At 72.5% G+C, this 56,482-nt stretch carries 50 protein-coding genes (2 of these 50 running past the window's edge); 14 read left to right on the top strand and 36 right to left on the bottom strand.

Translation table 11 applies throughout. The features are described 5' to 3' along the window. Positions 1-1,512: the 3' portion of an RNA polymerase sigma factor gene (locus ABT345_RS14480; protein WP_345077340.1), read on the top strand. It extends 324 nt beyond the left edge of the window; only the last 1,512 of its 1,836 coding nucleotides appear in the window; the start codon falls outside the window, past its left edge; it ends in the stop codon at positions 1,510-1,512. A gap of 291 nt (positions 1,513-1,803) precedes the next feature. On the opposite strand, the gene ABT345_RS14475 is transcribed toward ABT345_RS14480, so the two are convergent. After that, complete coding sequence (locus tag ABT345_RS14475; protein ID WP_345077343.1) at positions 1,804-2,685, bottom strand: DUF3109 family protein; 882 nt, start codon at positions 2,683-2,685, stop codon at positions 1,804-1,806. Positions 2,686-2,809: 124 nt separating this feature from the next. On the opposite strand from ABT345_RS14475, the gene ABT345_RS14470 reads away from it, so the two are divergent. The 3 genes from ABT345_RS14470 to ilvD all read left to right on the top strand — a co-directional run bounded on the left by ABT345_RS14470 (position 2,810) and on the right by ilvD (position 6,682). Beyond that, positions 2,810-3,742, top strand: coding sequence for a Ppx/GppA family phosphatase (locus ABT345_RS14470; protein WP_345077346.1), 933 nt, complete (start codon positions 2,810-2,812; stop codon positions 3,740-3,742). A gap of 38 nt (positions 3,743-3,780) precedes the next feature. After that, positions 3,781-4,581 (top strand): sugar phosphate isomerase/epimerase family protein, encoded by an 801-nt coding sequence (locus ABT345_RS14465; protein ID WP_345078527.1) that lies wholly within the window; start codon positions 3,781-3,783, stop codon positions 4,579-4,581. A 262-nt stretch (positions 4,582-4,843) separates the two neighbouring features. Continuing rightward, positions 4,844-6,682, top strand: coding sequence for a dihydroxy-acid dehydratase (gene ilvD / locus ABT345_RS14460; RefSeq protein ID WP_345077349.1), 1,839 nt, complete (start codon positions 4,844-4,846; stop codon positions 6,680-6,682). Positions 6,683-6,786: 104 nt separating this feature from the next. On the opposite strand, the gene ABT345_RS14455 is transcribed toward ilvD, so the two are convergent. From ABT345_RS14455 to ABT345_RS14430, 6 genes are all read right to left on the bottom strand, one after another. Further along, a complete protein-coding gene (locus ABT345_RS14455; protein WP_345077353.1) occupies positions 6,787-7,782 on the bottom strand; it encodes a GNAT family N-acetyltransferase in 996 nt (331 codons plus the stop codon). 104 nt (positions 7,783-7,886) lie between these two features. Beyond that, a complete protein-coding gene (locus tag ABT345_RS14450; protein WP_345077356.1) occupies positions 7,887-8,354 on the bottom strand; it encodes a hypothetical protein in 468 nt (155 codons plus the stop codon). Positions 8,355-8,463: 109 nt separating this feature from the next. Further along, positions 8,464-10,059, bottom strand: a complete 1,596-nt coding sequence (locus ABT345_RS14445) for an alpha/beta hydrolase (RefSeq protein WP_345077359.1) — start codon at positions 10,057-10,059, stop codon at positions 8,464-8,466. A gap of 13 nt (positions 10,060-10,072) precedes the next feature. Next, on the bottom strand, positions 10,073-10,702 hold the full coding sequence (locus tag ABT345_RS14440; RefSeq protein WP_345077362.1) for a type VII secretion target: 630 nt from the start codon (positions 10,700-10,702) through the stop codon (positions 10,073-10,075). Between the two features lie 342 nt (positions 10,703-11,044). Further along, entirely contained in the window at positions 11,045-11,575 is a 531-nt protein-coding gene (locus tag ABT345_RS14435; RefSeq protein ID WP_345077365.1) for a hypothetical protein, read from the bottom strand. A gap of 477 nt (positions 11,576-12,052) precedes the next feature. Beyond that, positions 12,053-12,751 (bottom strand): DUF4232 domain-containing protein, encoded by a 699-nt coding sequence (locus ABT345_RS14430; RefSeq protein ID WP_345077368.1) that lies wholly within the window; start codon positions 12,749-12,751, stop codon positions 12,053-12,055. A 205-nt stretch (positions 12,752-12,956) separates the two neighbouring features. On the opposite strand from ABT345_RS14430, the gene ABT345_RS14425 reads away from it, so the two are divergent. Then, positions 12,957-14,615, top strand: coding sequence for a helix-turn-helix domain-containing protein (locus ABT345_RS14425; RefSeq protein WP_345077371.1), 1,659 nt, complete (start codon positions 12,957-12,959; stop codon positions 14,613-14,615). A gap of 275 nt (positions 14,616-14,890) precedes the next feature. Here the strand turns inward: ABT345_RS14425 and ABT345_RS14420 are convergent, their stop codons facing one another. Beyond that, positions 14,891-16,486: an MDR family MFS transporter gene (locus tag ABT345_RS14420; protein WP_345077374.1), complete on the bottom strand. Its 1,596-nt coding sequence runs from the start codon at positions 16,484-16,486 to the stop codon at positions 14,891-14,893. 176 nt (positions 16,487-16,662) lie between these two features. Here ABT345_RS14420 and ABT345_RS14415 point away from each other — a divergent pair, with 176 nt between their 5' ends. Beyond that, positions 16,663-17,277: a TetR/AcrR family transcriptional regulator gene (locus tag ABT345_RS14415; protein ID WP_345077377.1), complete on the top strand. Its 615-nt coding sequence runs from the start codon at positions 16,663-16,665 to the stop codon at positions 17,275-17,277. On the opposite strand, the gene ABT345_RS14410 is transcribed toward ABT345_RS14415, so the two are convergent. Beyond that, complete coding sequence (locus tag ABT345_RS14410) at positions 17,259-17,897, bottom strand: M23 family metallopeptidase (protein ID WP_345077380.1); 639 nt, start codon at positions 17,895-17,897, stop codon at positions 17,259-17,261. The genes ABT345_RS14415 and ABT345_RS14410 overlap by 19 nt on opposite strands. Before the next feature lie 891 nt (positions 17,898-18,788). Here ABT345_RS14410 and ABT345_RS14405 point away from each other — a divergent pair. Continuing rightward, positions 18,789-22,031 (top strand): NACHT domain-containing protein, encoded by a 3,243-nt coding sequence (locus ABT345_RS14405; RefSeq protein ID WP_345077383.1) that lies wholly within the window; start codon positions 18,789-18,791, stop codon positions 22,029-22,031. 94 nt (positions 22,032-22,125) lie between these two features. Here ABT345_RS14405 and ABT345_RS14400 read toward each other — a convergent pair whose 3' ends face one another. After that, entirely contained in the window at positions 22,126-24,654 is a 2,529-nt protein-coding gene (locus ABT345_RS14400; protein ID WP_345077386.1) for an ATP-dependent Clp protease ATP-binding subunit, read from the bottom strand. Positions 24,655-25,157: 503 nt separating this feature from the next. Between ABT345_RS14400 and ABT345_RS14395 the strand changes: the two genes are divergently transcribed. Further along, positions 25,158-25,898: an SCO3374 family protein gene (locus ABT345_RS14395; RefSeq protein WP_345077389.1), complete on the top strand. Its 741-nt coding sequence runs from the start codon at positions 25,158-25,160 to the stop codon at positions 25,896-25,898. Here the strand turns inward: ABT345_RS14395 and ABT345_RS14390 are convergent. The 10 genes from ABT345_RS14390 to ABT345_RS14345 form a co-directional block, all read right to left on the bottom strand. Continuing rightward, the gene (locus tag ABT345_RS14390; RefSeq protein WP_030289381.1) at positions 25,829-26,164 is read right to left on the bottom strand and encodes a histone-like nucleoid-structuring protein Lsr2; all 336 of its coding nucleotides are present in this window, start codon (positions 26,162-26,164) and stop codon (positions 25,829-25,831) included. The genes ABT345_RS14395 and ABT345_RS14390 overlap by 70 nt on opposite strands. Before the next feature lie 157 nt (positions 26,165-26,321). Then, complete coding sequence (locus ABT345_RS14385; RefSeq protein ID WP_345077393.1) at positions 26,322-26,840, bottom strand: amino-acid N-acetyltransferase; 519 nt, start codon at positions 26,838-26,840, stop codon at positions 26,322-26,324. Positions 26,841-26,849: 9 nt separating this feature from the next. Next, positions 26,850-27,407: a BlaI/MecI/CopY family transcriptional regulator gene (locus ABT345_RS14380; RefSeq protein ID WP_345078530.1), complete on the bottom strand. Its 558-nt coding sequence runs from the start codon at positions 27,405-27,407 to the stop codon at positions 26,850-26,852. Positions 27,408-27,579: 172 nt separating this feature from the next. Further along, positions 27,580-27,759 (bottom strand): hypothetical protein, encoded by a 180-nt coding sequence (locus ABT345_RS14375; RefSeq protein WP_345077397.1) that lies wholly within the window; start codon positions 27,757-27,759, stop codon positions 27,580-27,582. Positions 27,760-27,804: 45 nt separating this feature from the next. Next, positions 27,805-28,446: a hypothetical protein gene (locus ABT345_RS14370; protein WP_345077400.1), complete on the bottom strand. Its 642-nt coding sequence runs from the start codon at positions 28,444-28,446 to the stop codon at positions 27,805-27,807. A gap of 187 nt (positions 28,447-28,633) precedes the next feature. Next, on the bottom strand, positions 28,634-29,431 hold the full coding sequence (locus tag ABT345_RS14365; RefSeq protein WP_030289391.1) for a type III pantothenate kinase: 798 nt from the start codon (positions 29,429-29,431) through the stop codon (positions 28,634-28,636). A gap of 5 nt (positions 29,432-29,436) precedes the next feature. Continuing rightward, positions 29,437-30,501 (bottom strand): carboxylating nicotinate-nucleotide diphosphorylase, encoded by a 1,065-nt coding sequence (gene nadC, locus ABT345_RS14360; RefSeq protein ID WP_345077405.1) that lies wholly within the window; start codon positions 30,499-30,501, stop codon positions 29,437-29,439. Positions 30,502-30,566: 65 nt separating this feature from the next. After that, positions 30,567-32,399, bottom strand: coding sequence for an L-aspartate oxidase (locus tag ABT345_RS14355; protein ID WP_345077407.1), 1,833 nt, complete (start codon positions 32,397-32,399; stop codon positions 30,567-30,569). Continuing rightward, positions 32,399-33,586 carry a pantoate--beta-alanine ligase gene (panC, locus tag ABT345_RS14350; protein ID WP_345077410.1) on the bottom strand — a complete coding sequence of 396 codons (1,188 nt, stop codon included), beginning with the start codon at positions 33,584-33,586 and terminating at the stop codon, positions 32,399-32,401. Before panC ends, ABT345_RS14355 begins: the two co-directional genes overlap by 1 nt. After that, entirely contained in the window at positions 33,583-34,611 is a 1,029-nt protein-coding gene (locus ABT345_RS14345) for a Rossmann-like and DUF2520 domain-containing protein (protein ID WP_345077413.1), read from the bottom strand. Before ABT345_RS14345 ends, panC begins: the two co-directional genes overlap by 4 nt. A 345-nt stretch (positions 34,612-34,956) precedes the next feature. On the opposite strand from ABT345_RS14345, the gene ABT345_RS14340 reads away from it, so the two are divergent. Next, complete coding sequence (locus ABT345_RS14340; RefSeq protein WP_345077416.1) at positions 34,957-36,183, top strand: threonine aldolase family protein; 1,227 nt, start codon at positions 34,957-34,959, stop codon at positions 36,181-36,183. 87 nt (positions 36,184-36,270) lie between these two features. Here ABT345_RS14340 and ABT345_RS14335 read toward each other — a convergent pair whose 3' ends face one another. After that, positions 36,271-36,606 (bottom strand): hypothetical protein, encoded by a 336-nt coding sequence (locus ABT345_RS14335; RefSeq protein WP_345077419.1) that lies wholly within the window; start codon positions 36,604-36,606, stop codon positions 36,271-36,273. Positions 36,607-36,705: 99 nt separating this feature from the next. Between ABT345_RS14335 and ABT345_RS14330 the strand changes: the two genes are divergently transcribed. After that, positions 36,706-37,806 (top strand): DUF5937 family protein, encoded by a 1,101-nt coding sequence (locus ABT345_RS14330; protein ID WP_345077422.1) that lies wholly within the window; start codon positions 36,706-36,708, stop codon positions 37,804-37,806. 74 nt (positions 37,807-37,880) lie between these two features. Here ABT345_RS14330 and ABT345_RS14325 read toward each other — a convergent pair whose 3' ends face one another. From ABT345_RS14325 to ABT345_RS14315, 3 genes are all read right to left on the bottom strand, one after another. Then, a complete protein-coding gene (locus tag ABT345_RS14325) occupies positions 37,881-38,585 on the bottom strand; it encodes a glycoside hydrolase family 75 protein (protein WP_345077425.1) in 705 nt (234 codons plus the stop codon). 232 nt (positions 38,586-38,817) lie between these two features. After that, a complete protein-coding gene (locus ABT345_RS14320; RefSeq protein ID WP_345077428.1) occupies positions 38,818-39,507 on the bottom strand; it encodes a response regulator in 690 nt (229 codons plus the stop codon). A 153-nt stretch (positions 39,508-39,660) separates the two neighbouring features. Further along, positions 39,661-40,860, bottom strand: a complete 1,200-nt coding sequence (locus tag ABT345_RS14315; RefSeq protein ID WP_345077430.1) for a sensor histidine kinase — start codon at positions 40,858-40,860, stop codon at positions 39,661-39,663. A gap of 206 nt (positions 40,861-41,066) precedes the next feature. Between ABT345_RS14315 and ABT345_RS14310 the strand changes: the two genes are divergently transcribed. Then, on the top strand, positions 41,067-42,113 hold the full coding sequence (locus ABT345_RS14310) for an SAM-dependent methyltransferase (protein WP_345077433.1): 1,047 nt from the start codon (positions 41,067-41,069) through the stop codon (positions 42,111-42,113). A gap of 64 nt (positions 42,114-42,177) precedes the next feature. Next, positions 42,178-43,320 (top strand): NADH-quinone oxidoreductase subunit D, encoded by a 1,143-nt coding sequence (locus ABT345_RS14305; RefSeq protein WP_345077436.1) that lies wholly within the window; start codon positions 42,178-42,180, stop codon positions 43,318-43,320. 90 nt (positions 43,321-43,410) lie between these two features. Here the strand turns inward: ABT345_RS14305 and ABT345_RS14300 are convergent, their stop codons facing one another. From ABT345_RS14300 to ABT345_RS14285, 4 genes are all read right to left on the bottom strand, one after another. Continuing rightward, on the bottom strand, positions 43,411-44,814 hold the full coding sequence (locus ABT345_RS14300) for a hypothetical protein (RefSeq protein ID WP_345077439.1): 1,404 nt from the start codon (positions 44,812-44,814) through the stop codon (positions 43,411-43,413). 64 nt (positions 44,815-44,878) lie between these two features. After that, entirely contained in the window at positions 44,879-45,847 is a 969-nt protein-coding gene (locus ABT345_RS14295; RefSeq protein ID WP_345077442.1) for an ABC transporter substrate-binding protein, read from the bottom strand. 142 nt (positions 45,848-45,989) lie between these two features. Further along, positions 45,990-46,739 carry an ABC transporter permease gene (locus ABT345_RS14290; protein ID WP_345077445.1) on the bottom strand — a complete coding sequence of 250 codons (750 nt, stop codon included), beginning with the start codon at positions 46,737-46,739 and terminating at the stop codon, positions 45,990-45,992. Positions 46,740-46,741: 2 nt separating this feature from the next. Beyond that, on the bottom strand, positions 46,742-47,554 hold the full coding sequence (locus ABT345_RS14285; protein WP_386460500.1) for an ABC transporter permease: 813 nt from the start codon (positions 47,552-47,554) through the stop codon (positions 46,742-46,744). 156 nt (positions 47,555-47,710) lie between these two features. Here ABT345_RS14285 and ABT345_RS14280 point away from each other — a divergent pair, with 156 nt between their 5' ends. Then, complete coding sequence (locus ABT345_RS14280; protein ID WP_345077448.1) at positions 47,711-48,877, top strand: ABC transporter ATP-binding protein; 1,167 nt, start codon at positions 47,711-47,713, stop codon at positions 48,875-48,877. Positions 48,878-49,001: 124 nt separating this feature from the next. On the opposite strand, the gene ABT345_RS14275 is transcribed toward ABT345_RS14280, so the two are convergent. The 6 genes from ABT345_RS14275 to ABT345_RS14250 form a co-directional block, all read right to left on the bottom strand. Then, positions 49,002-49,496: a DUF3180 domain-containing protein gene (locus ABT345_RS14275; RefSeq protein ID WP_345077451.1), complete on the bottom strand. Its 495-nt coding sequence runs from the start codon at positions 49,494-49,496 to the stop codon at positions 49,002-49,004. A 171-nt stretch (positions 49,497-49,667) separates the two neighbouring features. Continuing rightward, positions 49,668-50,264: a 2-amino-4-hydroxy-6-hydroxymethyldihydropteridine diphosphokinase gene (folK, locus tag ABT345_RS14270; RefSeq protein ID WP_345077454.1), complete on the bottom strand. Its 597-nt coding sequence runs from the start codon at positions 50,262-50,264 to the stop codon at positions 49,668-49,670. Then, on the bottom strand, positions 50,261-50,620 hold the full coding sequence (gene folB, locus ABT345_RS14265) for a dihydroneopterin aldolase (protein ID WP_030288515.1): 360 nt from the start codon (positions 50,618-50,620) through the stop codon (positions 50,261-50,263). Before folB ends, folK begins: the two co-directional genes overlap by 4 nt. Positions 50,621-50,996: 376 nt before the next feature. Continuing rightward, positions 50,997-51,473, bottom strand: coding sequence for a nuclear transport factor 2 family protein (locus tag ABT345_RS14260; protein WP_345078536.1), 477 nt, complete (start codon positions 51,471-51,473; stop codon positions 50,997-50,999). Between the two features lie 5 nt (positions 51,474-51,478). Continuing rightward, positions 51,479-52,369 carry a dihydropteroate synthase gene (folP, locus tag ABT345_RS14255; RefSeq protein ID WP_345077461.1) on the bottom strand — a complete coding sequence of 297 codons (891 nt, stop codon included), beginning with the start codon at positions 52,367-52,369 and terminating at the stop codon, positions 51,479-51,481. A 98-nt stretch (positions 52,370-52,467) separates the two neighbouring features. Then, on the bottom strand, positions 52,468-54,315 hold the full coding sequence (locus tag ABT345_RS14250; RefSeq protein ID WP_345077464.1) for a phosphatidylglycerol lysyltransferase domain-containing protein: 1,848 nt from the start codon (positions 54,313-54,315) through the stop codon (positions 52,468-52,470). A 139-nt stretch (positions 54,316-54,454) separates the two neighbouring features. Between ABT345_RS14250 and ABT345_RS14245 the strand changes: the two genes are divergently transcribed. Then, on the top strand, positions 54,455-55,570 hold the full coding sequence (locus ABT345_RS14245; RefSeq protein WP_345077467.1) for an alpha/beta hydrolase: 1,116 nt from the start codon (positions 54,455-54,457) through the stop codon (positions 55,568-55,570). Between the two features lie 97 nt (positions 55,571-55,667). On the opposite strand, the gene folE is transcribed toward ABT345_RS14245, so the two are convergent. Continuing rightward, positions 55,668-56,273 (bottom strand): GTP cyclohydrolase I FolE, encoded by a 606-nt coding sequence (gene folE, locus ABT345_RS14240; RefSeq protein WP_345077470.1) that lies wholly within the window; start codon positions 56,271-56,273, stop codon positions 55,668-55,670. A gap of 108 nt (positions 56,274-56,381) precedes the next feature. Further along, positions 56,382-56,482, bottom strand: the end of a protein-coding gene (ftsH, locus tag ABT345_RS14235) for an ATP-dependent zinc metalloprotease FtsH (protein WP_345077473.1). It continues 1,921 nt past the right edge of the window; only the last 101 of its 2,022 coding nucleotides appear in the window; its start codon lies off the right edge, out of view; the stop codon is at positions 56,382-56,384.

Raw genomic sequence — 56,482 nt, 5'->3', positions numbered from 1 at the left:
GTGCTGTGCGCGCACGACGCGGCGGCCGCGGTGCTCGGGGAAACGCTGGCGCTCGCCGAGCGGCAGCACGGCAGGCGCCCCGACGATCCGGGTCTGTACCGCCCCTGGCTCTACGCCCTCGCCCGCTGGGCGTGCCTGCGGCGGCTGGCCGATCCCGGCGCGCCGGACCCGGCGGCGGACCCGGAGTCCGGGCGGCGCGAGCTGGCCCGGCTGGCATGGCCCGAGGCGGCGGGGATGACGCCGGAGCAGCGCGAGGCGCTGGAGCTGTCGGTCCGCCACCGGCTGCCCGCGGCGGAGGTGGCCGCGGTGCTCGGCACCGATCCGGTCGCCACCCGGGCGCTGCTGGCCACCGCGTCCTGCGAGGTCGAGCGGACCCGTGCCGCGCTGGCCGTCGTCGAGCGCGGCCACTGCCCGGACGTGGCGCGGCTGGCCGGGGGCACCCGGATGCTGCTGGGGGCGGTGCTGCGGCGGGAGCTGGTGCGGCACGTCGACGACTGCACCGAGTGCCGCGGCACCGCGGAGTACGCGACGGCCGCCGGTCCCTGGCCGGGCACCGCGCCCGCGGCCCGGGGCACGCTGCCGCTGGTCGCGGCGCCCCGGGAGGCGGTGTTCGGGGCGCTGGCGGCGGCCCGGCGGACGCGGTCCGGCCGGGCCGAGGGGGTGGCCGGTTCGGGCGTGCCGGGCAGGACGCGCCGGACGGGCCGCAGCGGTGGGGCAAACGGTTCTCCACGCTACGACCGCCGGGGCTTCCCGGTCCGCCCGACGGATCTGGCGGCCCGCCGCGCGCGGCTGCGCAGCCGCGCGATGACGACGACGATCGTCGCCACCGTGCTGGCCGCCCCGGTGCTGGCCCTGTGGGCGGCGTACCGGGGCGCCCCCGCGCCGGTTGAGGCGCAGAGCGCGCCCCCGGTGTCGGCCGTCGACTCGGACAGTGGGCGGCTGGACGGCCGCCCGTACGAGAACGCGGGCAACGCCGGGACGACGCCGCGCTCCTCAACGTCGGCGTCCGGAGGGCCGGGGGAGGTGACGGCGCAGGTGCTCGGCGCGGACGGCGGGCGCACGCGCCGGGCCACCGGCCCCGGGCGGCTGACCGTGGCGGCGCAGCCGCACGGTGCGACGACCCTCATCACGCTCAGCGCGTCCGGCGGCACCCCGGTGCGCTGGACGGCTGCGGCGGGCGCCCCGTGGCTCCAGCTCAACCGGACCGCCGGGGAGCTGATGCCGGGGCGGAGCACGACGGTGACCGTGCAGGTCGACCACGACCGGGAGCCGGACGGGCCGTGGCGCACCCGCATCGTCATCGGACCGGGCGCCACCGCCGTCACGATGGAGGGCCGGGGCGCCGGCGTCCCGGGCCCGGACCGCCCGCGCCCCACGCGCCCGGTGCCCACACCGCCCCGCCCGGCCACACCGTCCCCCCGGCCGACCGGCCCGGCGCCGGACTCCCCCGCGCCCACGCCCACGGGCCCGGCGCCCGCGGATTCGTCCACGCCGGTGGCCACCGTGCGCTGAGCGCCGTCCCGCAGTCCCCGGCGGGCGAAGCGGGAACGGACCGGCCGGGACGCCGGAACGGCAGGGTGGAACGCCGGAACGGGCAGGTGGGAAGCCGGAACGGCGGGCCGGACCACCGTCGACGGGCAGCCCGGAACGCCGGGACGCCGGCCGCATCGGCACCAGCGACAGCCCCGGAACGCCGGAACGGGCGGGACCGGACGACCGCCGCCGCCCCTCAGCCCCGAACGCCGGAACGCCGCAACGGCGGGGGTGGAACGCCCCTCAAGACCGGTCCCCTAAGACCGTCCCCTAGGACCGGTCCCCCTCCGGAACCTCCAGCTTGGCCGCCTTTCCCGAGCGGGCGGACTTCGGCGGGGTCGCCGGGTCCGCCGGGTGCGGGGCGAGCGGGAGAGTGGCGGCCAGGCGTTCCTCGCAGAGTTCGGCGAGCTTGGCGTAGCCCTCCTTGCCCATCAGTTCGGTGAGTTCCGGTTCGTACGAGACGTAGACCGGGTCGCCGGCGCCGTGGGCGGAGGTGGCGGAGGTGCACCACCAGTGCAGGTCGTGGCCGCCGGGGCCCCAGCCGCGGCGGTCGTACTCGCCGATCGTCACCTGGAGGATCTGGGTGTCGTCGGGCCGGTCGATCCAGTCGTAGGTGCGGCGCACCGGGAGCTGCCAGCAGACGTCCGGCTTGGTCTCCAGGGGCTCGCGGCCCTCGCGCAGCGCCAGCAGGTGCAGGGAGCAGCCGGCGCCCGCCGCGAAGCCGGGGCGGTTCTGGAAGATGCAGGAACCCTGCCAGCGGCGGGTCTGCCGGTCGCCGTCCTCGTCCTCCTCGGTCCAGCCGCTCTCCGTGCCGACGTCGTGGAACTGCCACAGCTCCGGTGTGAGACGCGCCACGTGCCCGGCGACCCGCTCCTCGTCCTCCTCGTCGGAGAAGTGCGCGCCCAGCGTGCAGCAGCCGTCGTCGGCGCGGCCCGCCTGGATGCCCTGGCAGCCGCTGCCGAAGACGCAGGTCCAGCGCGAGGTGAGCCACGTCAGGTCGCAGCGGAATTCCTGCTCGTCGTCGGCCGGGTCCGGGAAGGTGACCCAGGCGCGGGCGAAGTCGAGGCCGACCTCGTCGGCCGGGGCGCCCGCCTGGCGCTTTGCGCCCTTCTCCGCGGCTTTCCCGCGCTTCGCCTTGTTCGTCGTAGCCACGACTCCAGCGTACGGGCCCGCCGACCGCACGAGGCGCACCCGGATCCGGCCCCCGGGGCGCACGCGCCATCACGAACGCCCCCGCGCCCCCGGCCGCCCCGGGCGCCGCAGTAGGTTTCCCCGTATGAGACTCGGTGTCCTCGACGTGGGTTCGAATACGGTCCATCTCCTGGTGGTCGACGCGCACCCGGGCGCGCGCCCGCTGCCCGCCTACTCGTACAAGGCGGAGCTGCGGCTCGCCGAGCTGCTCGACGCGGACGGCGCGATAAGCGACGCGGGCGTGGAGCGGCTGGTCGCGACCGTCCGCAAGGCCGGTGAGGTGGCCGAGGACAAGGGCGTCGAGGACGTGCTGCCGTTCGCCACGTCCGCGGTCCGCGACGCCGTCAACGGCGAGCAGGTGCTGCGCCGCGTCGCGGAGGAGACCGGCGTCGCGCTGCGGGTGCTGTCCGGTGAGGACGAGGCGCGCCTGACCTTCCTCGCCACCCGCCGCTGGTTCGGCTGGTCGGCCGGGCGGCTGCTGCTCCTGGACATCGGCGGCGGCTCCCTGGAGATCGCGTACGGGCTGGACGAGGAACCGGACGCGGCGACGTCGCTGCCGCTCGGCGCGGGCCGGCTGACCAGCGGCGCGCTCCCCGGCGATCCGCCCGGCACGGACGACGTCCGGGCGCTGCGCCGCCGGGTGCGCGCCGACATCGCGAGGGTGGTGAGCGACTTCACCCGCTACGGCGACCCCGATCACGTCGTCGGGACGTCGAAGACCTTCCGGCAGCTGGCCCGGATCACCGGCGCCGCCCGCCCCTCGGACGGGCTGTACGTCCAGCGGGAGCTGGAGCGCAAGAAGGTGGAGGAGTGGGTGCCGAAGCTGGCCGGGATGACGGCGCAGCAGCGTGCCGCGCTGCCCGGCGTCTCCGAGGGCCGCTCGCGCCAGCTGCTGGCGGGGGCGCTGGTGGCGGAGGCGGCGATGGACCTGTTCGGGGTGGAGTCGCTGGAGATCTGCCCGTGGGCGCTGCGCGAGGGCGTGATCCTGCGGCGGCTCGACCACCTGCCGACGCCCTGAGCGGTGCGGCCCGTACGCTGTCCCTCGTGACAGAGCCAGTGGTGCGCATCCCCGATGCGAAGGTCGCGCTGTCCACGGCCTCGGTCTACCCGGAGTCGACGGCGACGGCGTTCGAGATCGCCGCGCGTCTGGGGTACGACGGCGTCGAGGTCATGGTGTGGACCGACCCGGTCAGCCAGGACATCGAGGCGCTGCGGCGGCTGTCCGACTACCACGGGGTGCCGATCCTGGCGGTGCACGCGCCGTGTCTGCTGATCACCCAGCGGGTGTGGTCGACCGATCCGTGGGTCAAGCTCCAGCGGGCGAAGAACGCCGCGGAGAAGCTGGGCGCCTCCACCGTCGTCGTCCATCCGCCGTTTCGCTGGCAGCGGTCGTACGCGCGGGAGTTCGTGCGCGGGGTGTGGCGGATGGAGCACGAGAGCGACGTCCGGTTCGCGGTCGAGAACATGTATCCGTGGCGCTACCGCGACCGCGAGATGCTGGCGTACGCACCGGACTGGGACCCGACCAACGACGACTACCGTCACTTCACCCTCGATCTCTCGCACACCGCGACGTCGCGCAGCGAGGCGCTGGCGATGGTGGAGCGGATGGGCGACCGGCTGGCGCACCTCCACATCGCCGACGGCAGCGGCTCGGGCAAGGACGAGCACCTGGTGCCGGGGCGCGGCTCGCAGCCGTGCGCGGAGCTGCTGGAACAGCTGGCGGTGACCGGTTTCGACGGCCATGTCGTCGTCGAGGTCAACACCCGTCGGGCGATGTCCGCGGCGGAGCGCGAGGCCGATCTCGCCGAGGCGCTGGCCTTCACCCGGCTGCATCTGGCGTCGCCGCAGCGGTAGGGACGGCGCCCGCGGAGCCCGTAGGGGCCCGGCCCCGACGCCGCTCGGGGCCGTCCGCACCGGCCTCGGGGTCCGTCCGCACTCCGGTCACCCGTCTCACCATGCGGAGGAGTTGTCCGGATCGCGGATCGGCAGCGTACTCTCGGCAGCAGCTGATACAGGACGGCTGATGTACGACGCCGCCGGTACGCGGCGGGGCGCACGCCTCCTTCCGGTGCCGCAGCGGCGGTCGTCCGAGACGATCCCCTAGGGAGTGACCATCGTGCCCGAGCTGAGGTCCCGCACCGTTACCCATGGCCGCAACATGGCCGGCGCCCGAGCCCTTATGCAGGCCAGCGGCGTAGCGCGGGAGGACTTCGGCAAGCCGATCATCGCCGTGGCCAACAGCTTCACGGAGTTCGTGCCGGGCCACACCCACCTCCAGCCGGTGGGCCGCATCGTCTCCGAGGCGATCCACGCGGCGGGCGGCATCGCCCGGGAGTTCAACACCATCGCCGTCGACGACGGCATCGCGATGGGCCACGGCGGGATGCTCTACAGCCTGCCGTCGCGCGATCTGATCGCCGACTCCGTCGAGTACATGGTCGAGGCGCACTGCGCGGACGCGCTGATCTGCATCTCCAACTGCGACAAGATCACCCCGGGCATGCTGATGGCCGCGATGCGCCTCAACATCCCCACCGTCTTCGTCTCCGGCGGCCCGATGGAGGCCGGGCAGACCACGCTGGTCGACGGCACGGTCCGCAAGCTCGACCTCGTCAACGCCATCTCCGAGGCGGTCAACGAGAACGTCTCCGACGAGGACATCCTCCGCATCGAGCAGAACGCCTGCCCGACCTGCGGTTCCTGTTCCGGCATGTTCACCGCCAACTCCATGAACTGCCTGACCGAGGCGATCGGTCTGGCCCTGCCCGGCAACGGCTCCGTCCTCGCCACCCACACCGCCCGCAAGGCGCTGTACGAGAACGCCGGACGCACCGTCGTCGAGATCACCAAGCGCCACTACGAGCAGGACGACACCACCGTCCTGCCGCGCTCCGTCGGCTCCCGCGCCGCGTTCGAGAACGCCGTCGCGCTCGACATCGCCATGGGCGGCTCGACCAACACGATCCTGCACCTGCTGGCCGCCGCGCAGGAGGCCGAGCTGGACTTCGACATGAAGAAGATCGACGAGCTGTCGCGGAAGCTCCCGTGCCTGTCGAAGGTCGCCCCGAACGGCGCGTACTACATGGAGGACGTGCACCGCGCCGGCGGCATCCCCGCCATCCTCGGCGAGCTGTACCGCGCCGGGCTGCTCAACGAGGACGTCCACACCGTCCACTCCCCCTCACTCGCCGACTGGCTGAAGAACTGGGACATCCGCGGCGGCTCCCCGTCCGCGGAGGCGACCGAGCTGTTCCACGCGGCTCCCGGCTGTGTCCGTTCGGCCAGCGCGTTCTCCCAGTCGGAGCGGTGGGAGTCGCTGGACACCGACGCGGCGAACGGCTGCATCCGCGACATCGAGCACGCCTACTCCACCGAGGGCGGCCTGGCGATCCTCTACGGCAACCTCGCCGTGGACGGCTGCGTCGTGAAGACCGCCGGTGTCGACGAGTCGATCTGGACGTTCGAGGGCCCCGCCGTGGTCTGCGAGTCCCAGGAAGCCGCGGTCGACGCGATCTTGAAGAAGCAGGTCAAGGAGGGTGACGTCGTCGTCATCCGCTACGAGGGCCCCAAGGGCGGCCCCGGTATGCAGGAGATGCTGTACCCGACGTCGTTCCTGAAGGGCCGCGGTCTGGGCAAGGCGTGCGCGCTCGTCACCGACGGCCGCTTCTCCGGCGGCACCTCGGGCCTCTCCATCGGCCACGCCTCCCCGGAGGCGGCGTCCGGCGGCACCATCGCCCTCGTCGAGAACGGCGACCGCATCCGCATCGACATCCCCAACCGCTCCATCGAACTCCTCGTCCCCGACACCGAGCTGGAGTCCCGCCGGCTGGCGCTCGGCGGCGTCTACGCCCCCAAGGACCGCGACCGCAAGGTCTCCCAGGCGCTGCGCGCCTACGCCGCGATGGCCACCAGCGCGGACAAGGGCGCGGTGCGCGATGTGAGCAAGCTGGGCTGAGCCGACGCCGGCCCTGTTGCGCGTGGGCCCTCGCCGGGTGGCGGGGGCCCACGGGATTCTCCCGGCACGGGCCGCGGGGGATCCGCCGGAGCGCGGCGGGGAAGTCAGCTGGAAACGGGAAGCGACCGGCTGCTCTCCAGCACCCGGTAACCGGCGCTGTCGTACAGCTTCATCGCCACCTCGTTCCCGCCCCACACCGTGAACATCAGCGCCGTGTCGCCGGCGGCGCGGGTGGCCTGTTCGCCCACCACCATCGCGCCGTGGCCGTAGCCCTTGCCGCGGTGCTCGGCGTCGACGTTGAGGCTGAAGCCGTAGGTGACGCCGGGCAGATGGCCGTGGTGGAGCCAGGCGGCGCCGACGGGGGCGCCCGCGGCTTCCAGGACGAGAAGGGCGTGGCCGGGGGTGGACAGATCCTGGGGAAGCAGCTCCGCGAAGTCCTTGTCCGACTTGCGGAGGGCCTCCTCCTGGCTCAGCGCCCCGGCGCGGACGATGCCGAACACATAGGCGTCCTTCTCGGCGGCGAGCCAGCCCGGGAACTCGTCCGCCGTCATCGGCCGCGCGGTGATCCGGCTGGCGGTCTGGCCCATGGCCTGACCGGTGGCCCGGTCGGTGGCTTGACCGGTGGCCCGGTCGGTGGCGTGGTCGGACGACGGCGGCGCACCGTCGAAGACCCGCATCCGCACCTCGCCCTCGACCGGGTAGCCGGCGAAGAGTCCGCCGTCCGGCCCGGCGACCCGGACGTTGATCCGCCGGGCGCCGCGCTCGGCACACCAGGCCTCGGCCCAGGCGCGGGCCGCCTGTTCATGGCCCTGACCTGCGTGGGCGGCGTCGACCCAGAGGTCGCCGATGCGGCCGGCGGATATGCCGTGGTCGGCGGTGACACCCACCGCGACGTACCCGATCCGGGCGCCGCCATGGGTGATCTCCGCGACGGTCCACTCCGCGGCCTTCTCCCGCTCGCAGACCTTGCCGACCCGGATCTCCGCCGCTTCCGCCCCGAGCCCGGCGGCGAGGTACACGTCCCGCAGCCGCCGCTCGAAGTCCCGCTGCCAGGCCGCGCGTTCGTTCTGCGTTCCGTCCAGTACAAGGAATTCCGTCATCGGGTCACCGTAGCCACGGCCTGCCCGCGGCGCGCGGGGAATTTTCGGTACGCACACGTATCAACTGGCGCTTTTCGCCCGCTTGTTGAGGGACACGGCATCGATCAGAACTTCTGCTGTGCCGCCCCCGGCGGAAGGAAGCAGGGAGTGCTGACGGAGAGGCGGAGGAGGTCGGGGGTCTTGCGGACGCTGTCGGCGATGAGGGAGAAATGCTCCTTCGTATGCGTGCCGTCGAGGATGACCTGCTGTTCCCCGGGGCGCTCTTCGTAGCCGGAGACGTCCATGTCGCCCTGTGCCTTCAGGACCGCGCGGAGCTTGCGGACGGCCGGTATCTGCTCCTCCCGCCGGACATCGGCGTAGACGGTGTACGTCAGGGTGTACCGGCCGTCGTCGGCCACCTCGTCGCCCGCGCCGACGCAGTCCTCGAAGGAGGTGAACGGGCCGAACCTGTCGCCGATGGTGACGCCCGCGTGGTGGGCCATCGCGGCGACGTACTGCTTCGCCCAGGTCAGCGAGGCATCGCGGCTCTTGCGCGGTAGTGGCTTGTTCAGGTCTGCGGAGGTGTCGGACATGCAGGCTCCGGTGGTGGACAGGAGGGCCGTGACGGCCAGGGCGGACAGGAGGGCACGTATGCGGCGGTCCGCACGCGGGGGCCGCCGCACACCGGCCCCCGCCGAGGACTCACATCTGGATGGGCGCATACATCGCCTTGTCCGGCTTGTCGCCGGCGATGATCCGGCCCTGATTGGCAAGGCTCTTGCTGTTGTCGTCCCAGTAGCCGCTGTGGCCGTGGGTGTCGGTGCTGAAGCGGGTGCCGCCGAAGACCTGGGTGTTGGGGTCGGGGCCGAGGGTGAGGCCCTGGGCTTGGCGGATCGGGTCGTCCCCAGCGACCCCGGAGTAGAAGTGGTCGGCGCCGACGTGCAGGTCGGAGGCGCGGTCGACGGTCATGCCGGGGCTGCCCACGACGGATATGTCGTCGGCTCCCAGCCCCTTGCCGCCGGCGTCCGCGTCGCCGACGACGGTGGCGCCGTAGCTGTGGCCGAGAACCGTCATATGGGCGGGGGTGTCGCCCTCGCGGGAGGCGCGCAGCCCGTGGGTGAAGTCCCGTAGGGCCGGGGCCGCGTCATCGGCGCGGCCGGTGCCCGCGACGGCGAGGTTGGGCGCCTCGGCGACCGGAACCTCGGGGGCGTCGTAGCCGAGCCAGTAGACCATCGAGGTGCTCTCGGACGGCTCGGCCTCCTCGGCGGAGCGCTGGAGCTTTCCGAGCCGGTTGAGCTGACCGCCGGTGGAGTCCATCGTCGTGCCGGTGCCGGGCACCTGGACGCCGACGTTGTCGGCGGTGTCCGGATTGCCCATGGCGATGACGGCCTTACCGTCCTCGAACTCGTCGAAGTCGAGGAGGTAGAGCCGTTTGCTGCCGGTGGCGCCGTCGCGTTTGTCCAGCTCGTCCTTGAGGACCTGGAGGTTGTGGCGATCTTCCGGGATGCCGGGGACGGCCTGGTCGCTTCCCTCGACGAAGTTCAGCTCCTGGTCCAGCCGCAGGCGGTTGGCGTCGTCGCGGACGTCGCTGGGCAGGCCGTTGGTCTTGCCGATCCGCTCCGGGTAGAGGGTGGTGTATTCGCGGCGGGTGTCGTCGTCCAACGCCTTCCACCAGGCGGCGGCATCCTTGGGGTTGTCGGGGATCTGCGGACCCTGGACCCCGATGTCCTTCATGGCCTGCTGGGCGTCGGCGGCGGACTCGGCGGCCATGTGCTTGTTGGAGCGGTCCATGAGGTCGCCGCGCAGTTCCGACAGCGCCTTGTGCCCGTCGGCGCTGGCCTTCCGGGCGTCCTTGACCGCGGTGTCGATCTCGTCCTGGAAGCGCTTCATCCGGTCGAGCTTGCTCTTCGCCTCGTCCGGACTCTCGTCCGCCTCACAGCTGGCCTCGCCCACGGCGCCGGAGTCGTCGACGACGAACCCTTCGGACTCGGCGCTGCGGACCGCGTTGCGCAGGTCGGTCTGGGACTGCTCCATCCAGAAGTGCGTGGTACCGAGGGTCTTGGCGATCGTCATCGCTTCCGTACGGGCGACGTGCAGGCGCATCTCGATGTCTTCGAGGAACGTCAGCGCCGCCTCGGCGTCGTCGCCCTCCCAGTCGGCGTGGAGCGGGCCGGTGACCTTCGTACGGTGCCGGTCGAAGGCCGTCTCCATCTCTTCGGAGACCCGCTGCCACGACTCGGAGGCGGCCTTGAGGTCCCCGAAATCCTGCTTCAGCAGGCGTGCGTAGTCGGACGTCATGGCGTACCGCCGCCTATCCGAAGGGGTTGGTGTCGGTGCCCCGGGGCCGCTCGGCGGGAGCGGGCCGCACCTCGCCGGGGTCGTAGACCGGCATCGCGGGTTTGGCGTGCAGCATGGCGTCCGTGTCGAACGACGGCCTGCCGGGGCCGTCCGGCGGCGCGCCGCCGACCGCTTCGCGCGCGAGGTCAGCCGTACCGGGGCGCGGCAGCCCCACGGAGACCGGCCCACCGCCGGCCGCGTCCCGCGCCGGATCCGACGCACCCGGACTCGGCAGCCCCACGGACACCGTCGCTGCGGGGCCGGCCGACGCCGGGGCGGTCATGATGACGTCCTCCATGTCGCCGTCGAAGTCCTCGAAGTCCTGGTCGACCCACTGTTCGTTCCACTCGTGGTTCTCCGCGGTGTCACGGAGATTGCCGGCGCCCGTCTTCAGGCGCTTCTGCAGCCCGTCCAGGGCGGGCTGCCAGGTCTCGCTGATCATGTGCAACGACGAGGCGACGGACCAGCCGTGAAGGGAGTCACCGGCCGCCGCCGAATCGCTGACGGCCTTGCCACAGGGCTTCTTGAGGTCGTCGGCGATGGCGTCCTGGGCATGCGCCGAGGCGCGCAGCTCTTCCGGCGCGACGGTGAGCTTTCCGGACACGCTCTTCTCTCCCCCCGAACATCACGGACCAGATCACGGACCAGATCCCGAACCGAATGTCACGAACCAACGCCTACGACGCTACCAACCGGTACTGACAACGCAGACCGAATCCGCCCCAACCGGCTGCCACTCGCCGCTCACCCCGACCCCACCCGTGTTTCAGCAGATCGAACGCCGCGTCCAACGCCGTCAACCGGGCGTGCGCGCCGGGAGGCGGCGGCACCGGCCTCCCGCGCCGGCCTCGCCGACCTGTTCTCCCCCGACGGCGCCTCACATTTCCTCGCCCATACGGCGGGCAAGGAAGGAGCGCGGTGGGGGCACGATGGGGGCGCTGCTGCGCTACCGTCCCGTCGGCGGCTGAAGGCATTCCGTGGTGACCGCCAGCCGGACCGTGTGCGGCGGTTTGGCGGAGGCGACGGCTATGTGACTGCGGTGCGGCTCGTCGGCGGCGTCGAGTTGGGCCTCCTGCACCTGCGGCCGTTCCTCGTACGCGGTGACCTCGACGCCGTCTTTCCGTTCCAGCGCCGTCCGCAGCCGTCGCAGTGCGGCGATGTGCAGCCGGTCGGGCAGGTCCCCATACGCGGTGTACGTCAGGGTGAACGGGCCCCCGGCGGGCGCCGGGACGCCGCGCCGGTCGCACGCCTCGTAGGACGCACCCGGGTTGTACCGCCCGCCGATAGCGATACCGGCATCGGCGGCCACCTCCCGGACCTGCTGCTGCGCCGAGGCGAGTGCCCCTTCCCGGCTCCCCAGGGGCGTCCCCTTGTCGGTCACCCAGAACAGCCCGAAGAGCGTGGCCACGACGATCACCGCCGCGCCCGCGATCACCCTGTCGCGCCGCCGCCCGCTGTCGCCCCCGAACCTCAGCACTCGGACACCACACCGCCCTGGCCGCCGTCCGGCTTGCTGTAACTCGACTTGCGCCACTGGAGTGCGCTCAGTTCGAGTCGGCGGACGGACATGAGAATTCCTCCAGAAGACGCGGAATGAACTCGACGGACTCGCGCGGGGAAAGGTCGTGGTCGCGCAGCGATCGTAACGGAACTGCAGTCACTCAACTCCTGCGATATCGGTCACCAGTTGTCCTTCATATCGGTCTCAACCCAGGCCGCCGTGCGCCCCTTCGGGAAGCCGGAGAAGGGCGGTGTCCGTGTTTATCAACTCGCACGGACCGGCGGTGAGCGGCAGCGCCTGAATGGGGATGCTGTCCTGCTTGGCCTTCTCCAGGAGGCGCGGGCGCCGCGGCCCGGCGCGGGGTGCGCCGGGCCGGTGCCGGGTTCAGGCTCCGCGCCCGGCGGGACGGGGGAAGGACACCGCCGGGCGCGGAGGTCGGGGGACCCCATCGGCTCAGAAGGAGAGCGCGGTGTTGGGGTCGGTCTGCCAGTAGGTGACGAAGGCGTTGTCGTCGATCTTCGTACCGTCCGGCAGGGCGAGGTTGACGCTGTGGCCGGCGTCGGGCTCGTTCTCGTCTATGCCCTTGAAGTGGATCTCCAGGTTGCGTGCGTCGCGCAGGTGGGTGTCCTCGCTCGGCTCGCCCGTCAGACCGACACCGGCGTACGCGGACTCACCGGGCTCGACGCTGACGACGGCCTGCGGCTTGGAGTCCTCCAGCTCGCGGGTGGCGGCCTGGTCCTCGTCGAAGCGGAGCGCGGGGGCGTAGTAGGCGTTGCAGCGCTTGCTGCCGGTGTTGGTGATCTTGATGAGCAGGTGGTTGATCGGCCGCGAGGCCTGGGAGACCTCGGCCTTCACGTTCGCGCCGGTGCAGGTCGTCTCCCCCTGGGCGTCGTCCCCGGAGGCGTTCTGCCGGCCGGCGCCGCCCTGGCCGGCGCCGTCGCCGCGCTCGGTGGAGGCGCGCGCCTCTCCCTTACCGCCGCTCTCACCGCCCTTGACGTCGCTGGTGTTCTGCCCCTGCCCCTCCGACGCGGTGGGCACGGACTTGAGCGCGTCGTCCTTGCCGTCCGCGGGGCCGCAGGCGGTCAGGGAGAGGGCCGCGAGGGCGGTGACGGCGAAGAGGGCGGGCTTGCGGACACGGCGAAGAACAGACATGACGAACCTCAGGTACGTGATGGAAGTGGATGACCGCGGTGGAGAACCTCAACGCCGCGGCGTGGTCATCACATTCGCCGTTCCAGCCCGCCAGCTGCAAGGATTCCCGGCTCTTACGGGACGCCGGAACGATTCCAACCCTCCTGACCTGCAGGGTTATCCACAGCCTGGAACGCCTGCCTGGAACGGGTGGAATAGTTGAGGCATGACGAAGGACGATGGGGAGGGCTCCTTCGCGGCCATGCTGCGGGAGTTGAAGGGGCGTTCGGGACAGAGTTACGGCACGCTGGCGAAGCGGCTGCACGTGAGCACGTCGACGCTGCACCGCTACTGCAACGGCGACGCGGTACCCGCCGAGTTCGCGCCCGCGGAACGCCTCGGCCGGTTCTGCGGCGCGAAGCCCGACGAGCTGGTCGAGCTGCACCGGCGATGGATTCTGGCGTCGGCCGCCCGGAGCGGGAAGAAGCGCCCGGCGGGCGGGGAGCGCGAGGAGGCACCGGAGCCGGAGACGGCGGCGGTGCCCACGCCGGGAGCGGCGTCGGCGGCGAGCGGCACGCGGGCGGAGCCGACGCCCGGTCCGGAGCCGGAGCAGACCGCGAAGTCGCCGTCCGAGCCGGTGTCGGGGGGCACCGCGGGACGGCAGCCGGAGTGGGCACGGGACGCGGCGGCGGCCTCGTCGGCCACCGCGATGGAGCCGCCCGCACCGGAGATGATCTACACGCCGCCGGCCGTCCACCCGGACGAAGCCGCGGCCGGGAACGCGGCCCATTCCGTGCCGGTGCCGGCCGACCTGACGCCGGACGAGCGCGCCGCCCGGAACGCGGCCGCTCCTCCTCCGGCGAAACGGGCCCCGCGCCCGGCCGCCCGCGCGGACCGGGAAGCGGCCGGGAACGCCGCATCGGCCGTTCCTCCGAAGGCGTCCCGGCAGCGGCGCCCGCTCCTCATCGCCGCGGCGGTGGCCGTCGTCGCCGCGCTCGCGGCCACCGCCACGTACGGCCTCTCGGGAGACGACGCCGCGAACCGCGTCACCACCGCCCGCGACGGGAAGACGCAGAACGACGACGCCCCGGGCGACGGCACCCCGTCGGCGACCGCGAAGGAGAAGGAGAAGGAGACGGGGAAGAAGGCGGACGGGAAGGAGAAGGACGGGGAGAAGGACGCGTCCGCCTCGCCCGGCAAGGGCGGCCAGGCCCCGTCCGGCGATCCGTCCGCCGGATCGGGCAGTGGCCATTCCGGCGACGGCATCCCGCTGACGGCCAACGTCCGCCCGTACGTCTGGGGCGACGAACTGCCCTGCTTCCAGACCTTTCTGATCAACCGGCCCCCGGAGAACATGCCCGGCACCCCGCAGACGGGGGACACCGTCGGCTGGGCCCGCGGCCTCGGCGGCGTGGACGCGGAACATTCGCGCATCGGCGTGGTGGTCCGCGGCACGGAGAAGGAACCGGTGGTGCTGGAGGCGCTGCGCGTCCAGGTCGTGGGCCGGGGTCCGGCGCTGGGCTGGCAGCACTACAACCCGTCCGGCGGCTGCGGCGGCGGGCTGACCCCGTCCTCGTACTCCATCGCCCTCGACAACACCAGCCCGGTCGTCAAGGCGGTCCCCGGTGAGCAGGCGGGGAAGACGATCCCGGCCAAGCCGTTCCCGCGTACGGTCAGCTCCACCGAGCCGGAGGCGCTGGCCATTCGGGCGGACGCGGTCTCCTGCGACTGCAGCTGGTACCTGGAGCTGGACTGGAGCAGCGGCAAACGCAGCGGCACCCTCCCCATCAACGACGGTGGCCGCCCGTTCCGCACCAGCGGCGCCGCCGCCAAGACGACGTACACGTACGGCGGCGACCCCGCGAAGTGGTGGGGCGACAGCTGACGGACCGTCCCGGCGCGCCCGGGACCGTTGGCCATGGAACGCAGCAACCGTCCCGGACCGTTGGCCATGGAACACCCAGCGCTCCCGGAGCCTTGGCCATGGAACGCCCGCCGGCCCCGCAACGCCCGCCGGCCCCGCAACGTACGAAGCGGCCCCCGCCGAAGCGGGGGCCGCTGATCGTATGCGCAGGTCAGCCCGGCCGGACAGGCCAGAGAGGCCGGACAGGCCGGAGAGGCCCGACCGGAGAAGCCCAACCAGAGAGGCCGACCGGTGAATCAGACCGGTTCGGCGACGGGCGCCGGGGCGGTCTCCTTCTGCTCGGCGGCGGGAGCGGCCGGACCGCCGCGCAGCGGGATCTCCTTGAGGAACCACGCCGCGGCGAACCCGATGACGCTGACCAGCGCGCCCCACAGGAAGACCTGGTGCGTACCGGCGGAGACCGCGTGCAGATACGCGTCCTTCACCATCGGCGGCAGCTGCGCCAGGCCCTTCGGGTCCAGCTGCGCCGCGCCACCGGACGGCAGCTTGCCGCCCGCCGCGCCCAGCCGCGCGCTCATCGTGTCCGTCACCTGCTGGGTGAAGATCGCGCCGAAGACCGCGACACCGAAGGAACCGCCGATCGTCCGGAAGAGCGTGGCGGACGACGAGCCGACGCCCATGTCCTTCATCTCCACGCTGTTCTGCGCGATCAGCATCGTCGTCTGCATCAGGAAGCCCATGCCGGCGCCGAGCACCGCCATGTACAGCCCCGAGGTGAAGCGGATGGTGCCGACGTCCATCAGGGACAGCAGCCCCAGACCGACGGTGATCAGAGCGCCGCCGACGACCACGAAGACCTTGTACTTACCGGTCGTGGTGGTGACCCGGCCCGCGAACAGCGACACCACCATCATCGCCAGCAGCATCGGCAGGAGCAGCAGCCCGGAGTTGGTGGCCGAGGCGCCCTGCACCGTCTGCTGGAACAGCGGCAGGAAGGTCATCGACCCGAACATCACGAAGCCGACGAGGAAACCGATCAGCGTGACCAGCGAGAAGTTGCCGTTGCGGAAGATGTGCAGCGGCAGCACCGGCTCCGCGACCTTCCGCTCCACCAGCACGAACAGCACCAGCGCGACGACCGCGCCCGCGCCCAGCCCGATGATCTGCGGCGACGCCCAGTCGTACTCGGTCCCGCCCCACGTCGTCATCAGCACCAGCGCGGTGATGCCGACGGTGAGCAGCACGGCGCCGACGTAGTCGATGCGCGCCTGCGCCCGCTTCTTCGGCAGGTGCAACACCGCGGTGACCATGGCGAGGGCCACGGCGCCCAGCGGCAGGTTGATGTAGAAGCTCCAGCGCCAGCCGAGGTGGTCGGTGATGGTGCCGCCGACCAGCGGACCGCCGATCATGGCGATGGCCATGACACCGGCCATCATGCCCTGGTACTTGCCGCGCTCCCGCGGCGGAATCAGATCGCCGATGATCGCCATGACGCCGACCATCAGACCGCCGGCGCCCAGCCCCTGCACGGCGCGGAAGCCGATGAGCTGACCCATGTCCTGGGCCGCGCCGGAGAGCGCCGAGCCGATCAGAAAGACCACGATGGACGTCAGGAACACGCCCTTGCGTCCGTACATGTCGCCGAGCTTGCCCCAGATCGGGGTGGACGCGGCGGTGGCGAGCGTATAGGCGGTGACCACCCAGGACAGGTGCTCAAGCCCGCCCAGTTCGCCGACGATCGTGGGCATGGCGGTGCCGACGATCATGTTGTCGAGCATCGCGAGCAGCATCGCGATCATCAGCGCGAAGAGCACCACGCGCACGCTCGCCGACTGCTTGCCCTGCTCCGGCTGGTCCACCTGCGCCGGTTTGTCCTCATTGACCGTTGTCATGTCGCCCCCCGCTGGGGTCGCTCTCCGCGACATCCCCATCGCTCTCACTTACTCCTACTTACTTGCCGACCGGCTAGTTCATACAATGAGGAAAGGTAAGAGGTCACTAGCCGGTCGTCAAGTAAGTTTTTTCCCGACGCGCCGGGCGCAGCGCACCAAGGACGCAGGAGAGCACCATGAGCACAGGTCAGGCGCGTAGGGGCAACACCCGCCGACGCATCCAGGACGCCGCACTGGAACTGTTCTCCGCGCACGGCTACGAGAAGACCTCGCTCCGCGAGATCGCCGAACAACTCGACGTCACCAAGGCGGCGCTCTACTACCACTTCAAGACCAAGGAAGACATCGTCATCGGGCTCTTCGAGGACGCGGCGCAGCCGATCGACGACCTCCTCGCCTGGGGACGGGAGCAGCCGCCCTCCACGGAGACCCGGGTCGAGCTGATCCGCCGCTACGGCGAGGCGCTGCGCCACGCCGAGGCGCTGTTCCGCTTCGTCCACGAGAACCAGGCCACGGTGCGGGATCTCAGCATCGGCGAGATCTTCAAGCAGCGGGTGATGGAGCTGTTCGACATGCTCAAGGACCCGGACGCCGATCTGGTCGAGCAGATGCGGTGCCTGACCGCGGTCCATGCCCTGCACGCGGGTCAGTTCACGATGCAGCACGTCGAAGGCGACCCCGAGGAGAAGCGCAAGGCCATCCTCGAGGTCGCCACGGAACTGGTCACGGCGGCCAACCCGCCGTACCGCCGGCCAGCCCGGCCGGACTCAGCTCAGACGGAATCGCCGTGAGCCCGCAGGAATCCGGTCGGCTCGATGCCCGACCCGTAGTTGGGACCGGTGCGGACCTCGAAGTGCAGGTGGGGACCGGTCGAGTTGCCGGTGGAGCCCGACAGGCCGATCTGCTCACCGGTCTTGACCGTCTGGCCGACGCTCACCTGGATCTGCGAGAGGTGGGCGTACTGGGTGTACATGCCGTTCGGGTGCTTGATCACGATGGCGTTGCCGTACGCGGGACCGTCGCCGCCGCCGTTCGGGCCGGCCTTGACCACGGTGCCGTTGTGCACGGCCTTGACGGCGGTACCGGTCGGCACGACGAAGTCCTGACCGCTGTGGTTGTGCGACCAGTGGCTACCGGCGAGGCCGAAGGTGGAGCCGAGGGTGTAGTTGTCGACCGGCTTGACCCAGGCGTTCGCGGCCTTCTTGGCGTTCTGGACGGCCTTGGTCTGGGCGTCGGCCTGCTTGGCGACGGTGGAGCTCACATTCGAGGTGAGGCTCGTCAGCCCGGAATCCGCGGCGTTCGCGATACCCGCGCCCAGCGCGACGGAGGCGCCGAGGCCGACGGTGACGGCCACCGCACGGGTACGGAGAACGGACTTCTTGGAATTGCGGAGCTTGGCGAACTTCGACATGCGGGTTGCACCTCCGAAAAGGAAGGGAAAGGGATCTGCGTTCCGGCTGCGGACCGGCATCGCCATTCCTTGGTAACCCGCCATTGCCGTGCTGCCAAGGGCCCTTTCTACTAGCCGGGACCGTAAGCACGACGAGGCCCGGATGTCCGCCGGACACCCCGCACACCTCGCGGATCAATCCCCCAAATCACCCCATCTCACCCAGGCGCGAGCGGCAGGCATACTGTGCTTGAACTGGACATATGGACTTACGTCACCCAGTCGCCGGAGCCTGCGCCCCACCCCCGGACGACACGCCCCGAACCCCTCCTCGGCCCCCTCTCCCCACCCCCGCGAAACTCCCCCTAATTCCCCTAGTAGGCCCGAATTTCGCTGTGCGGCACGTCACCGGGAAGCGGCTTCTCAACGCTTTCGGCGGGACTTTTGACGCCCGCTTCGGGACCATCGACCTGCTGTGACCGGGGTTACACACGGGCCGCCATCGCCCCCTTCTCTACATCATTTACGGGGTTTTATGTGACCGCGGTTACTCGGAATGGAGTGAATGTGACCGGGGTTATGTGACGGCGGTTACCTTTTCTCTCCGGGCCGCCGGGAAGGAGCGCTGGAAGGCTGCCGGGAGCTGCCGGCGGGCTTGCGCGATGCCCGCCGCACGACGCCGCCGGGTCGCCCCCGGCTCCGCCCCCGCGGAACCGTCCGAAACGGCTTCCCGGCACCCCGTACGCCCCTAGCGTTGATCGCACCCCTGGCCGTATCCGTGGCTGTATCCGCAGCCGGATCCGCGCCCGGGACGGCGGGGCCGGGCGCCCCGCCGCACACGACGGGCCGGGCCCACAGGGCCGCGGCACCACGAGCAACAGGAAGAACAAGGGAACTCGGGGGCCACCACTCATGGATCCATCCGCCGCGGGCGTCCGGCTCGCCTCATCCGTGGTCGGGCCGCTGGTCCGGAAGCTCTTCGTCCGGGAGGGGCCGGGCGCCGGTCTGACCGACGCCCCGGTCCGGCTCTCCGCACTGGTCTCGTTCCGCGGCGAGAAACGCACCCTCACCGCGAAGGACCTGCACAGACTCGCCGCCGAGCTGGTCCGCCGGGCGGTCGACGCCGCGGGCCCGAGCGAGCGTCCCGTCCCCGCCGACGAGGAGACCGCCGTCGCCGACGCGCTGGCCGCCTCCCTGGGCGCCCTCGGGGACCTCGACATGGACGACGTCCAGGCCGTCCACCTCGGCGCCACCGCCCTCGCCGCCCGCCTCACCGCCGCCGCGCCGGGCGCCACCCGCGGCCTCAGCCGAGACGCCGAGGAGCTGCACCGCACCCTCCTCGCCACGTCCTGCCTGCACATCATCCACTTCTTCAGCCGGCGGTCGACGTTCACGGACCGCACCCTCGTCGAGCAGAGCCGCCGCCTGGACACCCTGATCGGCCGCGTCGACACCCTCATCGCCCGCCGGCCGTCCGTCCACGCCGCCGACGCCGCCTTCGAACGCGACTACCTCGGCTACATCGCCCGCAAGCACAGCCGCCTGACCATCTACGGCATCGACCTCACCAACTCCCCCGACCGCTGGCCGCTCGACGCCGCCTATCTGAGCCTGCGCGCGGCCCCGCGCCACCACTCGGACCCCGGCGGCCTCACCGGCCCCGACGGCCTCGGCGCGGAGCCCGCCCCGCCGCCCCTCGAACCGGCCGACCGCGCCCTCGCCCACCTCGACCGCGTTCTGCTGCGCGGCGTCGCCGGCTCCGGCAAGAGCACCCTCGTCCAGTGGCTCGCCGTCGGCTGCACCCGCGAACCCGCCGACACCCCGCTCCCCCACCTCTACGGCCGCATCCCCTTCGTCCTGCCGCTGCGCACCCTGCACCGCGCGGCCACGCTGCCGACCGTCGACCGCTTCCTCTCCGCCGTCGGCTGCCCGGTCGCCGGGGACCAGCCCCAGGGGTGGGCCGGGCGCGTCCTGGCCGCCGGCCGCGGCCTGCTCCTCATCGACGGGCTGGACGAGATCCCCGAGGCCGACCGGCGGCGCACCCTCGACTGGCTACGCGACCTCCTCGACGCCTTCCCCGACGCCGCCAACCTGTGGCTGGTCACCACCCGCCCGTCCGCCGTCCGCGAGGACTGGCTCGCCGCCGAGGGCTTCACGGAACAGACCCTCGCCCCGATGGGCCGCGAGGAGGTGGCGGCCTTCATCGCCCGCTGGCACGCCGCCGCCCGCCCGGACGCCCCCGACCCGGACCTCCTCGACGCGTACGAAACGTCCCTGCTCAGCGCCGTCCGCACCAAGCAGGACCTCGCCCGGCTCGCCACCAACCCGCTCATGTGCGGCCTGCTCTGCGCCCTCCACCGCGACCGCCGCGGCTACCTCCCCACCGGCCGCAAGGAGCTGTACGACGCCGCGCTCACGATGCTGCTCGCCCGCCGCGACCGGGAACGCGACATGCGCGGCCCGGACGGCATCGAGCTGAGCGACGAACCGCAGATCCAGCTCCTGCAACGCCTCGCCTACTGGCTGATCCGCAACGGCCGCACCGAACTCGACCGCCCCCACGCCGAACGCCTCATCGCCCAGGCCCTGCCCTCGGTCCCCGTCGCCGCCGCCCAGGGCGACGCCCCGCAGATCTTCCGCCACCTCCTCATCCGCAGCGGCCTCCTCCGCGAACCCACCCCCGGCTCCGTCGACTTCATCCACCGCACCTTCCAGGACTACCTGGGCGCGAAGGCAGCGATCGAGGAGGGCGATCTGGGCTTACTCGTACAGCATTCCGCCGACTCCCAGTGGGAGGACGTGATCCGGATGGCCGTCGCCCATGCCCGGCCTCGGGAGCGGGCGGAGTTCCTTACGGAGTTGGTGGCTTACGGGGATGAGATCGAGGAGGAGCCGATCCGGCTACGGGTGCATCTGCTGGCGCTGGCTTGCCTGGAGCATGCGACGGAGTTGGCGCCTGGGGTGCGGGAGGTTGTGGAGCGGCGGGCGGCTGTGATCCTGCCTCCGCGGTCCGCCTACGAGTCCCGTCTGCTGTCCGAGGTGGGGCCGTTCGTTGCGGAACTGCTGCCGGGGCCCGAGGACGGCCTGACGGACGACGAGGCTCGGGAGGTGGTGGCCACAGCCGCCCAGATCGGGACGGACGGCGCGCTGGAAGTCATGAAGCGGTACCGGGACCATCCGGCGCCCACCGTCCGGCAGCGGCTCGCTCATCACTGGTCTTCCTTCGACACCGGCCGGTACGCCGAAGAGATCATTCGGCACCTCGACCCAGAGGTCCCTCACCGGGTCGATTCCACCGCCGAACTCAACGTTCTCAAGGCGCTCGGCGGTCGCACCCGCATGTGGATCAACGGCGCTTTCCCCGCAGCCGAACTCGCCGATGCCCTGGACGTGGAGCGGCTCGAAGGGCTGACTCTCATCGGCAACCCCTCACTCGGCGATCTCGGTTTCCTCCGGAGGGCCCGGCAACTGCGTTCGCTGACACTGTCCGGCTGTCCTGACATCACCGATCTTTCCCCGCTGGCCGGACTCCCCGCCTTCCGCTCGCTCTTCTTCCACGAGACCGGCTCCTCCAGGTTCCCCCACGGCCTCTCCGCGCTCCACCGCCTCGAAGATTTGATCTTCCACCTGCCGCTGCCACCGGAGGGCTTGGACGCCTTCTCGACGGCCGCCCCGCTGACACACCTGACGCTCGGCGCGCCGCTCGGTACCGCATTCAGCCGGGCAACGGCCTGGCCGCTCCTGAGCAGAATCCAGCTCCGCCGCCTCTCTTCCAAGTTCGGCGAGGAACAATGGGAGATCCTGACCCGCCTCCCGGAACTGACGGATTTCACCTTCGGAGTGCACGACAACGCCCCGCTCCGCCTCCCCGCCGGGCTGCAGCTCCCCCAAGTGACGACACTCAGCCTCGTCAACGACGAACGGGATCCCGAAGCAGCCCTCACCGCCCGGCTGCGCACTGCCCTCCCCCACTTCCCCGGCGTCCGGACCCTGAAGGTGTTCGGCATGAGGACCAGCCATGGGCTCTTCGAAATCCCGGATCTCACCTCGCTCCCCCACCTGGAAGAACTCTTCCTCTCCTACCTCCGCCCCACCCCAGGCACCGTCCTCCCGCCCGGCGTAAAACTCACCATCTACCCGGAGCCACGCACCTGAAGGCACCCGCCCAAAAACAACACCGCCCCGAACCGAAACCGGTCCGGGGCGGTGTCGTACGTACCGCTACTGCGCTCCGCGCAGGCCGTAACGCTTACGCGTCCTTGCTCAGGTTCGTCGGACCCGACCCACCGGTCGCCGACTCGATCGGCGGCGCGTCCGGCAGGGCCGACTTCTCCTCGCCGCGGAAGGTGAACTTGGCGGCGTCGCCCTCGCCCTCCACGTCGACGACCACGATGTGACCGGGGCGCAGCTCGTTGAAGAGGATCTTCTCGGAGAGGGTGTCCTCGATCTCGCGCTGGATCGTGCGACGCAGCGGACGGGCGCCGAGCACCGGGTCGTACCCGCGCTTGGCGAGCAGCGACTTGGCCTCGGAGCTCAGCTCGATGCCCATGTCGCGGTCCTTCAGCCGCTCGTCCACCTTGGCGATCATGAGGTCGACGATCTGGATGATGTCTTCCTCGGTGAGCTGGTGGAAGACGACGGTGTCGTCGACACGGTTGAGGAACTCGGGGCGGAAGTGCTGCTTCAGCTCCTCGTTGACCTTGTTCTTCATCCGCTCGTAGCCGGTCTTGACGTCGCCCTGGGCGGCGAAGCCCAGGTTGAAGCCCTTGGAGATGTCCCGGGTGCCGAGGTTCGTCGTCATGATGATGACGGTGTTCTTGAAGTCCACGACCCGGCCCTGGGAGTCGGTCAGGCGACCGTCCTCCAGGATCTGCAGCAGCGAGTTGAAGATGTCCGGGTGGGCCTTCTCGACCTCGTCGAAGAGCACGACGGAGAACGGCTTGCGGCGCACCTTCTCGGTGAGCTGGCCGCCCTCTTCGTAGCCGACGTAGCCGGGAGGCGAACCGAAGAGACGCGAGACGGTGTGCTTCTCGCTGAACTCCGACATGTCGAGGGAGATCAGCGCGTCCTCGTCGCCGAAGAGGAACTCGGCGAGCGTCTTGGACAGCTCCGTCTTACCGACACCGGACGGGCCGGCGAAGATGAACGATCCGCCGGGACGCTTCGGGTCCTTCAGGCCGGCACGGGTACGGCGGATGGCCTGCGAGAGCGCCTTGATGGCGTCCTTCTGGCCGATGACGCGCTTGTGCAGCTCGTCTTCCATCCGCAGCAGCCGGGAGGACTCCTCCTCGGTGAGCTTGAAGACCGGGATGCCGGTGGCCGTCGCCAGAACCTCGGCGATCAGCTCCTCGTCCACCTCGGCGACGACGTCCATGTCGCCGGCCTTCCACTCCTTCTCCCGCTTCGTCTTCGCGGCCAGGAGCTGCTTCTCCTTGTCGCGGAGACCGGCGGCCATCTCGAAGTCCTGCGAGTCGATCGCGGACTCCTTCTCGCGGCGCACGTCGGCGATCTTCTCGTCGAACTCGCGGAGGTCCGGCGGCGCGGTCATCCGGCGGATGCGCATCCGGGAGCCGGCCTCGTCGATGAGGTCGATGGCCTTGTCCGGCAGGAAGCGGTCCGAGATGTAGCGGTCGGCGAGGGTGGCCGCGGCGACCAGCGCGGAGTCCGTGATGGACACCCGGTGGTGCGCCTCGTAGCGGTCCCGCAGGCCCTTGAGGATCTCGATGGTGTGCGGCAGCGACGGCTCCGCGACCTGGATGGGCTGGAAGCGGCGCTCCAGGGCCGCGTCCTTCTCCAGGTGCTTGCGGTACTCGTCGAGCGTGGTGGCACCGATGGTCTGCAGCTCACCGCGGGCCAGCATCGGCTTGAGGATGGAGGCGGCGTCGATCGCGCCCTCGGCGGCGCCCGCACCGACCAGCGTGTGCAGCTCGTCGATGAACAGGATGATGTCGCCGCGGGTGCGGATCTCCTTGAGGACCTTCTTCAGGCGCTCCTCGAAGTCACCGCGGTAGCGGGAGCCGGCGACCAGCGCGCCGAGGTCGAGGGTGTAGAGGTGCTTGTCCTTGAGGGTCTCGGGCACCTCACCCTTGACGATGGCCTGCGCCAGGCCTTCGACGACGGCGGTCTTGCCGACGCCGGGCTCGCCGATGAGGACCGGGTTGTTCTTGGTGCGGCGGGACAGCACCTGCATGACCCGCTCGATTTCCTTCTCGCGCCCGATGACCGGGTCGAGCTTGGTCTCCCGGGCGGCCTGCGTGAGATTGCGGCCGAACTGGTCCAGGACGAGGGAGGTCGAGGGCGTGCCCTCGGCGGGGCCGCCCGCGGTGGCGGCTTCCTTGCCCTGGTAGCCGGAGAGCAGCTGGATGACCTGCTGCCGCACCCGGTTGAGATCGGCGCCCAGCTTCACGAGGACCTGGGCGGCGACGCCCTCGCCCTCGCGGATCAGGCCGAGCAGGATGTGCTCGGTGCCGATGTAGTTGTGGCCGAGCTGAAGGGCCTCGCGGAGCGAGAGCTCCAGGACCTTCTTGGCACGGGGAGTGAAGGGAATGTGGCCGGACGGAGCCTGCTGGCCCTGCCCGATGATCTCCTCCACCTGCTGGCGGACCGCCTCGAGCGAAATCCCGAGGCTCTCCAGGGCCTTAGCGGCGACACCCTCACCCTCGTGGATCAGGCCCAGGAGAATGTGCTCGGTGCCGATGTAGTTGTGGTTGAGCATCCGGGCTTCTTCCTGAGCCAGGACGACAACCCGCCGCGCGCGGTCGGTGAACCTCTCGAACATCGTAAATCGCTCCTCAGAGCGGTCGGGCAGTGAAGGGGGCGGTCCCCTCCCTGTCCTTCCGCATGCTAGTCCCGCAGGGCGGGACAGCTCATTCCAACTGCCGACACCCGTACGCAGCTCACCCCACTCTCGTAGGGACGTCACCTGCCCCGAACAGCCGACAACTGCTCCAACCCGATGGTGCGAGACGATGTTCCCGCAGGCCAGGCATATACGCCCACCACCACTACGCCCGTGGCGAACGCGGCCCGTTCCGGCGCGCCGTCCGGGAAACCGGCCGAGATGCCGATATCCGGGCGCCGAACGCCGTCACACCGTCTTTTCCCATGATGAATGTCTTACCCGCCGCCACTGACACTCCATGCGACACGGGCCCCTTCCATCCGCTACGGGCGAACAGCGCCGGACCGTTCCGGACCGCTGCCCGCCACCCGGACGGACACGGAGCGTTCTGCCGCCCCGACCCAACGTAACCTTCGGGGTTTCCGGCAGTTGCACCGGGCATGGTCAGCGCGCTCCCGCGTCCCCGTGTGCCCCTTGCCGCCGTACGCCGCTGGTACGAGCGGGAACTCCGCTGGCCGACGGCCGGCGGGGAGCCGGTGGAGCTGCTGACGGGGGTGCGGTTCGACGTGCTGGAGATGCCTGCGGAGGCGGGCTGGGCGGTGCTGCGGCGGCTGCCGGGCACCGGGCCGGCCGCACTCCTGGGCGGTCGCCTCTGTGCGCCGTCCGGCCCCGGGGCGGCGGGTTGCCGTGCCGGAAGTGTTCCGTCCGGGGCCGACGGGATTTCCCGCGTCGATCGGCCGAAAATACTCATGCTCGTGGCGGCGGGCGGCGCCGAGGAACTGCCCGGAATCCTGGAATGGCTGGAGTGGGACACACTCGTGCCCGATCTCACGGCACGGGGCGCCGGAGAGCGGATGCCCGCTCCGTCATTCCCCACTTCCGGACCGTCATCATGCGCAATCGGCTCACGGGAGGCCGCGGTATGGGTGCGGCCTCCCGAACCGGGATACGAGGCCGAGAATTCCCTGCCCGTCACGGGGATCGGGGCAGGTTTCGGGGAGCGCGGTTGCGTCCCCGACCTCGTACGGCTCGTGAGCGCGGCGGCGACGGAATGCCACCGGGCCCGGTTGCTGCGTGCTCGTAATGACCAAACGGATCGCGCCGGAGGCGATCAGCCGTTGGCCTTCTCGTATGCCTCGCGAATGTCGGCGGGGACACGGCCGCGGTCATTGACGTTGTAGCCGTTCTCCTTGGCCCAAGCGCGCACCTTCGCGGTGTCCTGGCTGCCGCCCGAAGCCGCACGCGCCTTGCCGCGACCGGAAGCGGAACGGCCACCGGTACGACGGCCGGCCTTCACGAAGTCGGCAAGAGACTCACGCAGCTTGTCCGCGTTGGCGGTGGTGAGGTCGATCTCGTAGGACTTGCCGTCGAGAGAGAACGTCACGGTCTCGTCGGCCTCGCCACCGTCGAGGTCGTCGACAAGAAGAACCTGAACCTTCTGTGCCACCGGGTTTCCCTTTCATCGAATGCGGATTACGACGGAAAGCAAACCGCTTTTCCCGGAAAAACACAAACCCCCGGGTAGGGTTCACTTGCCCGCGCACCGGGGAACGCGTCGTGTCCTGGCCATGGGATAGGGGCGCGATTCGGACATAGAACGCCGGTCAGAGGTGCAGAAGCATGCGGCTGTTGCCCAGGGTGTTGGGCTTCACTCGTTCGAGACCGAGGAACTCCGCCACTCCCTCGTCATAGGAACGCAGCAGCTCGCTGTAGACATCACCGTCCACGGGGGTCTCACCGATCTCGACGAAGCCGTGCTTGGCGAAGAAGTCGACTTCGAAGGTGAGACAGAAAATGCGCCGCACGCCGAGCCAGCTCGCGGTCCGCAGCAGCTTGTCCAGGACCTGGTGGCCGACGCCGGTGCCCTTGAGCTGCGGGTCCACGGCGAGGGTGCGGACCTCGGCGAGGTCTTCCCACATCACGTGGAGCGCACCGCAGCCGACGACCTCGCCGTCCTCGTCGCGCTCGGCGACCCAGAACTCCTGGATGTCCTCGTAAAGCGTGACGGTGGCTTTGTCGAGCAGGATGCCGTCACGGGAGTACGAGTCGATGAGGTGGCGTACGGCGGGCACATCGGCGGTCCTGGCGCGGCGGATCGTGAGCCCTTTTGAATGCGGAGGCATGCGGCGACGCTATCGCTCCGCGGCGCTCGCGTCCGCTCCGGGTTCTTCGCCTTCCGCCGGGGTGGTGCGGCGGGGCTCTTCCGTGACTTCTTCCGACGCCGCGGCGGGCGCCCGGGCGGTCTTCCGGCGAGGGGCTTCCGGCGGGGTGTCCGGCGCTTCCGCGGCGGGCCCGGCGCCGGATGTCTGTTCGGGGGCGACGGGGGCTTCCGTGGTGTCGGCGAGTTCCGCGGGCGGGGCCGATGCATCGATCTGAACCATACGTACGGCATCGCGCAGAGCGGTGCGTTGTTCGGGCGACATCATGCCGAAGAACGTGACAAGAGCGGCCGCCGGGTTGTCACTCGCGGACCAGGCTTCGTGCATCAGTGCGGCCGAGTATGCGGCGCGGGTGGAGACCGCCTCATATCGATAGGCGCGGCCTTCCGCTTCGCGCCGGACCCAGCCCTTCTGGTGAAGGTTGTCCAATACCGTCATGACGGTCGTGTACGCGATCGACCGTTCCTTCTGCAGGTCTTCCAGAACTTCCCGGACGGTGACCGGGCGGTTCCACTCCCAGACCCGCGTCATGACGGCGTCTTCCAGATCACCCAATGGTCTCGGCACACTTGAAGAATAGTGGGAGATGTCGCGATTGCCGGTTCATCGGGTGCGTTTGCACGGGAAAAACGAGGTACGGCCCGGGAGGGAATCCCGGGCCGTACGAAGTGCGGATGGCGGTGTCGCCGGATTGTGCGGAAGGTCAGGCGCCGCGGGTGGTGGGCTCCTGGCCGGAGGCGGCGGATTCGGCGAACGCGGCATCCACCGCGGCGTCTTCCTTGGCCTTGTTCGCACCGCCCTGACTCTTGACCATGACCACAATCAGCGCGGTGAACGCCACGGCCATGAGAGCGGGCGGGAAGAGCGCGGCGACGTAATCCATGGCGGGGGCCTCCTCGGGGCGTGAGGATTCCAGGGTACGCAGCGCTCAGGCCGTACGGGCCGCGGGGGGCTGCGCGGGGCGACGGCGGCGCGGGAAGACCTCTCCCGGCGTGGGCACCGGGCGCTCGGGCCGCGGCTCCTTGGGCGCGGGCCGCGGGGCGGGCTTGGCCGCGGGGTCGGGTGCGGGGCGGCGGGGCGCGGGGCGGGGCTCCCCGGCGCTGCGGGCGCCCGGCAGGGTCAGCCGGCGGGCGTCCACCGGGCGGGCGGGGGCGGCGCGCCCGGTGGCGGCCTCGCAGCGGCGCAGCAGTCCGGTGCGGCGGGCACCCTCGGCGGCCCGGGGGGCGAGGGCGCGCAGGGCGGCGAGGTCGTCGGCTCCGGGGGCGCAGCCGGCGGCGAGCGCCTCGTCGAGGCGGGCGAGGTAGCCGGGGGCAGCGCCGGGGAGGGCGGCGCGGTAGCGGGCGAGGTCGGCGAGGAGGAAGGCGCGCAGCCGGGCGCCCTCGCGCGCCGCCTCGTCGACGGCCTCGGCCAGCCGGAGGTACTCCTGCGGCTCCACCGGGCGGTCGGGTCCGGCGGGGCCGGGCGGGGCGGCGGACGTCGACCGGCGGGCATGGGCGAGGGCGCGGCGGAGCACGCGCAGTTCGTCGGCGCTGAACACCATGCCGCCGCGGGTTCCGTATGGCATAGGCATGCAGCGGACTTTACGTGCAACTAGGACAAAAGCCGCTTAATGCGATTTAGGTGGCGTGGGGTGTGGCCCCGGGATGCGCGGAACGGGGCACGGCCCCGGGGAGGCGCCTCGGTGGGCGCGTCCCCGGGGCCGTGCGGGCCGTTCGGGCGGGGTCCGGGCGCGGGGGCCGCGCCCGCTCCCGGGCGGGTCAGGAGCGGGCGACGTTGCGTTCGTGGACGAGGCGGAGGCCGATCAGGGTGAGCCACGGTTCGTGCTCGTCGATCTCGGTGGCCTCGCCCAGGACCATCGGGGCGAGGCCGCCGGTGGCGATGACGGTCACGTCGTCCGGGTCGTCGGCGAGTTCGCGGGCCATCCGGCGGACGACGCCGTCGACCTGGCCGGCGAAGCCGTAGAGGATGCCGGACTGCATCGCCTCGACGGTGTTCTTGCCGATGACGCTGCGCGGCCGGGCCAGTTCGATCTTGCGGAGCTGGGCGCCCCGGACGCCGAGGGCGTCGACGGAGATCTCGATACCGGGCGCGATGACGCCGCCGACGTACTCGCCGCGGGCGCTGACCGCGTCGAAGGTGGTGGCGGTGCCGAAGTCGACGACGACGGCGGGGCCGCCGTACAGCTCGACGGCGGCCAGCGAGTTGATGATCCGGTCGGCGCCGACCTCCTTGGGGTTGTCCATGAGGATCGGCACACCGGTCTTGACGCCGGGCTCCACCAGGACGGCCGGGACATCGCCGTAGTAGCGGCGGGTGACCTCGCGCAGTTCGTGCAGGACGGAGGGGACGGTGGAGCAGATGGCGATGCCGTCGATGCCGTCGCCGAGGTCGTCGCCCAGGAGCGGGTGCATGCCCATCAGGCCGTGCAGCAGGACGGCGAGTTCGTCGGCGGTGCGGCGGGCATCGGTGGAGATCCGCCAGTGCTCGACGATGTCCTCGCCGTCGAAGAGCCCGAGGACGGTGTGGGTGTTGCCCACGTCAATGGTCAGCAGCATGGCGGTCAGCGGTCCTCGTCGTCGGCGGCCGGGGCGGTGGCGGGGGCCTCTTCGCGCAGGTCGAGGCCGATGTCGAGGACGGGCGCGGAGTGGGTGAGGGCGCCGACGGCGAGGAAGTCGACGCCGGTGCGGCCGTACCGGGCGGCGTTGTCCAGGGTGAGGCGCCCGGAGGACTCCAGGATCGCGCGGCCCGCCACGAGGGCGACGGCCTCCTCGGTCTGCTCCGGGGTGAAGTTGTCCAGGAGGATCAGGTCGGCGCCCTCGGCGAGGATCGGCGGGATCTGGTCGAGGCGGTCGACCTCGACCTCGATCGGCACGCCGGGGAACTCGTCGCGGACGGCGGTGAACGCCGCGGCGACGCCGCCCGCCGCGATGACGTGGTTGTCCTTGATCAGCGCGGCGTCCGACAGCGACATGCGGTGGTTGACGCCGCCGCCGCAGCGCACCGCGAACTTCTCCAGGGCGCGCAGCCCCGGGGTGGTCTTACGGGTGTCGCGGACCTTGGCGCCGGTGCCCTCCAGGGCGTCGGCCCAGGCGCGGGTGGCGGTGGCGATGCCGGAGAGGCGGCCCAGGAGGTTGAGGGCGCTGCGCTCGGCGGTGAGCAGGTCGCGGGTGCGGGTGGTGACGCTGAGGAGGGTGGTGCCGGCCTCGACGCGGTCGCCGTCCTCGACGTGCCGCTCGACCTCGAACTCCTCGGTGCACACCAGGGAGAGCACCGCCTCGGCGACCCGGAGCCCGGCGACCGTACCGGCCTGGCGGGCGGTGAAGTCGCCGGTGGACACGGACTTCTCGGGGACGGTCGCGACGGTGGTGACGTCCACGCCCTGGTCGAGGTCCTCCTCCAGGGCGAGGTTCGCGATGTCCTCCACCTGGACGGGGTCGAGCCCGGAGGCCGCCAGGAGTGCGGCGAGGTCCGGGTCGAGGCCGCAGGTCAGCGGGTCGATGTCGTAGCCCTCGTCGGGCCCGCCGCAGCCGCAGGCGTCGCCGCAGCCGCCACCGGCGGGCGTCTGGGCCGACGGCCTGCCGATGCCGATCTGGAGGAGGGGGAGGTCGTCGGGGGTGCTGCTCACGGGTGGGCTCCGAATCGGGATGAGGCGGGTGGTGGCGGGTGGTGAGACGGTCCGGTGGGGGCGCGTCAGGCGGTCGCTGCGCCGGGGGCGTGTACGGGGGACGGTGCGCCGGGGGCGGGCGTGCCCGGGCCCGGTGCGCCCGGTGCCGTCGGCGGGAAGGCGGCGGTCTCGGTGGTGTGGACGACCGGGGTGCGGCCGGGGCCGAGGGTGATGCGGAAGTGGCGGCGCCAGGCGGTGTCGTCGCGCCCGGGGTGGTCCTCGCGCCAGTGGCAGCCGCGGGTCTCCTCCCGGCGCTGTGCCGCGGCGACGAGCACCCGGGCGACGCACAGCAGGTTGGTGGCCTCCCACGCCTCGACGCCGGGCGCGGGCGCCTTGAGGTCGGTGGCGTCGTCGCCGGTGGCCGCGGCCGCGTCCCGGTGGAGCCGGTCGAGCGCGTCGGCGGCCCGCGCGAGGCTGCGGGCGCTGCGCAGCACCCCGGCGCCCGCCGTCATGACGCGCTGCACCTGGGTGCGCGCCTCGGGGGCGAGCAGGGGGAGGGCGGTGGCCCGGGGGGAGGCGGCGGGGACGGGCGCGCCCTCGGGGGCGGCGGTGGTGTCCTCCGGGGCGGCCGGGTCCGGCTCACCCGGGGCGAGGTCCGCCGCGATGCGTTCGGCGAAGACCAGGCCCTCCAGGAGGGAGTTGGAGGCGAGGCGGTTCGCCCCGTGGACGCCGGTGCAGGCGACCTCACCGCAGGCGTAGAGCCCGGGGACGGTCGTGCGGCCCCACAGGTCGGTGCGGATGCCCCCGGAGGCGTAGTGGGCGGCCGGGGCCACCGGGATCGGCTGGGTGACGGGGTCGATGCCGTGGCTGCGGCAGGCGGCGAGGATGGTGGGGAAGCGGGTCTCCCACATGGCGGCGCCGAAGTGCCGGGCGTCGAGGAACATGTGGTCGGTGCCGGTCTCGTGGGCGCGGCGCATGATGGCCTTGGCGACGATGTCGCGCGGCGCGAGTTCGGCGAGTTCGTGCTGTCCCACCATGAAGCGGTGGCCGTCCGCGTCGACCAGATGGGCGCCCTCGCCGCGGACCGCCTCGGAGATGAGCGGCTGCTGGCCTTCCGCTTCCGCGCCCAGGTAGAGGACCGTCGGGTGGAACTGCACGAACTCCAGGTCGGAGACCTCCGCCCCGGCCCGTAGGGCGAGAGCGACGCCGTCACCGGTGGAGACGGCCGGGTTGGTGGTCGCGGAGAAGACCTGGCCCATGCCGCCGGTGGCGAGGACCACGGCGGGGGCGTGCACGGCGCCCACGCCGTCGTGGCGGCCCTCGTCCATCACGTGCAGGGTGACGCCCGCGGTACGGCCCCGGTCGTCGGTCAGCAGGTCGAGGACGAGCGCGTTCTCGACGGTGCGCAGCCCGGCGGCGCGGACCGCGGCGACCAGCGCGCGGGAGATCTCCGCGCCGGTCGCGTCGCCCCCGGCGTGCGCGATGCGGCGCCGGTGGTGGCCGCCCTCCCGGGTGAGCGCGATGTCCTCGCCGCCCGGGGTGGTGTCGAAGCGGGCGCCGGCTTCGATCAGGCGGCCGACGGCGGCGGGCCCTTCGGTGACGAGGGTGCGGACGGCCTCCTCGTCGCAGAGTCCGGCGCCGGCGACGAGGGTGTCCGCCAGGTGCTGTTCGGGGGTGTCGCCCTCCCCCAGGGCGGCGGCGATGCCGCCCTGCGCCCATCGGGTGGAGCCGTCGTCCAGGCGCGCCTTGGTGACGACGACGGTGCGGCGTCCGGCGGCGGCGCAGCGCAGCGCGGCGGTCAGGCCCGCGACGCCGGAGCCCACGACGACGACATCGGCGTCGATGGCCCAGCCCGGGGCGGGCGCGGTCAGCCGTATGCCGGTGGGGCCGGGGACGGCGGCGGTTCCGGTGGCGGTCATCAGGACGCTCCGAGGGGGCCTTGGGGTTCGTCGGACGGGGCCCCGCCGGGGGCCTGCGGTGAGGTTACGGCCGCCCCGCCGCGGGGGCGCACGGTCCCCTGGCTCGCGCCGGGGGTGTGCGCGTCCGCCGGGGAAGTTCGGGGCCCGAAGTGGAGGCGGATGTTGTCGATGAGGCGGGTGGTACCGACACGGGCGGCGAGCGCCAGGACCGCTTCGCCCTCGTAGCCGTCGGGGACCTCGGTGAAGTCCGACGGGTCGACGAGCGCGAGGTAGTCCAGCTCCAGCGGCGGTTCGAGGTGGGCGGCGTCGGTGAGGACGGCGTGGGCGGCGGCGCGCGCCACGGCGGGCCCCGGGCGCCCCGCGGCGGCCCGTGCGACGGCGTGGGCGTCCGCGGCGGCCCGTTCCTCGCCGAGGGCGGCGAGCGCCTCGGAGCGGCGCTGGGAGCGGGGTCCGTCGCCGCCGGCGCGGGCGCGCAGCGCCTCCTCGGCGGTGAGCCGGTCCCGGGCGGCGAACAGCGCCGTGGACAGCGCCAGGGCGGTGCGGCGTTCGGCGGCGGAGAGGTAGCGGTTGCGGCTGGAGCGGGCCAGTCCGTCGTCCTCCCGGACGGTGGGGACGCCGACGATCTCCACGGGGAAGTTCAGGTCGGCGGCCATCTTGGTGATGACGGCGAGCTGCTGCGCGTCCTTCTCGCCGAACAGCGCCACGTCCGGGCCGGTCAGGTGCAGCAGCTTGGCGACGACGGTGAGGACGCCGTCGAAGTGCCCGGGGCGGCTGGCGCCCTCCAGGCGCGTGCCCATCGGCCCGGCGGCGATCCTGACCTGCGGTTCGCCGCCCGGGTAGACCTCGTCGACGGACGGTGCGAAGACGACGTCGGCGCCCGCCGCGGCGGCGACGCGGACATCGGCGTCCAAGGTGCGCGGGTAGCGGTCGAGGTCCTCGCCCGCGCCGAACTGCAGCGGGTTGACGAAGACCGTGACGACCACCTGGCCGCGCGGCCCGACCCGTTCGCGGGCGGCGCGCACCAGGGTGGCGTGCCCTTCGTGGAGGGCGCCCATGGTCATGACGACGGCGCGCGGACCGTCGCCGCGCGCCGTGGAGCGCAGTGCGGCGGCGGTGTGGAGGAGTTGGGGAACGGCGGCCCGGCCGGGGGCGGGGGCCGGGTGCGGGCCCGGGGTGGCGGTGGTCATCGGGCGTCGTCTCCCTCGGGTCCTTCGTCGCCCTCGGAGCCCTTGTCTCCCTCGGGGCGCTCGTCTCCCTCGGGCGCGGGGCCCGGGCTGCCGTCCTCGGGGGCGCCTGGGCGTCCCCGGGGCGCGGTGTCGGCGAGGACGCCGAGCAGGTCCTCGGCCAGTTCCGGCTTGAGCAGGCCGTGCGCCAGCGCGCGGTCGGCCGTCGTCCGGGCCATCGCCAGGTAACCGGCGACGGTCTGCGGCGCGTGCCTGCGCAACTCGGCGACGTGCGCGGCCACGGTGCCCGCGTCGCCGCGCGCCACCGGGCCGGTCAGGGCGGCGTCACCGGAGCGGAGGGCGTTGTCGAGGGCCGCGCCGAGCAGCGGGCCGAGCATCCGGTCGGGCGCCCCGACACCGGCGGTACGGAGCAGTTCCATCGCCTGCGCGACCAGCGTGACCAGGTGGTTCGCGCCGATCGCCAGGGCCGCGTGGTAGAGCGGACGGGCCTCCTCCGCGATCCACTCGGGCTCCCCGCCCATCTCGATGACCAGGGCTTCGGCGGCCATCCGCAGCTCCTCGGGCGAGGTGACCCCGAAGGAGCAGCCGGCCAGCCGCTGGACGTCGACGGGCGTGCCGGTGAACGTCATCGCCGGGTGGAGCGCGAGCGGCAGTGCGCCCGCCCTGGTGGCCGGGTCCAGCACGGCCGTCCCGTAGCGGCCCGAGGTGTGCACGAGCAGCTGCCCCGGGCGTACCGCGCCGGTCTCGGCGAGGCCCGCGACCAGGCCGGCCAGCGCGTCGTCGGGGACGGTCAGCAGGACGAGGTCGGCGCGGGCCAGCACCTCGGCGGGCGGCACCAGCGGCACTTCGGGCAGCAGGGCCGCCGCGCGCCGTACGGAGGCGTCGGAGACCCCGGAGACGGCGACCGGACGGTGCCCGGCCAGTTGCAGCGAAGCGGCGAGAGCGGGGCCGACACGACCGGCTCCGACAACGCCGACGGTCAGTCGGGCCGGGCGGTCCTGGGCCTCGATGGGCGGGATTGCGTTCACGTGGCGATGGCCTTCCGTTCCAGTCCTCAGGGGGTACCGGACGATTCATCGCCATGCTACGCGAGTGCCCTTGGCCGCCCCCGGACCCGGCGACGGGCACCGCCCGGCCGCCTGCCGCCCCGCCGTCCACGCCGCCGCCGGACCCTGCCCGACTGCCGCGCGACGCCCGCCCGCAACTCCTTCCGCAAAAGTCTTGACTTCCGATTTCTGCAGGTCAGAAGCGCATTTTCGGTACGTCCCGGAGACTTTTCCACAGGCTGAGCGGCGACAGCGCCGCGTACGACATCATCGAGGCAACGACGCGGAGCACCGGCTCGGCGGAGACCGGCACGGACGGGGGAGACCATGCACGGCAACACCCGGCACGACCACGACCAGCCCACCCGGCAGCCCGACCGGCACACACCTCCGGAGCAAGACACCGGCCCTGACGCGGGGCCGGGCTCCGGCGAGCGGCACCGCCGGCTCGCGGCGGCGCGCGGCGCGAAGCGGAGCCTGGCCGCCCGGCCGCAGACCCTCCGCGAACGCCTCGACGGCCTCTTCGCAAACGCCCCGGGCGTCTACGACCTCGACGGCTGGCCCGACATGTACGGCAACGACGACGGCATCGTCGGCGAGCTGGAGCGCCGCACCGCCGACGCCCTGGGCGCCGAGGCCGCCGCGTTCTTCCCCACGGGGACGATGGCGCAGCAGGTGGCCCTGCGCTGCTGGGCCGGGCGCACCGGCAACGCCACCGTCGCCGGCCACCCGTTGTCCCACATGGAGGTCCACGAGCGCGACGCGTATGCCACGGTCAGCGGCCTGCGGATGGTCCACCCGACCGGTGAGCCGCGCATCGCGACGGCCGATGAGGTCCATGCGTTGCAGGAGCCGTTCGGCGCGCTGGCACTGGAACTGCCGCTGCGGGACGCCGGATTCGTCCTGCCCGGGTGGGACGAGCTGACGGCGACCGTCGAGGCGGCGCGGGAGCGGGACGCGGTGATCCACTTCGACGGGGCGCGCCTGTGGGAGTGCACGCCCCACTTCGGGCGCGGGCTCCCGGAGATCGCCGCCCTCGCCGACAGCGTGTACGTCTCGTTCTACAAGTCGCTCGGCGGCATCGGCGGCGCCGCCCTGGTGGGCAGCGAGAGCTTCATCGAGGAGACCCGCGCCTGGCGGCACCGCTACGGCGGGCAGCTCTTCCAGCAGTGGCCGACGGCGCTGACCGCGCTCGCCGGGCTGGAATCCGAACTGCCGCGGCTGCCCGCGTACGTCGCCCGGGCGAAGGTCGTCGCACAGGCCCTGGCGGAGGGGCTGACCGAGTCGTCCGTGCCGTGGTTCCGGATACATCCGCAGGAACCGCACACCCATCAGTTCCGGCTGTGGCTGCCGTATCCGGCACAGACGCTGAACGACACCGGTCTGCGGCAGGCGCGGGAGACGGGCACGAGCCTGTTCCAGACCTGGTTCGAGGACGCCACCCCGGGCCTGGCGACCACGGAGGTGACGGTGCAGGCGCCTGCTCTGGAGTGGCCGGAGGACGAGATACGGGCGGCGCTGGCGGACTTCGTCGCCCGGGTCACCGCCGCCTGAGCGGCCGGGGCGGGGCGGGTCGAGTCGGGCCGGGCAGGACCGGCGGCAGCGTGGGCCCGGGCTCCGGGCCCGGGCCGGCGGTCTCGTCTAGCCGCACGGGGAGGCCGCGCGGCGGGCGTCGGCCTCGGCGGGTCGCCCGGTGCGGACCGGGTGCCCGGCGGCGGGCCGGGCGATGGTGGCGGACGCGGACGGATCGTGGTGGAGCGGACGGGGGCGCGGAAGGGACGCCCCCAGGCTCCGGACGGCGCGCAGGGCGCGGGCCGGGAAGCGGTCGGCGGGGTCGGTGACGACGGAGGTGAAGCGTCTCCACAGGAGAACTTCGAGGACGGCACGGACGGTGTCGGCGCCGGGCTGGACGGGCGGGGCCTCGCCCCGCTGTGCGGCACGGTAGGCGTCGAGAAGGTGCTGCTGGCTGGCGTTCATGGCCTCACTGTGCGACCGCCCCGGGCGGCGGCGCGCGTCGATTGACGGAAGCGGTCAAACGACGTTCCCGCAGGTCGTGGGCGGACGCATGATGAGGACATGGCCAACGTCATCGACATCACCGGGCTCCCGCCCGAGCGCATCGTCTTCTCGCCGTCGCCGCTCGCGGAGCTGGGCGCCGCGCTGCACGCGCTGTCCGAACCGGGCCACCACCCGGGGCTGCACGGCTGGGTCACGGCGACCTCGTCCGGGCTGAAGACCGACCTCGCCGACCGGCTGTGCGAGGCGGACTTCCTGTGGCGGTCCGCCCGTTCGGACCTGCTGCTGCCGGCCCGCCCGGGCGCGACGCTGGCCGACGACCTCGATGCGATGGACACGATCGACGACGAACGGTTCGTGGCCGCCGCCTTCGAGATCACCTGCTCCACCTCGTACACCCGCTGCACCCCGTCGCCGCTCGTGGACGCGGAGGAGCGGGCCCGCGTACGGGAGATGGCCGCGGCCCGCGGACCACGGCAGGCCGCATTCACCGACCGCATGCTCACCGACCCGGACGGGCTGCGGATCTGGCTCAGGAGACTGTTCGAGGACTGTGAGGAGGCGTTCTTCGGAGACATCTGGCGACGCGTCGGCATCCAACTCGCCGCCGACGCCCGGCACAAGACGGAGCTGCTACGGCGCAAGGGCCTCGCCGAGACCCTGTCCGCCACCTCGACCGCGCTCTCCCTGGAGAGCGGGCCGGGCGGCAGCGCCCGCATCCTCGTCGACAAGCTCGCCGGGGGCCGCACCACGGCGTTCGAGGACGACGACCCGGGGGTGACGCTCATCCCGACGTCGTTCGGCTGGCCCCACCTGCTGGTCAGCCATGCGCCGGGCTGGCGGCCGGTGGTGCAGTACCCGGTGGCGAGCCCCGAGTTGCCGGCACCGGCCACGCTGGAACTCGTCCAGCAGCGGCTCGACGCGCTGGCGCACCCGATGCGGATGAAGCTGTGCCGGTCGCTGTCGCGCGGGCCGCACACGACCGGGGAGTTGGCGACCGCGTACGGCATCACCGCGCCCGAGGTGTCCCGGCACATCGCGGCGCTGAAGAAGGCCGGGCTCATCCAGACCCGGCGCCGCGGCCGCTACGTGCTGCACCAGCTGGACCTCCAGGTGGTCGCACGTCTCGGCAGCGACTTCCTGGAGGGGGTCCTGCGGTAGGGGGTGGTGGGGAGGGAGGGGTGGGGGTGAGGGGGGAGGGGGCCCCACCCCCCACCTACCCCCACCCCACCCCCTCAGTTCTCCTGCAGGAACTTCTTCGCCAGCTCGTCCCCCCGGCTGACCGCGGCGTCGTGGCTCTCGATGGGCGATGCCTGGGAGTTCTTGAAGAGGAGGTAGGTGACGCCGGAGTCGGCGCCGCCGGTCTCCGGGTCGGGGTCTATCCCCAGGCTCTTGGCGGTCGCGTAGGACGCCTCGCCAATGATCTTGTCGGGGCCGGTGTCCCCGACGACGGCGTATTCCACCTGGTTGTTGTAGATGACGGCGACGACGCCGCCGCCCTTGATGCCGTTCTTGGTGTAGTCCCAGATGCTGCTGGAGCTGGGCACGACGACGAACGGCAGCTTGGCGGCGTTGAGCGGTTTGCCGTCCGACTGGTGGAAGCGGGTGTCGTCCTGGAACCAGGGGTCGGTCTCTTCGTTGCACTGGTCGGTGATCTGACCGTCGCAGTCGATGTCCATGTCGGCCTTCCAGAAGACCGCGCCGTTCTTGCCGCAGACGGGGACCGTGGCGGAGGTCTCCTCGTCGGTGCGGTACTTGCCGTTCGAGAGCTGTTTGCAGTCCTTGAGCTTGGCCAGCAGGTCGGCGGCGCTGACGCTGCCTTCCTGGACGGGGTGGGCCCGGGCGGTGGGCGCGGTGGCCTGGGCGGAGGCCGGCAGGGCGGCTGCGGTGAGCAGCGCGGCGCCGGCGACGGTGGCGAGGGCAAGGCTTCTTGTCCGCACTGGGGAACCCTTCGATTAGGAAAGTTTCCTTACCGATCGGCCCCAATCTGCTCCCGTTTACGTGTCCCCGTCAAGGAGTCGCACGGGGCGCGCCGCCCGGCCCGCCGGGACCGCCCGCCCGGAGCACGAGCCGGAACCCGCCCCGAGCACGGCACGGACCCCGCCCGCCGGACGCCCCCGCACGCCCCGCACATCCCACGACGAGGCCCGGCGGCGCGCGCCCCCGCGCAGGTCAGCCCGCCGCTCCCCCGCCTCCCGCCCGCACCAGCCCCGACTCGTACGCGAGGACCACGGCCTGGACGCGGTCGCGGAGGCTCAGCTTGGTGAGGATGCGACCGACATGGGTCTTGACCGTGGCCTCGGACAGCACCAGCCGCGCCGCGATCTCACCGTTCGACAGGCCCTGCGCCACCAGCAGCAGGACCTCCCGCTCGCGCTCCGTCAGCCGGCCCAGTTCGGGGCGGGTCGGTTCGGCGTTGGTGGCGGGCAGCATCGGCGTGAACCGGTCCAGCAGCCGGCGGGTGGTCGACGGCGCGACGACCGCGTCGCCGCTGTGCACGGCGCGGATCGCGGTGAGCAGTTCGCCCGGCGGCACGTCCTTGAGCATGAAGCCGCTGGCCCCGGCCTTGAGCGCGGAGAACGCGTACTCGTCGAGGTCGAAGGTGGTCAGGATCAGCACCTTCGGCGCGTTCTCGGCGCGGCCGTCGCCGCAGATCCGCCGCGTCGCCTCGACGCCGTCCAGGTGCGGCATCCGGACATCCATGAGGATCACGTCGACCTTGGTGGCCCGCAGCACCTCCAGCGCCTCCACGCCGTTGCCCGCCTCGGCGACGACCTCCATGTCGGGCTGTGCCGCCAGCACCATCCGGAAGCCGGTGCGCAAGAGCGCCTGATCGTCGACGAGCATCACTCGGATGGTCATGACAGGGGGTTCCCTTCGGATGCGGAACGACGGTGCGCGGAGCGCAGGAACGAGACGGGACGGACGCATGGAACCACGCTGCGGACCGCGGCGGCCGCGGCGGACCCCCCGAGCCCGCGGGCGGACCTCACCACCGGCCCCCGGCGAGCGGCCTCACCGTTCGGGCCGCAGCGGCAGCACCGCGTCGATGCGGAAGCCGCCGCCCTCGCGGGGCCCCGCCTCCAGGCTGCCGCCGACCATGCCGACCCGCTCGCGCATACCGATGAGGCCGTGGCCGAGACCGTCCGCCCCGCCCTCCTCGTAGAGTTCGCGCTGCGCGCCGCGGCCGTCGTCCTCGATGAGGAGTTCCAGTTCGGCGTCCCCGTAGGTGAGGCGGACGGTGGCGCCCACGTCCGGGCCGCCGTGCTTGCGGGTGTTGGTGAGGGCTTCCTGCACGATGCGGTACGCGGTGAGGGCGACGCCGCTGGGCAGCGGGCGCGAGGTGCCGTCGACGCGGAAGTCGACCGGCAGTCCGGCACCGCGCACCTGGTCGATGAGGTCGGTGAGCTGCTCCACGCCGGGCTGCGGCACGTACTCGCCGCCCTCGGGCTGTTCGCCGGTGCGCAGCACGCCGAGCAGCCGCCGCATCTCGGCCAGCGCCTGCCGTCCGGTGCCGGAGATCGTCTCCAGCGCCTGCCGGGCCTGGTCGGGCGCGCTGTCGAGGACGTAGGCGGCGCCGTCGGCCTGGACGACCATGACGGAGACGTTGTGGGCGACGACGTCGTGGAGTTCGCGGGCGATGCGGGCGCGCTCGGCGGCGACGGCGATCCGGGCCTGGGCCTCGCGCTCCTTCTCCAGCCGGTCCGCCTTCTCCTGGACCTGCGCCCAGTACGCGCGCCGGGTGCGGACGGAGTCGCCGAGCACCCAGGCGAGGACGAAGGGCACGGTGAACAGGACGGTGACGAACGCCGCCTCCCAGACCGGCCGGGCGGGCGTCGGTTCGCCGAAGCGGAAGAGGAAGAGGCTCGGCGCGAGGCAGGCGCCGACCAGCGCCATCCGGGACGCCCAGCGGGTGGTGCCGGAGGCGACGGTGTAGACGATGACGAGCATCGCGAAGTCGGCCGGGTTGAAGCCCACGTCGAGGAGCAGTTGGACGAAGCCGACGAGAGTGGCCAGCAGCAGCATCCGCTCGGGCCATTTGCGGCGCAGCGCGATGACGGTGCAGAGGGCGAGGGTGATGAGGACGGCGGTGACATCCGACGTCCCCTCGTGCGGCGAGACGACCCACAGACCGTTGAACGCCAGAAAGAAGACAGCCCAGAAGGTGTCCACCCCCGTGGGGTGCCGGCGGAAGAAGTCGTAGAGACGCTGCACGTCACCCAGCGTAGGCAGGGCGGGTGGGCGGCGGGGTCAACCGGAGGAGCGATCCTGCCGGACCGCCCTACTCCGGAAGGTGGAGACGGCGCGCGGGCGGGGAGGAGACCGAACCGGCCTCGGCGCGCGCGGCCTCCGGCGCACGCCCCGTCCGCGCACCGCCCGGCCCCGTCCGCCTGCCGTACGGCGCCCCGTACCGTGGCCCCGTGACGAGCGAGTGGTGCGGCTGGCGGGATGCGGCTGAGGCGGCCCTGTACGGGCCCGACGGTTTCTACACCCGGCCCGGCGGCCCCGGTCCGGCGGGGCATTTCCGCACGTCGGTGCATGCCTCGCCGCTGTTCGCCGGGGCGGTCGCCCGGCTGCTGCGGGAGGTGGACGCGGCGCTGGGGCACCCGGACGGGCTGGCGCTCGTCGATGTCGGCGCCGGCCGCGGCGAGCTGCTGACCGGGGTGCTCGCCGCCCTGGACGAAGACCGGGACCTGCTGGCGCGGCTGCGCCCGTACGCCGTGGAGCGGGCCGGCCGTCCGGCCGGTCTCGATGAGCGGATCCGCTGGTCGGCGCGGCTGCCGGAGCCGGGTTCGGCGGTCGGGCTGCTCTTCGCGAACGAGTGGCTGGACAACGTCCCCGTCGACGTCGTGGCGGCGGACGCGGACGGCGCGGTGCGCCGGATTCTGGTCCGGGCGGACGGTACGGAGCGGGCGGGCGGGCCGGTCGACGGGCCGGACGCCGACTGGCTCGCCCGGTGGTGGCCGGCGCTCGCCCCGAAGGCGCTGCGTCCGGCGGAGGTGCCGCCGCCCGACCCGGGGATGCGCGGGGAGATCGGGCGGCCCCGGGACGCGGCGTGGGCGCGGGCGGTGCGTTCGCTGCGCGCCGGGTTGGCGGTCGCCGCCGATTACGCGCACACCCGGGACGGCCGTCCGCCGTTCGGCACGCTCACCGGCTTCCGGGAGGGCCGCGAGGTGGCGCCGGTCCCGGACGGGTCGGCCGATGTGACCGCGCATGTGGCGCTCGACGCGTGCGCCGGGCCGACGGGCCGCCTGCTGTCGCAGCGGGCCGCCCTGCACTGCCTGGGGGTGACGGGCCGCCGTCCGCCGCTGACGCTCGCCTCGACCGATCCCGCCGGGTACGTCCGGGCCCTGTCGGCCGCGGGCGCCGCGGCGGAGCTGACCGATCCGGCGGGGCTGGGCGGCTTCGGCTGGCTCGTCGAGCCGGTCGGTGCGGAGTGTGCGGAACTGCTGCGTCCGCAGGCGTGAGCGGTACGGGCCGGGGCCGGGCCCGCGTTTTCGGCCGTCCGGTGGTGTGCGCGAGACTGTTCCCATGACGGAGACGACGGTCGGCATCGGCGGCGCGGCGGAGAGCACCGACATGGTGTTGAACATCGGCCCGCAACACCCCTCCACGCACGGCGTGCTGCGGCTGCGTCTGGTGCTCGACGGTGAGCGGATCCAGCATGCGGAGCCGGTGATCGGCTATATGCACCGCGGCGCGGAGAAGCTGTTCGAGGCGCGCGACTACCGCCAGATCATCATGCTCGCCAACCGCCACGACTGGCTGTCGGCGTTCTCCAACGAGCTGGGTGTGGTCCTCGGCGTCGAGCGGATGCTCGGCATGGAGGTGCCCGAGCGGGCCGTGTGGACGCGGACGCTGCTCGCGGAGCTGAACCGCGTCCTCAACCATCTGATGTTCCTCGGCTCGTACCCGCTGGAGCTGGGCGGCATCACGCCGGTCTTCCACGCCTTCCGGGAGCGGGAGGAGTTGCAGACGGTCATGGAGGAGATCTCCGGCGGCCGGATGCACTACATGTTCAACCGCGTCGGCGGCCTCAAGGAGGATCTGCCCGCGGGCTGGCTCGGCCGCGCGCGGCACGCCGTCGCGCAGGTGCGGTCGCGGATGCCCGTCTTCGACGATCTGGTGCTGGGCAACGAGATCTTCCGCGGCCGCACCCGCGGCATCGGCGTCCTCTCGCCGGAGGCGGTGCACGCGTACGGGGTGTCCGGGCCGATCGCGCGGGCGTCCGGTGTCGACTTCGACCTGCGGCGCGACGAGCCGTACCTCGCCTATGCGGAGCTGCGGGACACGCTGCGGGTCGTCACGCGGGAGGAGGGCGACTGCCTGGCCCGCTTCGAGTGCCTGCTGGAGCAGAGCCACAACTCCCTCGACCTCGCCGACGCCTGTCTGGACCGCCTCGCCGAGCTGGCGCCCGGCCCGATCAACCAGCGGCTGCCGAAGGTGCTGAAGGCCCCCGAGGGCGCGACGTACGCGTGGACGGAGAACCCGCTCGGCATCAACGGCTACTACCTCGTCTCCAAGGGCGAGAAGACCCCGTACCGCCTGAAGCTCCGCTCCGCCTCGTACAACAACATCCAGGCACTGACGGAGCTGCTGCCGGGCACGCTCGTCGCGGACATGGTGGCGATCTTGGGGTCTCTCTTCTTCGTCGTCGGCGACATCGACAAGTAGGCCCGCCCGCACCGACAACGCCGGCCTCTCCCCGGAACTTCGGGGAGGGGCCGGCGTGTGCGCTGTACGAGGCCGGGCTACGGGGCCGGGCTACGAGATGGCGGTGCGGAGGCCCGCCAGGTCGAGCTGTTCGGTCTCGTCGTGGGCGGTGAGATCGATGACCTCGCCCACGCCGTCCTTGCCGGTGGCGCCCTGCTCGGTGGCGTCCTTGCCGTCCGCGTCGGCGGCGTCAGCCTCGGAGCCGTCTTCGGAGGCCGCGGCCTCGGGGGCCCCGCCTTCCGGTGCCGGGCTCTCCGCACCGGCGCCGCCGGTGGTGACCTCGGGCTCCGCGTCCTGAGCGGCGTCGGGGGCCGCGGCCGGCGCCGGGACCTCGGCCACCGGAGCGGGGCCCGCCACGGCCTCGGCGCCCTGCGGGGCTGCCGCGGCGGCGTCCGGCTGCGGGCCGGTCGCGGTGGCCTCGGCCGGGGCGGGGGCGCGGTGGGCGCCGGTGCCGCCGGTCGTCTCCGACTCCGCCGGGCGGAGCCGGGCGGCGGCGCGGACGGTCTGCTCGGCTATGGCCTCGTCGCCGACGACATCGGCCAGGTCCTCCTCCATCGGTGCGGGCAGCGCCGGGGGCGTCGCGTTGCCGAAGAAGTCGAAGCCGCCGATCTCGCGGGAGGCCGTGGGCCGGGGCGCGGCGGGCGGCGGGACGGCCGCGGCGGCGGCCGGGACGGGACGCAGCGACGGCCCGGCCGGCGAGGTCGCCTCGGGCCCGGCGGCGGCCGGGGCCGCGTGCCTGCCGCGCGGGCGGTCGCCGCCGGTGTCACCCGTACGGGCGGCGCGCTGCCGGGCGGCGTTGCGGGACAGCTCCCGCAGCGCGCGGTCGGCCTGCGCGAACGTCGCCGGGGCGGGCCGCCCGGGCACGGCCGGGACGCCGGATCCGGGGCGGGCCGCCGCGTCCTGACGGGGCGTACCACCGGTGGCGGCCGGGGCGGCAGCCGTCCCGGTGCGCTCCGGCGCCGGGGCGCCGGCGGGCGCGGGCAGCGCCGCGGTGGGCGCCGTCGCCTCTATGGCGAGCTGGCGGCGGCTCTCCAGGACCCCGGCCCGCTCGGTCTCGGAGGTGGCGTAGCGGCGCAGCAGATCCGCGTGCTCGGTGCGCAGTCTGGCCAGCTCGGCGCGCTTGGCGCGGAGCTTGGTGTCCAGGGCGGCGCGGATCTCGCGGGACTCCTCGGCATCCGATTCGAGTTCGGCGATCCGCTCCTCGGTGCGCCACTCGTCGCGTACGCGGGCGCGGCCCAGCTCGGCGACGCGCTTGCCGGCCTTGCGGTCCCAGGCGCGCAGCAGCACCGCGCCGGTGACCGCGGCACCCGCGGCCCCGGCGGCGAGCACCCGCTGCACCAGGTCGTCGCCGACGAACCAGGTCCCGGCGGCGCAGGCGATCGACGCGCCGGCGACCGAGGAGGGAGGAAGCAGCCGGTGGAGGGGTGGTGAATGGCGGTGGCGTCCTCGTGGCATGGCCAGAAACTTACCGTGCGCCCGAGGCCGATGGGGCGCCGCCCACCAATCCGTTTCCCGGTGGTTACTTCTTCAGCAGCCCCTTGGCCTCCAGATAAGTCCGCGCGACCTCCTCGGGCTTGAGCCGTTCGGCGTCGACCTTACGGTTCAAGGTGATCAGGTCTTTGGTGGTGAGGACGCCCGTGAGCTTGTCGAGTGCCGCCTCGATTCCCTTGTCACCTGCGCTTTTGGCATTAACGACGGGCAGCACATTGTCGGCGTTCTGCAGCTTCTTGTCGTCGGCGAGGAGGACCAGCCCGAAGTTGCCGAGGGTGGCGTCGGTGGTCGTCGTCAGGACCACCTGATCGGTACCGTCCTTGACGGCCTGTTTGGCCGACGGGGAGCCCACGCCCTTCGGGTCGATACCGGCGACGGATATGCCGTACGTCTTCTCCAGACCGGGCTTGCAGAACGGCCTGGTCTCGCACTCCTCGCCGGCGGCGACGGTGACCTTCTGACCGGAGGCGCCGAGGTCGGACAGGGTCTTCAGCTTGTGCTTCGCGGCGAATTCGGCGGTGACCGCGAAGGCGTTCTGATCGGCGGCGGCGCCCGCCCGAAGGACCTTGAGTCCGCGCGGAGCGGCGAGCTTCTTCAGCGCGGTGACGGTCTTGCCGATGTCGCCGGAGGCAACGGGCTTCGCCTTCGCGCCGTTCGTCTTCGCGTTGAGGAATTCGGCGAGTGTGGAGGCATATTCGGGGACGACGTCGATCTGGCCCTTCTCCAGGGCCGGTTCATACAGTTCGCGATTGTCGAGCGTCTGGATGCGGGCGTCGTATCCGGCGGCGCCCAGCAGCTGGGAATACATCTGCGCGAGCACCTTCGACTCGGTGAAAACGGCCGAGCCGACGACGATTTCGCCCTTGCCGCCGCCCTTTCCGTGCGCCGCTCCCTTGTCCTCCAGGCTCTGGCCACCGCAGGCGGCCAGCGTCGCCGCCAGCGCGACCACCGTGCCCGCGGCGAGCGCGGTGCGCGCCCCACGCGACGTGCTGCTCATGGAATCGTCCTTCGCTTCGTCGGTTCGGACTGCCGGTCTCCGTGGCTGTCCGGTACGGGTGCGGGGCCGGGCCCCGCGGACGCCGCCGGGCCCGGAGCGCCGGGCGGGCCGGTGCAGGGTACGCGGGCGGCCGCGCCGGACATCAGACCGCGCCGCCGATCGCTACCGCATCGTCATCCCGCGCACCGCGCCGGGCCGCCGGAGCGCGGCCGGAGCGGGCCGCCCGGCGGCGGCCGCGCATCGGGTCGCAGAGCCGGCCGACGGCGACCATCAGGCCCTCGACGGCCAGCGCGAGCCCGGCCACCAGGACGGCGCCGGCGACGACCTGCGCGGTGTCGTAGTTGCCGAAGCCCGCGGTGATGATGCGGCCCAGCCCGCCGCCGCCGGCCATCGCCGCGAGCGTGGCCGTCGCGACGATCTGGACGGCCGCGGACCGCAGCCCGGTCATCAGCAGCGGATAGGCGAGGGGGAGTTCGACGCGGAGCAGGAGCTGCGGGCCGGACATGCCCATCCCGCGGGCCGCCTCGACGGCGTCCCGGTCGGCCTCGCGTATGCCGAGGTAGGCGTTGGTCAGCAGCGGCGGTATCGCGAACAGCACCAGCGCGATGACCGTGGGCCACTCCCCCTGGCTGCCGAGCGGTCCGAGCGTCAGCAGCACCAGCACCGCGAACGTCGGCACCGCCCGCCCGACGTTGGAGAGGTTGACCGCCAGCGCGCCGCCCTTGCCGAGGTGGCCCAGCCAGAGCGCCACCGGCAGTGCGATCAGGCAGGAGAGCGCCAGGCAGACCGCGCTGATCTGCACATGCTCGGCCAGCCGGTGCCAGACGCCCTTGTCGCCCGCCCAGTTGGCGGCCGTCGTCAGCCACTGCCAGGCACCTGTGAGCGCATCCATCGTCAGGCCACCGCCTTCGTCGCCCGGGTGCGCCGGCTGCCCGGGCGGGCCCCGGGCCGCGGCCGGTTCCACGGCGTCAGCAGCCGCTGCGCCGCCATCAGCAGCAGATCCGCCGCGACGGCCAGCAGGACGCAGAGCACCGAGGCGGTCAGCACCTCGGCCTTGAAGAAGCCTTCCAGACCGCTGGCGATGAGGTTTCCCAGCCCGCCGAAGCCGACGACGGAGCCGATCGTCGTCATGGCGACCGTCGAGACCGTGGCGATCCGTATCCCCGCGACCACCGCCGGGAGCGCCAGCGGGAGTTCCACCCCGAACAGCATCCGGGCCGGGCCGTAGCCCATTCCGCGGGCCGCCTCGCGGACCTCGGCGGGCACCGCGTCGAGCCCGGCGAGGATGTTGCGGACCAGGATCGTCAGGGAGTACAGCACCAGGCCGGTGATCACGACCGCCACGGAGACCCCGAAGACCGGGGTCAGCAGCGCGAACATCGCCAGCGACGGGATGGTGTAGAGCACCGTCGTCAGCCCCAGCACGGCGCCCGCGACCGCGCGCCGCCGCCGGGCGAGCAGCGCCAGCGGGAAGGCGATCAGCAGCCCGAGGGCCACGGACGCCGCGGTGATGCCGATGTGCTGCACGGTGGCGGCCAGCAACTCATGGCTGCGGGTGCGCAGATAGGCGCCGCAGATCCAGTCGTTGGCCACCAGGCAGTCGGCGCCGCCCGGCCCCGCGGCCAACGACACCCCGGGACCGCCCGGATCCGCCGGCACCTGCCCGGACGGCCAGGCGGCCGCCGTCACGCTCCACGGCACGCTCATCCGTCGTCACCTCCCCCGCCCCGTCGCTCACATTTTCGGTGACTGTCTGCGACCCTATCCCCCGGCACTGACATCCGGCCCGGGCCGCCATACGTCCGCCACACCGCGTTCACACGCCGCGGCCCACAATGGGGACCGTCCATCACGGGGGAATGCATGATCCGCTTCGAGCACGTCACCAAGCGCTACCCGGACGGGACGACCGCCGTCGACGACCTGTCCTTCGAGGTCGCGGAGGGCGAACTCGTCACCCTCGTCGGCCCGTCGGGCTGCGGCAAGACCACCACGATGAAGATGGTCAACCGCCTCATCGACCCCACCGAGGGCACCGTCTCCGTGGCCGGCGAGAACCTCGCGGACACCGACCCCGTGGAGCTGCGGCGCCGGATCGGCTACGTCATCCAGCAGGTCGGGCTCTTCCCGCACAAGTCCGTCCTGGACAACACCGCGACCGTTCCGCACCTGTTGGGCACCCCGCGGAAGAAGGCCCGGGCGCGCGCCGCCGAACTCCTCGACCTCGTCGGGCTCGACCCCACCGTCTACGGACACCGCTACCCGGATCAGCTCTCCGGCGGCCAACGCCAACGCGTCGGCGTCGCCCGCGCCCTCGCCGCCGACCCACCCGTCCTCCTCATGGACGAACCCTTCGGCGCCGTCGACCCCGTTATCCGCGAACACCTCCAGAACGAATTCCGCCACCTCCAACGCACCCTCGGCAAAACCGTCCTCTTCGTCACCCACGACATCGAGGAAGCCATCCGCCTCGGCGACCGCATCGCCGTCTACGGACAGGGCCGCATCGAGCAGTTCGACACCCCCGCAGCCGTCCTCGGCGCCCCGGCGACCCCGTACGTCGCCGAGTTCGTCGGCGCGGACCGCGGCATCAAGCGCCTCTCGGTCACCCCCGTCGAGCCGGGTGACCTGGAGGAACGCCCGGTCGTCCGGCTCGACGACCCGGCCGGCCGCGCCGCCGAGGCGCTCGCCGCCGACGACGCGTCCTGGGCGGTCGTCCTGGACGGCGAGGCGGCGCCGTACGGCTGGGTGCCCGCCGCCGCGCTCACCGACGGCTCCCCGGACGGCGCCACCGTCCGCGACCACGCCCGCCCGATGGACGCCACGCTTCCGGTGGGCGCGCCGCTGCGGGAGGCGTTCGGCGCGCTGCTGGGCCACGACGCCGGGTGGATAGCCGTCCTCGACGAGGGGCGCTACGCGGGCGTCCTCACCCCCGGCGGGCTGCACGCCGCCCTGCGCCGCGCCACCACCGCCGACGCCGCCCGCACCACCCGCGAGGCGGTCACGCTGGACACCGTTCCGGGCGCCTGATCACCCGGGCCCGGCCGTTCAGGCCTGGACGCACGGGCCCGGGCATGCGGAAGGCCCGCGCTTGCGACAGCGCGGGCCCGCGGGCATTACGGAGGCGTCACCGCACACGCGGCCGCCCCGCGGCTCACACCGAGGTGGACCCCGGCCCCGGTCCGTCCACGTCGTCGTCCTCCGGCAGCTTGCAGACCCGCTCCAGGAAGAGGGCCGCGGCGACCACGGCGGCGCCCGCCAGGACCGACAGTCCGGCGTAGATCGTCTGATCGCGGCGGGGCCCGGCGTCGAGGCCGGTGGTCAGCAAGAAGACGCCGACGCCGCCGTAGATCCCGGCGACCAGCGCCGCGACCAGGGCGCTGGCCTGCCCGAAGACCAGGACGCGGGCGGCGAGCAGCGGCTCCACGCCCTTGGCGTCGGGGCGCCGCTCACGCTGGGCGCGCAGCCGCGCGCGGAACGAGAAGGCGGCCGAGCCCAGCAGCGCGGCGATCAGCGCCAGCACGATCGGCGCGGCCACCGGGACGCTCGGCAGGCTCCCGAAGCTGTCCCACAGCCGGGCGCCGGCCCACGCCAGCACCCCGGCCACCACGAACAGCCCGACCAGCACCTTGATACGTAGCTGCTTCACCGGGCATTCGCTCCTTGCGCCGTCATGGCCGTCCCGCTCGATCCGTCCCGCCGCACCGCGGCGCTCACGTCCTACGCAACCACGCCGGCGGCAGGGCCGCCGCACACGGCGGGCACGACCGGCCGGAGCGTCGGCGTCCGCGCGGTCCGCGCGGACCCGCAAGCCTAACGATTACTCGGGCAGCCGCAGTTCCAGATCGGTGCGGAGCGTGACGCCCGCGCTGCCGATCTCCGCCAGCAGCTCGGCGACCGGACCGCGCCCGGGGACCTCGGCGGACGGGTCGACGTCGTGCCACGGCACCAGCACGAAGGCCCGCTCATGGGCGCGCGGGTGCGGCAGCGTGAGCCGCGGGTCGTCGGAGACGACGTCCTGGTAGGCGAGGATGTCGACATCGATGGTGCGCGGGGCCCACCGCTCGTCCCGCACCCGCTCGAAGGCCTCCTCGATGGCGTGGCCGCGCTCCAGCAGGGACTCCGGGGGCAGCGTCGTCTTGATCAGCACGACGGCGTTGAAGTACGAGGGCTGGGAGGCGGGGTCGACGCCCCACGGCTCGGTCTCGTACACCGGCGAGACGGCCTTGACCCGCAGGCCGGGCGTGTCCTCCAGCGCGTCGATCGCGCCCTGGATGGTCTCCAGGCGGTTGCCGAGGTTGCTGCCGAGGGAGATGACGGCGCGCTTGGGGTTGGAGAGCGTCACATCGGCCGCGTCCACCTGCTCGACGACGGAGGTGGGCACCGGCTGGACGGTCGGGTCGCTGCTGGTCTTCATACTCGGCTCCGGGTGATGGTGATGGTCACGTCGTCGAAGGGGACGGTGATCGGGGCGTCCGGCTTGTGCACCACGACCTCCACCTCCTGCACCCCCTCGTGCTTCAGGCACTGGGTGGCGATCCGCTCCGCGAGGGTCTCGATGAGGTCGACCGGATCGCCCTCGACGATCGCCACCACCTCCTCGGCCACCACGCCGTAATGGACGGTCTTGGCGAGATCGTCGGTCGCCGCCGCCGGACGGGTGTCCAGGCCCAGCACCAGATCGACGAGGAAGGTCTGGCCCTCCTCGCGTTCGCGGGGGAACACCCCGTGGTGCCCACGGGCCTTCAGCCCACGCAGCGCGACACGATCCACGCGAATCACTCCCACCGGTCCGGCACCTGCGGCGCCCCTGCTCGTCGGATTCCGGAACCCGCGCCGAACGCCTCCGGCACATCGCCCGTTGTCGAATCTACCTGCGAGCACCGACAACGCTTGCCCATGGGGGCTATGGACAAGGGCCGTCGCTGCTGCTAAGAACCGGCCCTGCGAACGGGCCCGGGACGGCCGTGCGGCCGCCCGCGCGGCCTCTTACCCCTGACCGCACACCCCACCCCTACCCGCACCGCACTTGGCTCGAACGGGTGCCCGCCGACTGCCCCGCTGACCCCGGCCGCTGACGCCGTCACCCGGATGCCGCACCCCGGCCGCCGACTCGGGATCTCTCCCCCGCGCCGGGCAACCGCCCTGGTCAGACGCCTCCCGCGACGTCGTCGGGACCGGCCGGGCCGTCGCCGTCCTCATCGTCCTCGCCGTCGGTCAGCACCGGCGAACCGTGGTGCGACCACACCCGCCAGCCCTCCTCCGTACGGCGGAAGACATTGGTCGCCACGACCAGCTGGCCGATGAGCGGCCCCACCGAACCGTCCTCCTCCGCCGGCCCGCCGCTGAGGATGTTCTCGGTGCAGGTGACCAGCGCGGTGTCTCCCATCACATCGATCTCGACATCGGTGAGGAAGAACTGGATGTACTCGGTGTTCGCCATGATCAGCGCGTACGAACGGAGCACCTCGCCGCGGCCGCGCAGCACCGGCCAGCCCGGGTGCACCACGCTGACCTGCCCCTCCAGCCAGAGCGCGGTCAGCGCCTCGTGGTCGCCGCGCTCCACGGCCTCGTACAGCTCCGTGTTCGCCTGCTCGACCAGCTCGATGTCGGTCCGTGGGCCCAACCCGCTCACACCGCTCCCGTCGCGTCGTCCTGCGTACCGTCCGCCGCGGTCTCCAGCGCGCGGGCGACCCGTACCGCGTCCGCGCTCGCCCGCACCTCGTGCACCCGCACGGCCCAGGCGCCCTCCCGCGCCACCAGCGCCGACACCGCCGCCGTCGCCGCGTCCCGCTCCCGGGCCGGCGGCGGGGCCGCGCCCTCGCCGCCCGCCAGCACCCTGCCCAGGAACCGTTTGCGGGATGCGGCCACCAGCAGCGGACGGCCCAGCGCCCGCAGCCGGGGCAGGTGCGCGACGAGTGCCAGGTCGTGCGCCGCCTCCTTGGCGAAGCCCAGACCCGGGTCGATGACGATGCGCTCGGGGGCGATGCCGCCGGCCACCGCGCGCTCCATACCGCGGGACAGCTCCTCGACGACCTCGCCGACGACGTCCGTGTAGAGCGCGCGGTTGTTCATGTCGATGGACTGGCCGCGCCAGTGCATCACCACGAACGGCACGCCCGCCGCGGCCACCGCGGGGATCATCGCCGGGTCGGCGGCGCCCGCCGAGACGTCGTTGACCAGCCGCGCACCGGCCGCCACCGACTGCTCCGCGACGCTGGCGCGCATGGTGTCGACGGAGACCACCGCGCCCGCCGCGGCCAGCTCCCGGACCACCGGTATGACGCGGCGCAGCTCCTCGGCCTCGTCGACCCGCGCGGCGCCCGGCCGGGTCGACTCGCCGCCGACGTCGATCAGATCGGCCCCCTGCGCCACCAGGTCCAGACCGTGTTTGACGGCCAGCTCCGGGTCGAACCACGCACCGCCGTCGGAGAACGAGTCCGGCGTGACGTTGACCACGCCCATCACCGCACAGCGATCCCACTCCGGCAGTCCGGCCACCCGGTCACGCAAGGTATTCATGCCCCCAGCGTAGGCGGTGTTCCGGCCACCCGAACGGCGGCCACCGGCGCCCGGAGCAGGGCCGTCCGCGCCGCGCCCGGCGCCGGATCGCGCCGCGCTCAGGCGGCCCGCTCGACCGTGTCCGGCGCGGGCCGCGCCACCGGCACATGCGCGCACGGCCGGGGCTCGACGGGCCCGCGGCGGCGCAGCGCGCGCGGCAGCCCCAGCTCCAGATAGCCCTCGGCCTGGAGCGCGGCCAGCCCGATGCGCGGGATGTCACGGCTGTTGCGGAAGACCACGAAGCGCGGCTCCCAGCGCGGCTGGAACTTGTCGTTGAACTTGTACAACGACTCGATCTGGTACCACCGCGACAGGAAGATCAACATGCCGCGCCAGACCCGGATGACCGGCCCGGCGCCCAGCTTCTCGCCGCGCTCCAGCGACGAGCGGAAGACCGCGAAGTTCAGCGACACCCGCGCGATCCGCAGCTCCGGCGCCGCCTGGAGCGCCGCGACGATCAGCAGCTCGTTCATCCCCGGGTCGGCCGAGCGGTCGCGCCGCATCAGCTCCAGCGAGATGCCGTCCCGGCCCCACGGCACGTAGTGCTGCATCGCCTTGAGGTCGCCGAACGGGCCGGGCTCCGCGCCCTCCTGCGGTGCCTGGTGCGCGGTGGCGATCACCGCGTCGCCGTCGGCGTCCGCGTCGATCCGGCCCAGCGCCATGGAGAAGCCGCGCTCGGTGTCGGTGTCCCGCCAGGCGTCGGCCGCCCGCTGGATCCGCGCCAGCTCCTCCGGCTCCAGGTCCCGCACCCGCCGCACCCGGGTCTCGTAGCCGTTGCGCTCGATGCGCTTGACCATCTGGCGGACGTTGCGCATCGCCCGGCCGCTGAGCGTGAAGTCCGCCACGTCGACGATCGCCTCGTCGCCCAGCTCCAGCGCGTCCATCCCGGTCTCGCGGGTCCACACCTGGCCGCCGGTCTCGCTGCACCCGGTCACCGCGGGCGTCCAGGAGTGCGCCCGCGCCACCTCCATGAACCGCTCGATGGCGCCGGGCCACGCCTCGACGTCGCCGATCGGGTCGCCGCTGGCGAGCATCACCCCGGAGATCACCCGGTAGCAGACGGCCGCCTTGCCGGTCGGCGAGAAGACGGCGCCCTTGTCGCGGCGGAGCGCGAAGTAACCGAGCGAGTCCCGGCCGCCGTGCCGCTCCAGCAGCTCCCGCAGCCGCCGCTCGTCGTCCTCGGTGAGCCGCGCCGCCGGATGCTCGGGGCGGAAGGCCAGGTAGGCGGTGGTGGCGGCGGTCAGCAGCCCGAGCGCGCCGAGCGAGTAGCCGACGGTGTAGTCGACCCGGTGGGTGTACGCGATCGGCCCCTCGAAGCCGCACAGCCCCCACAGGACGTGCTGGACACGCTCCCACCCGGTCGGCGAGCCGACGATGCGGTCCGGGTGCGAGCTGACGATCACCATGCCGATGCCGAAGCTCACACCGCCCAGCACCACCGCGTTGACCAGCGCCTTCCAGCGGCTGCGCGGATCGGGCAGCGCCGCGAACTCCTTGCGGTGCCACACCAGGAACCCGAGGAGCAGCAGCGAGAGGACCGCGCCGAACACCGAATGGCGGTAGACCAGCTGGGCGATCGCGCCGACCGGCAGCAGCGCCACCGCCGCCGTCCACGCCCGGCGCTTGCGCCGCTTGAGGCCGTGCGCCAGGAGAAGCAGCAGGATGCCGACGACGAGCGAGGCGGCGGCCGCGAGCGGGCTGACCGCGCCCGGCAGCACCTCGGCCAGCGCATGCATCCGGCTGTGCCGAAAGCGCGGGAAGACGCCGGAGACGATGTCGAGAAGGCCGACCAGGACGCCGGCGCTGCCGATGAGCGGCGGCACCGAGGCGGGCCGCGGGCCCCGGAGCCAGCGTGGCCGACGCCACGCAACCGTCCCGGACTTTTCGCCATCTAGCCTGTCAGACATCACTTTCCCGTCGCCCCGGTCGAGAGAACGTGCGAACCTGGTCGCAGCTTCCGGACTTTTGCGCCCTGTATGACGGCGTTTCAGGGCTCGGGGTTCCAACAGCGGACCGGCGGACCGGCCGCCCGGGAGAAAGCACCACATGGGTCTCACCAGCAAAAAGCTGCTGATACTGGCCGTCGTCCTCGCCGTGGCGTTCTTCGTGCTCACGGTCTGGCTGTGGCCGCGGCTGTCGGGACGCAGCTGGCGCCCGGTCCTCGGCCGGGTCGGCGTCCTGCTCCTCACGCAGATATCGCTGTTCGCCGCCGTCGGACTCGCCGCCAACAACTCGTTCGGCTTCTACGCGTCCTGGGCCGACCTCTTCGGGCAGGAGCAGGAGCCCGGCGTCGTCACGAATTACCAGACCGGGCCGGACGGCACCCGGCTGACGAAGCTCGGCGCCGAGCGGTTCAACGTCGACGGCAGCTCCCGGCCGAAGGTCGCCGGGCGCATCGAGAAGGTGATGCTGCACGGCGAGAAGTCCGGCATCAGCAGCCCCGCCTTCGTCTATCTGCCGCCGCAGTACTTCCAGCGCGCCCACGCCGACAAGGTCTTCCCGGCGGCGCTCGTCCTCACCGGCTACCCCGGCACCGCCCAGGCGCTCTACAAGAAGCTGCACTTCCCGCAGACCCAGCACGCGCTGCACGGCAAGGGCAAGATGCAGCCGATGGTCCTGGTGATGATGCGGCCGACCGTCGCGCCGCCCCGCGACACCGAGTGCGTGGACGTGCCCGGCGGGCCGCAGACCGAGACGTTCTTCACCCAGGACCTGCGCCGCGACATCGCCGGCCACTTCCGCGTCGGCAAGGACGCGAAGAGCTGGGGCGTGATCGGCGACTCCACCGGCGGCTACTGCGCGCTGAAGATGACGATGCGCCACCCGGAGGCGTTCTCCACCGCCGTCGCCCTCTCCGGCAGCTACAAGGCGCCGCTGGACGCCACCACCGGCGACCTCTTCGGCGGCGACCCGCAGCTGGAGCGGGAGAACAACCTGCTCTGGCGCCAGCGCCACCTCCCCGCGCCGCCGGTGAACCTGCTGGTCACCAGCAGCAAGCAGGGCGAGGGCAACTTCAAGGAGACGCTGAGGTTCATCCAGCAGACGAAGTCGCCGTCCAAGATCTCGTCGATCATCCTCGACAGCGGCGGCCACAACTTCAACACCTGGCGCCGCGAGATCCCCGCCGCCCTGGAGTGGCTGGGCGGCCGGCTGAAGGTGTGAGGAAACGACACGGCACACGGCTACACGGACCGCACGAAGGGGCGGGCGCCCATGAGCGCCCGCCCCTTCGCCGTACCGCCTTACCGGCCCCGCCGCCTCACCGGGCGAGTATCAGGCTCATCGCCTCGGCGCGCGTCGCCGGGTCGCGGAGCTGACCGCGGACCGCGGAGGTGGTGGTCTTCGCGCCGGGCTTGCGGACCCCGCGCATCGTCATGCACATGTGCTCGCACTCGATGACGACGATGACGCCGCGCGGCTCCAGGATCTCCATCAGGGAGTCGGCGATCTGCGTCGTCAGCCGCTCCTGCACCTGCGGACGGCGGGCGAAGACGTCCACCAGCCGGGCCAGCTTCGACAGCCCGGTGATCTTCCCGTCGGCGGACGGTATGTACCCGACGTGCGCCACCCCGACGAACGGCACCAGGTGGTGCTCGCAGTTCGAGGTCACCTCGATGTCCTTGACCAGCACCATCTCGTCGTGACCGATGTCGAACGTCGTGGTCAGGACGTCCTCGGGCTTCTGCCGCAGCCCGGCGAAGATCTCCTTGTACGCGCGTGCCACCCGCGCCGGGGTCTCCAGCAGGCCCTCGCGGTCCGGGTCCTCACCGACCGCGATCAGCAGCTCCCGCACGGCATTCTCGGCACGCTTCTCGTCGAACTCGCCGATCGTGGCGTCGCCGTCCAGCGTCACAGGGTCGGTCATGTGGTGCCTCGTTCCTTCTGCGCCCGGCTCCGGATGCGGAAATGCCGCGCCTCCCAGGCTAGAACCTGGGAGGCGCGGCGGACATTCCGGGGCGGTGTGATCCCCGCGTCAGCTCTCGCGGGTGTCCTCCGGGGACTCCGGCTCCGTCACTGTCTTGTCCATCGAGACGGTGCCGTTGCCCGGGACCGTGCCGTTGGCCGGGGACAGCT

Source organism: Streptomyces sp. NPDC000404 (assembly GCF_040300365.1).
Lineage (GTDB): Bacteria > Actinomycetota > Actinomycetes > Streptomycetales > Streptomycetaceae > Streptomyces > Streptomyces ramulosus.
The sequence above is the reverse complement of the archived record's forward strand: the minus strand, read 5'-3'. Positions and strand labels throughout refer to the sequence as shown.

Bases quoted from the DNA above. Each gene is read 5' to 3' on its own strand.
- folE (WP_345077470.1), bottom strand. From the start codon at position 56,273: ATGACCGACCCTGTGACGCTGGACGGCGACGCCACGATCGGCGAGTTC.
- ABT345_RS14375 (WP_345077397.1), bottom strand. From the start codon at position 27,759: ATGGATTACGTCGCCGCGCTCTTCCCGCCCGCTCTCATGGCCGTGGCG.
- ABT345_RS14330 (WP_345077422.1), top strand. From the start codon at position 36,706: ATGGCCAACGTCATCGACATCACCGGGCTCCCGCCCGAGCGCATCGTC.
- ABT345_RS14430 (WP_345077368.1), bottom strand. From the start codon at position 12,751: ATGTCTGTTCTTCGCCGTGTCCGCAAGCCCGCCCTCTTCGCCGTCACC.
- ABT345_RS14300 (WP_345077439.1), bottom strand. From the start codon at position 44,814: ATGCCACGAGGACGCCACCGCCATTCACCACCCCTCCACCGGCTGCTT.
- ABT345_RS14340 (WP_345077416.1), top strand. From the start codon at position 34,957: ATGCACGGCAACACCCGGCACGACCACGACCAGCCCACCCGGCAGCCC.
- ABT345_RS14450 (WP_345077356.1), bottom strand. From the start codon at position 8,354: ATGTCCGACACCTCCGCAGACCTGAACAAGCCACTACCGCGCAAGAGC.
- ABT345_RS14470 (WP_345077346.1), top strand. From the start codon at position 2,810: ATGAGACTCGGTGTCCTCGACGTGGGTTCGAATACGGTCCATCTCCTG.
- ABT345_RS14400 (WP_345077386.1), bottom strand. From the start codon at position 24,654: ATGTTCGAGAGGTTCACCGACCGCGCGCGGCGGGTTGTCGTCCTGGCT.
- ABT345_RS14250 (WP_345077464.1), bottom strand. From the start codon at position 54,315: ATGTCTGACAGGCTAGATGGCGAAAAGTCCGGGACGGTTGCGTGGCGT.
- ABT345_RS14285 (WP_386460500.1), bottom strand. From the start codon at position 47,554: ATGAGCGTGCCGTGGAGCGTGACGGCGGCCGCCTGGCCGTCCGGGCAG.
- ABT345_RS14455 (WP_345077353.1), bottom strand. From the start codon at position 7,782: ATGACGGAATTCCTTGTACTGGACGGAACGCAGAACGAACGCGCGGCC.
- folP (WP_345077461.1), bottom strand. From the start codon at position 52,369: ATGAATACCTTGCGTGACCGGGTGGCCGGACTGCCGGAGTGGGATCGC.
- ABT345_RS14385 (WP_345077393.1), bottom strand. From the start codon at position 26,840: ATGCCTCCGCATTCAAAAGGGCTCACGATCCGCCGCGCCAGGACCGCC.
- ABT345_RS14425 (WP_345077371.1), top strand. From the start codon at position 12,957: ATGACGAAGGACGATGGGGAGGGCTCCTTCGCGGCCATGCTGCGGGAG.
- ABT345_RS14410 (WP_345077380.1), bottom strand. From the start codon at position 17,897: ATGTCGAAGTTCGCCAAGCTCCGCAATTCCAAGAAGTCCGTTCTCCGT.
- ABT345_RS14355 (WP_345077407.1), bottom strand. From the start codon at position 32,399: ATGACCGCCACCGGAACCGCCGCCGTCCCCGGCCCCACCGGCATACGG.
- ABT345_RS14245 (WP_345077467.1), top strand. From the start codon at position 54,455: ATGGGTCTCACCAGCAAAAAGCTGCTGATACTGGCCGTCGTCCTCGCC.
- ABT345_RS14365 (WP_030289391.1), bottom strand. From the start codon at position 29,431: ATGCTGCTGACCATTGACGTGGGCAACACCCACACCGTCCTCGGGCTC.
- ABT345_RS14335 (WP_345077419.1), bottom strand. From the start codon at position 36,606: ATGAACGCCAGCCAGCAGCACCTTCTCGACGCCTACCGTGCCGCACAG.
- ABT345_RS14280 (WP_345077448.1), top strand. From the start codon at position 47,711: ATGATCCGCTTCGAGCACGTCACCAAGCGCTACCCGGACGGGACGACC.
- ABT345_RS14420 (WP_345077374.1), bottom strand. From the start codon at position 16,486: ATGACAACGGTCAATGAGGACAAACCGGCGCAGGTGGACCAGCCGGAG.
- ABT345_RS14445 (WP_345077359.1), bottom strand. From the start codon at position 10,059: ATGACGTCCGACTACGCACGCCTGCTGAAGCAGGATTTCGGGGACCTC.
- ABT345_RS14380 (WP_345078530.1), bottom strand. From the start codon at position 27,407: ATGACGCGGGTCTGGGAGTGGAACCGCCCGGTCACCGTCCGGGAAGTT.
- panC (WP_345077410.1), bottom strand. From the start codon at position 33,586: ATGACCACCGCCACCCCGGGCCCGCACCCGGCCCCCGCCCCCGGCCGG.
- ABT345_RS14395 (WP_345077389.1), top strand. From the start codon at position 25,158: ATGGTCAGCGCGCTCCCGCGTCCCCGTGTGCCCCTTGCCGCCGTACGC.
- ABT345_RS14305 (WP_345077436.1), top strand. From the start codon at position 42,178: ATGACGGAGACGACGGTCGGCATCGGCGGCGCGGCGGAGAGCACCGAC.
- folK (WP_345077454.1), bottom strand. From the start codon at position 50,264: ATGAAGACCAGCAGCGACCCGACCGTCCAGCCGGTGCCCACCTCCGTC.
- ABT345_RS14405 (WP_345077383.1), top strand. From the start codon at position 18,789: ATGGATCCATCCGCCGCGGGCGTCCGGCTCGCCTCATCCGTGGTCGGG.
- ABT345_RS14295 (WP_345077442.1), bottom strand. From the start codon at position 45,847: ATGAGCAGCACGTCGCGTGGGGCGCGCACCGCGCTCGCCGCGGGCACG.
- ABT345_RS14415 (WP_345077377.1), top strand. From the start codon at position 16,663: ATGAGCACAGGTCAGGCGCGTAGGGGCAACACCCGCCGACGCATCCAG.
- ABT345_RS14320 (WP_345077428.1), bottom strand. From the start codon at position 39,507: ATGACCATCCGAGTGATGCTCGTCGACGATCAGGCGCTCTTGCGCACC.
- ABT345_RS14370 (WP_345077400.1), bottom strand. From the start codon at position 28,446: ATGCCTATGCCATACGGAACCCGCGGCGGCATGGTGTTCAGCGCCGAC.
- ABT345_RS14290 (WP_345077445.1), bottom strand. From the start codon at position 46,739: ATGGATGCGCTCACAGGTGCCTGGCAGTGGCTGACGACGGCCGCCAAC.